We start from the raw sequence: 57671 nt of genomic DNA on the forward strand, positions 1-57671 counted from the left end.
AGCGCGCGCGCCGTCAACGAATGCAGGCCTCGGATCTGAGGATTGTTTGCCCAGCTTGCGAACAACGCGAAGACCTGGCCGATGTCCGCGTTCGGCCAGTCGGCATCGTTGGCCGCCAGATAGCCCCGGCGCAGGGCGAACCCCACGGTCAGCGGCTCGGGCTGTGCCTCGCCATCGAACTGTTCTTCGAATCGCTGCAGCAGACGATCGCTGATCCGCCGCACCACTGAAGCGGCGCGGTAGAAGCCCTGCATCATCTTCTCGACGCCCAGGCTTTCGGCGTCGTCTTCAAAGCCCAGGCGTGCAGCCAGGGTCTTCTGGTAATCGAAGCGCAGGCGCTCTTCGGGACGTCGCGCCACCAGGTGCAGGCCGAAGCGAAGTCGTGCAAGCACCGCGCGTTCGCGCTTCAGCGCAGCGGCCTCGTCAGCGCCCAGGTGGCCCAGGCCGACCAGCGCTTCCAGGTCGCGCACACCAAACGCACGCAGGGCCATCCAGCCCAGCGTATTGAGATCGCGCAGGCCGCCGGGGCCATCCTTCAGGTCCGGCTCGAGGTTGTCGGCAGTGTCACCGAAGCGCTGGTGGCGGTTGCGCAGTTCCTCGAGCTTGGCCAGGAAGAACGCACGCGGCGGCCACAGTTCGCGGTCATCCACCGCCGCACGCAGCGCACGCCGCGACGCCTCATCGGCCGTCAGCGGGCGTGCTTCGATCAACGCCGTCAGCACGGTCTGGTCGGCGGCGGCTTCACTGCACTGCGCAGCTGAACGTACGGCGTGGCTGACCGCCAGGCCGCAATCCCACAGCAGCGCGAACAGGCGCGCGAGTGACGCTTCGTGGGCCAGCTGCGCAAGCGGATCGCCGAATACCAGCAGGTCGATGTCCGAACGCGGGAACAGCTCACCACGCCCATAGCCGCCCACTGCAAACAGCGACAGGCCACTGTCGGCCGGCAGGCAACGCTGCCACGCGTGGCGGATCAGATGGTCAGCCGCGCGCGCGCGCAAGGCCAACAGGCGCTCGATGTTGTCGCCCTGGTCGAAGCGGCGGTACAGGCGCGTATCGGCCTGCTGCAGCACATCGCGCGCGGCAGCAGCCCAGTCCGGGTCGTTGAGCGACGCGGCCGGCGTGTCCAGCAGCGAACTCGCCGGCAGCATCCTCAGGAGACCTGCGACTCGCCCGGCGACAGGGTCAGCACGTCCACGCCGGTCTCGGTGACCGCGATCATATGCTCCCACTGCGCCGACAGCTTGCGGTCCTTGGTCACCACGGTCCAGCCATCGGGCAGCACCTTGTTGTAGCGGGTGCCCTCGTTGATCATCGGCTCGATGGTGAAGGTCATGCCCGGCTGCAGCACCAGGCCCTGGCCCGGACGGCCGTAATGCACCACCTGCGGTTCATCGTGGTAGACCTTGCCGATGCCGTGGCCGCAGTACTCGCGCACCACGCTGAAACGCTCGCCTTCGGCATAGCTCTGGATCGCGTGGCCGATGTCGCCCAGGGTCGCGCCTGGACGCACCGCGCGGATGCCGCGCCACATGGCTTCATAGGTCGCGTCGACCAGGCGCTTGGCCATCACCGACGGGGTGCCGACGAAGTACATGCGGCTGGTGTCGCCATGCCAGCCGTCCTTGATGACGGTTACGTCGATATTGATGATGTCGCCATCCTTGAGGACCTTCCCTTCACTGGGAATGCCGTGGCAGATGACGTTGTTGACCGAGGTGCACACGGTCTTCGGGAAGCCGCGGTAGCCGACGTTGGCCGGAATGGCGCCCTGCACGTTCACGATGTGGTCGTGGCAGATGCGGTCCAGTTCCTCGGTCGTGACACCGGGCTTGACGTGGGGGGTGACGATGTCAAGCACTTCGCTGGCCAGCCGGCCGGCGATGCGCATCATCTCGATTTCCTGCGGGGTTTTGATATTCACGCTCATGGCACCCATTATCGCCGATCCGGCCGCAATCTGAACGAACGCCACCCAACTGGCGATCCAGGCCATGCACGGATCCGGCAAGGAATGTGAAAGCGTGATGGCCCACACCCTTTCGAATCCCTGATTCTCACGCAATACAGACACTTGCGGTGCCTACGCTGGGGCCACTGTCGTCAAAGCGGCGCTGAACGTGCCGTCTTCGCCCTGTTCAACAGACCTTCGGGTCAGGGAGGTTGTCCATGCGATCCGCAGCTCGTTCCCCTTTGGCCTGGGCCCTGGCCCTGCTGCTGACCGGCCCGGCGGCCGCCGCCGACACCACCACGTTCAACGTCACCCTGGTGGTCACCAAGGCCTGCACCATCACTGCCGCCGCGGCCACCAACGTGGACTTCGGCACCGCCGCCTCCACCACCGCCACCCCGACCCTGGGCCAGGGCACGGTGACTGCCCAGTGCTCAGCCCTTACCCCATACACCATCTCGCTGAATGCCGGCGCCAATGCCGGCACGGCCAACGACGTCACCACGCGGCGGATGAAGAACACCAACGCGGCAGTGACCGCGAACAACTATGTCGGTTACCAGCTCTACCAGGACGCCGCGCATACCCTGGTCTGGGGCGCCACATCGGGCACCAACACCCAGGCCGGCATCGGCACCGGCCTTGCGGTGCCGTACATCGTCTACGGCCAGATCCTCAACCTGAGCACGGCCAACGCCGCCACCGGCAACTACCTGGACACCGTCACCGCCACGATCACCTATTGATGGAGCACGCCCGCATGGCCGGATCCCGCCCGTGGCGCGCCACCGGCGTGGCGCTGCTCGCTCTCTGCCTGCTGACGGCCGCCGACGTCTCCGCGACCAGCCTGCAGGTTGCCCCCACCAGCCTGCAGCTGGAGGCGCGCCAGCGTGCTGGCGAACTGTGGCTGACCAACAGCGGCACCTCGCCGGTGAAGCTTCAGGTACGGGTGTTCCGCTGGGTACAGCAGGACGGCAAGGAACAACTGCTGCCCACCGACGAATTGCTGGCCACGCCACCGATGCAGGAACTGGCCGCCGGCCAGCAACAGCTGGTGCGGGTGATGCGCACGGTGACCGATGCCCCGCCCGAACAGCAGTACTACCGGCTGATCGTCGATGAAGTGCCCGATCTGGCCACGCGCACCGAAGGCATGCAGTTCGTGCTGCGCTATTCCATCCCGGTATTCGTGCAGCCCGGCGCCGGCCGCCGGCTGGCACCGCAGCTGCACGCCCGCATGGTCCGGCTGGACGACGGTCGCAACGGCGTGGAAGTGGGCAATACCGGCAACAGCTACGCGCAGATCGCCGACCTCGCCCTGGGCAGCCCGGAGCGGCCGCGCATCGTCCACCCCGGCCTGCTGGGCTACGTACTGCCCGGCCAGGTCATGCGCTGGCCACTGGAGCGCACGGCGATCGACCGCGACAACGACCAGATCACGGCCAAGCTCAATGGCGAGTCGGAACAGACGTCGCTGCCGCCACCACCGGCTCGCTGAGGCGCTGATGAGCGCAGCGCTCGGTGCGGCCCTGTCCCCGGTGGCGCATGCCGCCGATGTCTCCGGGGTCTCCGCCGATGCCCTGCTGCCACCGCCGACCCCGCTCACGGCCAACCAGACGCTGTACCTGGACGTGACCCTCAACAGCACGCCGCGCGGCCTGCTGCCCTTCACCGACAACCGTGGCCGTCTGCAGGCCAGCCCCGAGATCCTGCGCCAGCTCGGCTTCAACGCCAGCGGTGATGCGCCGGTCTATCTGGACCAGATCAGCGGTGCGGTGGTGCGCTATGACGCGCACCTGCAGACCCTCGCGCTGGATGTGCCATTGGGGCAGTTGACCCTGCCCACGACCGTACTCAGTCGCCCGCAGGTCCGTGCCTCCCGCGGCAGCGCCTCGCCCGGCGTCCTGCTCAATTACGACCTGTACGGCAGCCGCGTCGACAGCCTGGGCAACCTGACCCTGAGCTCTGAGTTGCGGGTGTTCGGCGTAGGTGCCGGCACCTTCGAGAACACTGCGGTCAGCCGTCGCTACCAGACCGAAGACCACCACTGGCGCGGCGAAAGCGTACGCCTGGATACACGCTGGACCCTGGATTTCCCGGACACAGCGTTGAGCCTGGAGGTGGGTGACTTCTACAGCGGCTTTGTCGACTGGAGCCGGCCGGTACGCCTGGGCGGCCTGCAGATCGGTCGCAATTACGGACTGCAGCCCTACCGCGTGCTCACCCCGACCCCGGCCTTTCTCGGCCAGGCGGTGGTGCCCTCCACGGTCGAGCTGTACGTCGATGGCCTGCGCCAGTACAGCGGCCAGGTACCGGTTGGGCCGTTCCAGCTGGCGGCGCAACCGGGCATCAGCGGCACCGGCAGCGCGCAGGTCGTGGTCACCGACGCCTTCGGCCGCATGCAGACCCTGGATTTCAGCTTCTACGGCACTCAGCAACTGCTGGCAAAGGGCCTGTCGGACTGGTCGCTCGGCGTCGGCCAGCTGCGCGAGCACTTCGGCGAACGCTCCTTCGCTTACGACGACCGTACCGTGGCAAGCGCCAGCTGGCGCGGCGGCGTCAGCGACACGTTCACCGGCGAAGCACACGCCGAAGGCGGCGGCGGCCTGGTACAGGCCGGCGCGGGCGGCTGGTGGCTGCTGGGCGGTGCGGGCGTGTTCAATGCCGCCTACGCGCACAGCCGCTACCAGGGCCTGCAGGGCGGCCAGTGGGCGCTGGGGTACAGCTGGAACAACCGCCGCTTCAACGTCAATCTGCGCAGCGTGCGCAGCCACGGCGACTACCGCGATCTGGGCGCGTTGCAGGCCAACCTGCCGCCCAGCATCAGCGAGCAGGCCACGCTCGGTCTGGATCTGCTGCGGCTGGGGACCCTCAGCGCCAGTTACCTGCGCCTGCGCTACCCCGATGGCGAGGACAACCGCTATGCCAGCCTGTTCTGGTCACGCAGCTGGAGCCAGCGCTGGTCGGCCTACCTGTCGGTCAACCAGAACCTGGACAACAGCGACGACCGCAGCGTGTATCTGTCGCTGACCGCAAGCCTGGGCAACAACCGCCAGGCCAGCCTGTCCACCCAGCGCAACGGCGACAGCCAGAGCTGGGTCGCCGATGTCACCCAGCCGGTCCCGGGCGATGGCAGTGCAGGCGGCATCGGTTGGCGCGCACAGGTCCGCAACGGCGACGGCGGCAGCGGCGGCCTTGCCGAAGTCGGCATCCTCAACGATGTCGGCCGCTACGCCTTCGGTGCTTCACGCCAGGCCGGCCTGAACTACGCCTATGGCAGCGCCAGCGGCAGCCTGGTGTGGATGGCCGGGCACGCCTTCGCCGCCCGCGAAGTGGCTGATGCCTTTGCCGTGGTCAGCACGAATGGCATTGGCGGCGTGCCGGTACGGCTTGAGAACCGCCTGATCGGTGTCACCGACGATCGTGGCCTGCTGCTGATCAGCCCGCTGCTGTCCTGGCAGCGCAACCGCGTCTCCATCGACACCCTGGACCTGCCGGCCGACATGCGCGCCGATCGCATCGAGGAGTGGGTGACACCGCGCCAGCGCGCCGGCACCGGGCTGACCTTCAACCTGCGCTCGCGGCCGTCGCTGACCCTCACCGTGCAGGACATGGCGGGGCAGCCACTGGAAGCGGGCAGTGAAGTACAGCTGCCGGATGGACGCCAGGCATCGGTCGGTTACGACGGATTGCTGTACCTGGAAGACGTGGCCGCTGGCACCGTGCTGTACATCACCACCAGCCGGGGACAGTGCCGTACGCGGGTACCGGCATCGCCGCAGGTGGTGGCCACGGGCGCGCGGCCACGTCCGGCGTCCGTGCAGTGCGTGCCGGAGGTGGCGCCGTGAGCCTGCGCCCACTGCTGCTCGGCCTGCTGATGCTCGCGGGCCTGATGGCCAGCCTGCCGGCCCGCGCCACGGCGGTATGCACCGCCACAGCCGACGCCCTGCTGCCGTTCGGCAACGTCAACAGCGGTGCCGCCGGCCCCACTTCGGGCACGTTGAACATCACCGTAAACTGCTCCACCGCCGCGCTCAGCCTGATCGCCACCACCGGTATCCGCGTCTGCATCGGCCTGGGCAATGGCACCGGCGGCACCAGTACTTCGCCGTGGCGGACCATGGTCAATGGCAGCAGTGATCCGCTCAATTTCCAGATCTACAACGTCGCCAACTACAGCGAAGTCACCGGCCTGGCACCACGCGGCACACCGCCCGCACAGGAGCTGACCATGACCTACAACGTGCCGCTGATCGGCGGCTCCGGCAGCCGTACCACGCAGTTGTTCGCACAGATCCCGGCCAACCAGGTGCTGGCCTCCGGCAACTACAGCAGCACCTTCACCGGTGCCAACGTGGTGCTCACCTGGGCCTGGAATGAGGTGCTGCTTGGCACCGCCACCGTGCCGGCCACCTGCAACGGCGGTGCTACCGGCACCAACACCGCCAGCAACGCCTTCACCTTCAATGCCACCGCCACCGTGCTGCCGCAATGCGGCAGCTACCTGACCACCGACATGAACTTCGGCAATGTCACCGGCGGCATCCCCAGCAACATCGACCAGACCGCCACGCTGACACTGACCTGCCTCAAGCGCACCGCCTACCAGGTCGGCCTGAACAACGGCCAGAACAATCCAGCCCTGACCAACACCCGGCGCATGCGCACCACCGTCGGCGGCAACAGCTATTACCTCACCTACGAGCTGTATCGCGACGCTGCGCGCAGCCAGCGCTGGGGCAACACGCTTGCCCTGGACACCACCAGCGGCACCGGCACCGGCAGCGCGCAGACGCTGAACATCTTCGGACGCGTGCCGCCGGTTACCGGGCAACCGCCCGCCGGCACCTACAACGACCTGGTACAGGTGACGATCACCTACTGAGAGCGCCCCGCATTACAGAATCCCCCACGTCGGCCGATACCGCGCATCAGGTCGACAACAGGGTGGATGGCAGGTGGTTCGCGGTGTACTGATTGGAGCGATGTCCATCGCCAGCACGGCAGCCTGGGCCGACCCGGCCCCCGTCCCACTGCAGATCCGCCTGACCGTGGTTGAAGGCTGCGCCGGCACGGAGGGCGGCGCGCATTGCCCGGTGCCGCAGCAGCACAGCGACACCCTGCACCTGCCGGCACAGATCCGTGAACTGGCCCCGCCAGCGCAGGACAAGCAAGGGCGTGCGACTTCAGAACCGCCCACCACCTACTACTGATGCACCGCCTGCTACCCCTGTTGCTGGCACTGCTGCCCATGCCCGTGCAGGCGCTGGATCTGATGCCGACCACGCTGCGTCTGCCGGCAGCACAGGGGCAGTCGGAGCTGTGGCTGCACAATCCCGGCCCAGGGCACTGGCGCGGCCAGGTGCAGATCTGGGCGTGGGACCAGCAACCGGGTGCCGAAACCCTGCAACGCAGCGGGCAGGTGCTGGCCAGTCCGACCCTGCTGGACCTTCCGGCCGGGGCGCGCCAGCGCGTCTGGTTGCTGCCGGCGTCATCCCTGCCTGTGGCCGCCGAACAGGCGTTCCGGATCATCCTGGCACCGGCAGACCCCTCAATGCCGCGCTATTCACTGCCGTTGTTCCGCGGCGAACCGTCCCGCCCTGCGCCGGCCTTCCTGCAGGCGGAGGTGGTGGTCAACGGGTCGCAGTTCGTGCTGCGACTGCTGAACGCAAGCACTGCGCACGCGCGCCTGAGCGACCTTGCCTACGAGGCGGCCGACGGCCACCGCAGCCTGCTGCTGCCTGGTCTTGCCGGCTACGTGCTGGCGTCGCGGCAGCGGCAGTGGCAGCTGCCGCGGCGCGCCGATGGCTATGCGGGCGGCCGGTTCCATGCCCGCCTGCAGGACGGTTCAGAGGTGATCCTGGCCGCGCCGACGCCCGCAATTGCAGCGCGTCCGCCAAGCGGGCTATAATCCCCGGGATGTCCTGCCGCCCTGTGCGCGGGACACCGTCCACACCGGACGTCATCGGTGAATCCACACCTGCTGCCCCCATCCGTGCCGGGGTGCTCCGCAAGGAGTTCGGCCACGGAGGCAACAGGGAAGCCCAACCCCGGAACCTTCAGCGCTTCCACGCGTCCCGCATACCTATCCCGCGGGCGGAATCGCCGGTTCCCCATCAGGAGTATTGCAATGCCCCAGGTCACCATGCGTCAGATGCTGGAAGCCGGCGTCCACTTCGGCCACCAGACCCGCTACTGGAACCCCAAGATGGCTCCGTACATCTTCGGCGCCCGCGGCAAGATCCACATCATCAACCTGGAAAAGACCGTCCCGCTGTTCAACGACGCGATGAACTTCATCTCGTCGGTTGCCCAGAAGCGCGGCACCATCCTGTTCCTGGGCACCAAGCGCAGCGCGCGTGAGTCGATCCGCGAAGAAGCCGAGCGTTGCGGCATGCCGTTCATGAACCAGCGTTGGCTGGGCGGCACCCTGACCAACTTCCGTACCGTCAAGCAGTCGGTTGCCCGCCTGAAGGAACTGGAAGCCGGTGAGTCCGACGGCACCTTCGAGAAGCTGGTCAAGCACGAAGTGCTGGGCCTGCGTCGCGAGCGCGACAAGCTGGAAGCCTCGCTGGGCGGCATCAAGGACATGAACCGTCTGCCGGACGCGATCTTCGTCATCGATATCGGCCACGAAGACATCGCCATCAAGGAAGCCAAGAAGCTCGGCATCCCGGTGATCGCTGTCGTCGATACCAACTACAACCCGGAACTGGTGGATTACGCGATCCCGGGCAACGACGACGCCATCCGCGCCGTGCAGCTGTACGCACGTGCCGCTGCTGACGCCGTGCTGGAAGGCAAGGCTGCTGCACCGCACGCTGCCACCGTCCGTGAAGAAGAGTTCGCCGACGCCGCTGCCGAAGAAGGCAAGCCGGCTCGCCGCGCTCCGGCCAAGAAGGCTGCTGCCGACAAGGGCGAAGCCCAGGCCTGATCCAGGCCCCGGTGGGCGCCACGCGCCCACCTTTCCTGTCCGCTGCCCATGGCGCGACGACAGGAAACTGTCACACGGGCCGGCCACCATGCCGGCCCAACCCCTTTCTTTCGTGAGGTAATCCCGTGGAAATCACTGCTTCCCTGGTCAAGGAACTGCGCGAGCGCACCGGCGCCGGCATGATGGAATGCAAGAAGGCGCTCACCGAGGCCGGCGGCAACATCGACGCCGCTGCTGAAGCGCTGCGCAAGTCCGGCGCTGCCAAGGCCGACAAGAAGGCTGACCGCGTGGCCGCCGAAGGTCGTCTGGGCCTGGCCCAGGACGGCGGCAAGGCCGTGCTGGTCGAGATCAACTCGGAAACCGACTTCGTCGCCAACGACATCAACTTCAAGAACTTCGTCGATTCCGTCGCTGCCGCTGCCCTGGCATCGGGCGCCGCCGACGTGGAAGCCCTGAAGTCCGCCACCCTGCCGACCGGCCAGACCGTCGAGGAAACCCGCGCGACCGCCGTGCAGACCCTGGGTGAGAACATCCAGATCCGTCGCCTGGTCAAGCTGGACACCACCGGCAACGTGGGTTCCTACGTCCACACCAACGGCAAGGTCGGCGTGCTGGTCGACCTGATCGGCGGCGACGCCGAACTGGCTCGCGGCCTGGCCATGCACGTGGCTGCGCTGAAGCCGCCGCACAACAAGGCAGCCGACGTGCCGGCCGAGTTCGTGGAAAAGGAAAAGGAAATCGAACTGGCCAAGATGTCCGAGAAGGACAAGTCCAAGCCGGCCGACATCCTGGAAAAGATCATCAGCGGCAAGATCAACAAGATCGTCAGCGAAGTGACCCTGTACGGCCAGAGCTACGTGCTGGACGGCGACAAGACCGTCGAGCAGGTGGTCAAGGCTGCCGGCGCCGACGTTGCTGGCTTCCAGCTGCTGGTCGTTGGCGAAGGCATCGAGAAGGTGGTGGAAGACTACGCCGCCGAAGTTGCCAAGGCGATGCAGGTCTGATTCCAGCCTCCAGGCCGTGATGAAACCAGAAGGAGCCGCGGGAAACCGCGGCTCTTTTTTTTGCCTGCACCCGCGGTGGGCGCCCTTTCTGTGGGTGTGCACCGTTGGTGCACACACCGGAACCCAAGGATCTTTGCGTTGCGTGCGAATCAAGCCGATACTCGGCACAGGGAACCTGCAGTCACATAACAGGAACGAAAGTCGCAGACTGTGATGCATTCCTAGGTATTCTTGTCCTAATGGAATTGAACGACCCGACATGCCTCCCGAGCTGACAGCTGCCCTGGCGCTTTGCCGCAACCTCCCCTCGCCGCCCGGTATTGCCCTGCGCATCATCGAACTGGCCCAGGACCCGGAAGCGGACATCGCAACCGCTGCGGACATCATCGCCATCGACATGGCGTTGAGTGCCCGCATGCTGCGCATCGCCAATTCGCCGCTGTACGCCAGCCGGCGCCGGATCGAGAACCTCGGCCAGGCGCTGACCATGCTCGGGCTGAACGCTACGATCAGCCTCGCCTTGGGCTTCACTGTCACCCAGGGCCTGACCGGCAACGGCGGCGCCGACCACGACCTGCGCCAACGCGCCTGGAAACGCAGCATCCTCAGCGCGCTGGCGGCCAGCCAGCTCGGCCAGGCACGCGGCCTGCGCCGGCTTGAGGAGCTGATGCTGGCCGGGTTGCTGCAGGACATGGGCGTGCTGTGCCTGGCCCAGGCCGAATCCGAACGCTACCTGCCCCTGCTGCGCGAAGCGCGCGACAACCCCGACCTGATCGCGCGCGAGCGCCAGGAACTCGGCTGCAGCCACGCCGACGTCGGTGCCTGGGTAGCCGAGGAATGGGGCCTGCCGCGCTACCTGGTCGACAGCATCCGCCACAGCGAAGACGAAAGCACCGCAGAGAATCCATTCCAGGCGTGCGTACAGCTGTCTGGCGCCGTCGCCGACATCTGGCTGGATGAAGACGCCGATGGCGCCCGCGAGCGCGCTCTGCAGCAGGTCCACGACCGCCTGCAGCTGGACAGCGCCCGCTTCGACCAGGTCCTGACCCGGATCAGCGAAGCACTGCCGGACATCGCCAGCCTGTTCGAGAACGGCCTGAATTCACCGGCCCGCGTGCGCGAGCTGATCGACCACGCCCAGGAACTGGCCACCCTGCGCAACCTGCGTGAACTGCAGGATGCCGACCAGGCCCGCCGTCGCGCCGATGAATTCGAAGCCCGCGCCAAGCGCCTGGCCGATCAGGCCCATCGCGATGCCCTGACCGGCGTCCTCAACCGCCGCCAGCTCGAAGCCGTGCTTGAACAGGAATTCCTGCGAGCCGGCCGCCATGGTTGGCCGTTGTCGGTGGCCTTCATCGACCTGGACGATTTCAAGAAGATCAACGATGCGCACGGCCACCTGACCGGCGATGAAGTGCTGCGCGCCTTCGCCGGCAAGCTGCAGGGGCAGCTGCGCAACAGCGACACGGTGGCCCGCTTCGGCGGCGAGGAGTTCGTTGCGCTGCTGCCCAATACCAGCGAATCGGTCGCCCTTGACGTGATCCGCCGGGTACTGGCCAACATCGTCGCCACCCCGATGGCGGAACTGGAAGGCGGCCCGCTGTTCATCACCTTCTCGGCGGGCGTAGCCACACAGGGCGGTTACGAGCGTTTTGCCGGCGTGCAGGACCTGCTGCGCGCTGCAGATGACGTGCTTTACCGCTCCAAGAACCTGGGCCGCAACCGGGTCATTGCACGCTCCCCGGGCGAATTGGGGCATGATGAACTGTCTGCCACTGCTGGCGCCGAGCTTGGCTGAACGGTACGCCCCGGATGTACGGGGTACACCGGTATTTTGCGCCGCAGTGCACAAAACGCTTTGGCCGCGCGCCGCTTGCGCGTAGAATCGCCCGCGATTTCCACGCACCCGAGGTCCCTATGTCCAAGCTCGCCTATCGCCGCATCCTGTTGAAACTTTCCGGGGAGGCGCTGATGGGAGATGAGGACTACGGCATCGACCCCAAGATCATCAACCGCCTGGCCCGTGAAGTCGTCGAGGCCCAGCAGGCCGGCGCCGAAGTCGCACTGGTCATCGGCGGTGGCAACATCTTCCGCGGCGCAGGCCTGGCTGCTGGCGGCATGGACCGCGTCACCGGCGACCAGATGGGCATGCTGGCCACGGTCATCAACGCACTGGCTATGCAGGATGCGCTGGAGAAAGTGGGCGCCAAGGCCCGCGTGATGAGCGCGATCAAGATCAACGACGTGTGCGAGGACTACATCCGCCGCCGCGCGATCCGCCACCTGGAAAAGGGCCGCCTGGTGATCTTCGCCGCAGGCGTCGGCAGCCCGTTCTTCACCACCGACTCGGGCGCCGCCCTGCGCGCGATCGAGATCGGCGCCGACCTGCTGCTGAAGGCCACCAAGGTCGATGGCGTGTACGACAAGGATCCGAACAAGTACAGCGACGCCGTCCGCTTCGACAGCCTGAGCTACGACGAAGTGATCCGCCGCGGCCTGGAAGTGATGGACACCGCCGCCTTCGCTCTGGCCCGCGACAGCGACCTGCCCATGCGCGTGTTCGACATGGGCCAGCCGGGCGAACTGCTGAAGATCCTGCACGGCGAGAACATCGGCACCCTCGTCCAGGGCCGCGACCCGGCCTGAGGCTGAGCGCAAGGCGACCTCCGGGCCGATTCAGGCCCGGCAGCGTCCCGTATTCGCCTATAATCGCCCGATTCCAGTTACATCCAGGACCCTGGCGATGCTCAACGACATCAAGAACAACGCGCAGACGCGCATGGCCAAGAGCATCGACGCTCTGAAGCACACCCTCACTTCGATCCGCACCGGCCGCGCGACGCCGGCCCTGCTGGACCGCGTCACGGTCAATGCTTACGGCAACGCCAGCACGCCGCTGAACCAGGTCGCGTCCATTTCCAACCCCGACGCTCACTCCCTGCTGGTCACGCCCTTCGACAAGAGCATGATCAAGGAGATCGAGAAGGGCCTGTACAACATCGAGCTGACCCCGAACACCATCGGCACCTCGATCCGCGTCAACCTGCCGCCGCCGACCGAAGAGCGCCGCAAGGAACTGGCCAAGCAGGTACAGAAGGAAGGCGAAGGCGCCAAGATCGCCGTGCGCAACATCCGTCAGGATGCGAACAAGGAAATCGCCAAGCTGCTGAAGGACAAGGTCGTCAGCGAAGACGAGAAGAAGCGCGGCGAAGACGATATCCAGAAGTTGACCGACGCCAACATCAAGGACATCGATAAAGTCGTCGCCGACAAGGAAAAGGAACTGATGTCGGTCTGAAGTCGATGCCTTCAGTCCCGCCTCCCCTGCCGGCCGTCCTGCCGCGCCACGTTGCCATCATCATGGATGGCAACGGGCGTTGGGCACAGCAACGCCGTCGCCCCCGCGTTATCGGCCATCGGGCCGGTGCGCGCGCGGTCAACCGTACCATCGAGCGCTGCCTGGAACTGGGCATTCCGGCGCTGACCCTGTTCGCGTTCTCCAGCGAGAACTGGGGCCGGCCGCAGGACGAAGTGGACGCATTGATGAAGCTGTTCCTCGGCGCGCTCGACCGCGAAGTGGACGAGCTGCATCGGCGCGGCGTGCGCGTGCGCTTCATCGGCGAACGCGAGCGCTTTGGTGCTGCCCTGGTCAGCCGCATGCAGCTGGCCGAGCAACGCACCGCCGACAACAGTGCGCTGACCCTGTCGATCGCCGCCAGCTATGGCGGCCGCCAGGACATCGCCCGTGCCGCACGTGCACTGGCCGTTGAAGTGGCCGCCGGCCGCCTGCTTCCCGAGCAGATCGACGAATCCCTGCTGGGGCGACAGGTGGCGTTGGCCGACCTGCCCGCACCGGACCTGTTCATCCGCACCGGCGGCGATACCCGCATCAGCAATTTCCTGCTGTGGCAGCTGGCGTATACCGAGCTGTGGTTCACCGAAGCGCTGTGGCCGGATTTCGACGCCGCGCAGCTGCAGCTGGCGCTGGATGCCTACGCCAGCCGTGAGCGCCGCTTCGGCCTGACCAGCGCCCAGATCGCCGCCCTGGCCACCGAGACGTCCAGCCCATGACCAAGACCCGAGTCCTCGCCGCGCTGATCATGGCGCCGGTCGCCATTGCGGCGATCCTGCTGCTGCCCACGCAATGGCTTGCTGCCGCCGCAGCTGCCGTGCTGCTGATCGGCCTGTGGGAATGGCTGAAACTGGCCGATGTCGAAGACACCCTCGCCCGCACCGTGCTGCTGGTCCTCAATCTGCTGCTGATGGTGCTGCTGGTGTGGGCCGATGCCGGCACCCTGGTGCTGTTCCAGATCGCAACCCTGGTGGGCGTGGCCTGGTGGCTGGCCGCGCTGGTCTGGCTGCGCTTCTTCAACTTCGGCGCGCAACCCGGAAGTCCGGCGCGCATCCTCAAGCTGCTGGCCGGCACCCTGGCGATCGTGCCGGCGTGGGCCGCACTGGTACTGATCCATGCCGGCGGCGACCCGCCCGGGCATCAGGGTCACCTGTGGCTGCTGGCCGCGCTGGCGCTGGTCTGGGCAGCCGATTCGGGCGCCTACTTCGCTGGCCGTCGCTTCGGCAAGCACAAGCTGGCACCGCGGATCAGCCCGAACAAGACCTGGGAAGGCCTTGTCGGTGGGCTGATCGTCGGCGTCGCGGTGGCCGTCGGCCTGGGCTGGCTGGCCGGCATCGATGCCGCGCACCTGCCGGGTCTGCTGGTCACATCGGTGGTGGCTGTCTTCGCCTCGGTGCTGGGTGACCTGTTCGAAAGCCTGATCAAGCGCCATGCCGGCGCCAAGGATTCAGGCCACCTGATCCCCGGCCACGGTGGCGTGCTCGACCGCGTCGACGGCGTGCTGGCGGCCATCCCGGTGTTCGCACTGGGCAAGGAAATCTTCGGGTTCTGACCATGGATGCTGCTGCAGACCTGCGCCGGGTCGCCGTGCTCGGCGCCACCGGCTCGATTGGTGCCTCCACGCTTGACGTGATCGCCCGCCACCCGCGGCGTTACCGGGCCACCGTGCTCGCCGCCGGCCGCCAGGTACAGGCGTTGCTGGCCCTGTGCCGGCAGCACCGGCCCGCGCATGCGGTGATCGCCGACGAAACCCTGTATGCCGAACTGCGCGACGGCCTGCGCGATGCCGGCCTGGCCACCCAGGCTCACGCCGGCCATGCCGCGCTGGACCAGCTGGCGGCCAGTGACGCCTGCGACACCGTGGTGGCCGCGATCGTCGGCGCCGCGGGCCTGTCCTCGACCCTGGCCGCCGCTGCAGCCGGCAAGCGCATCCTGCTGGCCAACAAGGAATCACTGGTACTGGCCGGCGAACTGCTGACCCGTACCGCCGAACGTGCGGGCGCAGAGATCATCCCGATCGACAGCGAGCACAGCGCGATCTTCCAGTGCCTGCGCTCACGCGATGCGAGCCTCGACGGTGCCGGCGTGCGCCGCATCCTCCTGACCGCCTCGGGTGGACCGTTCCGCGGACGCAGCCGCGCCGAACTGGAACAGGTCACCCCGGCCCAGGCTGTGGCGCACCCGAAGTGGTCGATGGGGCCGAAGATCTCGGTCGATTCGGCGACGTTGATGAACAAAGGCCTGGAAGTGATCGAGGCCCACCATCTGTTCGGCATCCCCGGCGAGCGCATCGAGGTGCTGGTGCACCCGCAGAGCCTGGTGCATTCGCTGGTGGAGTTCGTTGACGGCTCCACGCTGGCGCAGATGGGCCTGCCAGACATGCGCACCACCCTGGCCGTGGGCCTGGGCTGGCCGCAACGGATCGAATCGGGCGTGTCCGGGCTCGACCTGCTGACCCAGGGCCGGCTGGATTTCGAGGCTCCCGACACCGATGCCTTCCCCTGCCTGTCCCTGGCGTGGCAGGCGATGCGCGCCGGCGGAACCGCCCCGGCCGTGCTGAACGCCGCCAACGAAGAGGCCGTTTCAGCCTTTCTTCAGGGCCGCGTAGGCTTCCTGACCATTCCGACGTTGGTTGCTAACGCTCTTTCAACACTGCCGACCGAACCAGCCGATACACTTGAGGTTCTGTTGTCCGCCGACCAGCGGGCCCGCCAACTGACCCTGAACGCCATCGCCGCCACCTGAACACGCCCCCCATCCCGAATGACGCCGCCGCCCGTGTCCGCCAATGTGAACCTGCATGACTGACTTCATCGGATCGGTCTGGTGGATGATCGTGAGCCTTGGCCTGCTGGTCACCTTCCACGAATTCGGGCACTACTGGGTCGGACGCCTGTGCGGGGTCAAAGTGCTGCGCTTCTCGGTCGGCTTCGGTCGTCCGCTGTGGTCGCGCCGCGACCGCCATGGCACCGAGTTCGCCATCGCCGCCATCCCGCTCGGCGGCTATGTGAAATTCCTCGACGAGCGCGAGGTCGACGTCCATCCCCACGAACGCGGCCAGGCCTTCAACCACAAGACCGTGTGGCAGCGCATTGCCATTGTCGCGGCCGGCCCGATTGCCAACCTGCTGCTGTGCATCCTGCTGCTGTGGGCGATGTTCGTGATCGGCAAGCAGGATTATTCCGCAACCGTCGGCCGCGCCACCGGAATGGCCGCTACGGCCGGGCTGGGCAGTGGTGATCGCCTGCTGAGCGTGGACGGCCGCGATGTGATCACCCTTGGTGAGGCCAGCATGGCCCTTACCGCAGCGGCGATGGACCGTCGCGACGTGACTCTGCAGGTTCTCGACCCCGCGGACCAGCTGCGTTCGCGCACCCTGCCGTTGTCGCAGCTGCCGGCGGGCTTCGATGAACGCCGGGTTCCGATATTGGCCGGCGTGTACTGGCGTGCGTGGCTGCAGCCACCGCTGGTGGACAAAATCGTGAAGGGTTCGGCGGCGGAGGGACAGCTGCAACCCGGCGATCTCATCGTGGCGGTCGACGGCCAGCGCATCGACAGCGTCGAGCAGGCCATCAGCGAAGTGGGCAGCCTCGGTCGCCGTGGTGGCCCGGCGATGATCGAGGTGCTGCGTGGGGGCGAGCGCCTGGCGCTGGAGATCACCCCGCGCCAGGGCAAGGACGGCAAGGGCCAGCCCACCTGGCAGATCGGCGCGGGCTTTGCCGAGAGCTACAGCCCCGCCTACGACACCCTGCTCAAGTTCGGCCCGCTGCAGGCGGTGACGGTGGCGGTGCGCGAAACGGGCAGGATGGCCGCCGATTCATTGGCCATGATGGGCCGGATCGTCACCGGCAAAGCCTCGCTGCAGAACGTTTCCGGCCCGGTCACCATTGCCCGGGTCGCCAATATTTCGGCCAAACGTGGCGTGGATTGGTTCATCCAGTTCCTCGCCCTGCTGTCGCTGAGCCTGTGCATCATCAACCTGCTGCCGATCCCCATCTTGGACGGCGGCCACCTGCTGTATTACCTTATCGAGTTGGTCAAGGGCAGCCCGCTGAGCGAGCGTGCCGTCGCCGCCGGCCAATACATCGGCCTGGCGTTGCTGGCCGGGCTGATGGGATTGGCGTTCTACAACGACATCCTCGGCCTGGTCCCGCGATGAACTTTTCCATGTTTTTGCCGTCTACAGCGTCGGCATCCCTTACCAATGAAATCGACCTTCCTACCGGACGTGACATGACGCGACTCCCCAATCGCCGCCTGCTGGCCCTCGCCCTCGCCGCCGTCACCGGCGCTCCCGCCCTGGCCCAGGCAGCCGAGCCCTTCACTGTCAGCGACATCCGCGTCGACGGCCTGCAGCGCATCAGCTCCGGTACGGTGTTCACCTACCTGCCGGTCGAGCGTGGCGAGACGGTCACCGACAGCAAGGTCGGCGAGACCATCCGCGCCCTGTACAAGACCGGCTTCTTTGAAGACGTGCAGCTGGATCGCCAGGGCAGCATCCTGGTGGTGACCGTCAAGGAACGTCCGGCGATCAACAAGCTGACCGTCACCGGCAACAAGGACATCAAGTCCGACCAGCTGCTCAAGGGCCTGTCCGACATCGGCCTGACCGAAGGCGGCACCTTTGATCGCCTGAGCCTGGACCGCGTGACCCAGGAACTTCGCCGCCAGTACAACGATCGTGGCAAGTACACCGTCGACATCACCCCGACGGTGAGCCCGCTGGACCGCAACCGTGTCGACATCGCCATCGCCATCAAGGAAGGCAAAGCGGCCAAGATCCGCCACGTCAACATCGTCGGCACCGAGAAGTTCGAGAGCAAGGACATCCTGGAGTACTGGGAGTCCAAGGAGCACAACTGGGCGTCGTGGTATCGCCGTGACGACCAGTACTCCAAGGAAAAGCTGTCCGGCGACCTGGAGAAGCTCAACTCCTGGTACCTGGACCGCGGCTACGTCGACTTCAGCATCGACTCCACACAGGTCTCGATCAGCCCCGACAAGCGCGACATGTTCATCACCGCCGGCGTGACCGAAGGTGACCAGTACAAGATCTCCGAGATCAAGGTCAGCGGCGACACGATCCTGCCGCAGGAAGACGTCGAGCGCATGGTCGTGCAGAAGTCCGGCGACACGTTCTCGCGTGCGCTGCTGGAATTCAGCTCCGACTCGATCACCAACTCGCTGTCCAACATCGGTTACGCCTTCGCCAAGGTGAACCCGATTCCGACCACCAACCGCGCCGAGCAGACCGTGGCGGTCAACATGCAGGTCGTGCCCGGCCCGCGCGTGACCGTCCGTCGCATCATCTTCAAGGGCAACACCCGCACCTCCGACGAAGTGATGCGTCGCGAAATGCGCCAGTTCGAGAACAGCTGGTACTCGCAGGCCGCGATCGACCGCTCCAAGATCCGCCTGCAGCGCCTGGGCTACTTCGAAGGCGTGGAAGTCGAGACCCCGGCCGTCAGCGGCAGCAACGACCAGGTCGACGTCGTCTACAACGTCAAGGAAACCACCTCGGGCAGCTTCGTGTTCGGCCTGGGCTATTCGCAGTCCTACGGCATGACCACCTCGGTGCAGCTGTCGCAGAACAACTTCCTGGGCGGCGGCAACCGCGTGTCGGTCGAAGCCTCGCGCAGCAGCTACCTGCAGCGCTACGGTTTCAGCTACACCAACCCGTACTTCACCGATGACGGCGTGTCGCTGGGCTACAACCTGTCCTGGCGCGAACTGGACTACTCCGACTTCAACACCGCGCAGTACAACAGCACCAATGGTTCGGCGCAGGTGGTGTTCGGCGTGCCGATCACCGAGACCGACACCGTCTCGCTGATGTTCGGCATCGACAGCAACCAGATCACCACCTATCCGGGCTCGACGCCGAAGTCGATCATCGACTACATCGATGCCGTCGGCAGCCGTACCTTCCATGCATGGCGCACGGAACTGGGCTGGGCGCGTGACTCGCGCAACGACTACTTCATGCCGACCCGCGGTACCTACCAGCGCGTGGGCCTGGAAACCACCCTGCCGGGTTCGACCATCGAGTACTACAAGCTGAACTACCAGATCAGCAAGTACTGGCCGATCATCCCCTCGCTGGTGATCAATACCCGCGCCGAAATCGGCTACGGTGATGCCTACGGCAATGACAAGACCCGCGTGATCGACAACGGCGACGGCACCACCCGTACCGTTACCGCGTCAGGCCTGCCGTTCTACGAGAACTTCTACGCCGGTGGTACCAACTCGGTGCGTGGTTTCGAGGACAACACCCTCGGTCCGCGCGAAGTCACCCAGGGTTACCCGAACGGCCAGCCGCTGGGCGGTTCGCTGAAGACCGTCGGTTCGGTCGAAGCCTACTTCCCGCGCCTGTTCGACAGCCCGTCGGCCCGCGTGTCGGCCTTCGTCGACTTCGGCAACGTCTACAACGGCACCGACAACTTCAAGGCCAATGAACTGCGCGTGTCCACCGGTGTGGCCCTGCTGTGGCGCGCCCCGGTCGGCCCGATTTCGATCAGCTATGCGTTCCCGCTGAAGAAGAAGGACGGCGACGAGATCGAGCGTCTGCAATTTACGTTTGGTGGCCAGTTCTAACTGGCCACCAAACGTTCCCACGGTTTGCGATGCAAACCGCGGGGCCTATCCTGCTCCCTATCCCCCGCGCCGCTGGCGCGCCCCCCTTAACAAAGGGGGGCTCTCCACCAGACGGGTCTCGAATCGCCGGGCATTGCCCGGCGTTTTCGTTATTGAAGCGCACGCCGACGCGCGGTGAGCCGAGTATGGCTCGGCGCTGCAGGCGACTGTGGACGTTGGATCCGCGCGCGCGGGAGACCATCCGGTGATGGCGCAGGGGGCTGACCAGGACCGTTGGCGCCATGGATGGCGCCATCGAGCCCCCAGGGATGGGTTTACGGCGTGTCCTGGGCAGCCCCCTGCGCCATCGCCCCACGGATCAACCAGGCGCCGGCTTTTGCTCCCGCATGACCGCAATGGCGTCACACGTTAAACTCCCGCCGTGAATACTCCTACCTACACCGCCCAGCAACTCGCCGATCAGTTCGGCCTGCAGGTCCATGGCGACCCGAGCACCGCCATCCATGGCGTGGCCACCCTCGCCCATGCCGGTGCCGGCCAGCTGACCTTCCTTGCCAATCCGCGCTACCGCGCCCAGCTGGCCGACAGCCAGGCTGGCATCGTGGTGCTGCGCGCCGAGGATGCCGACGCGGCTCCCGGCACCGCGCTGGTGGCCAAGGACCCTTACACCACCTTTGCCAAGATCGGTGCACTGTTCGACATCGCCCCGACCCGCCCGCCCGGCATCCACCCCAGCGCGGTGATCGATCCGCAGGCGCAGGTTGCCGCCAGCGCCCACGTCGGTCCGTTCGTCACCATTGGCGCACGCAGCGTCATCGGCGAGAACTGCATCATCGGCGCCGGCAGCATCATCGGCGAAGACTGCACCCTCGACAGCGGTTGCGAGCTGATCGCGCGCGTTACCCTGGTCACCCGCGTGAAGCTGGGCAAGCGCGTGCGCATCCATCCCGGCGCCGTGCTGGGCGCCGATGGCTTCGGCCTGGCAATGGACGCTGGCAAATGGATCAAGGTGCCGCAGCTTGGTGGCGTGCGCATCGGCGACGACTGCGAGATCGGCGCCAATACCTGTGTTGACCGTGGCGCCCTGGAAGACACCGTGCTGGCCGAGGACGTCCGCCTGGACAACCTGGTGCAGATCGCACACAACGTGCAGATCGGCGCGCACTCGGCCATCGCAGGCTGCACCGGTATTGCCGGCAGCGCCAAGATCGGCCGCTACTGCCTGCTCGGCGGCGCCGTCGGCGTCGTCGGTCATCTGGAAATCTGCGACAAGGTCGTGATCACCGGCAAATCGGTGGTCCGCAACTCCATCACCGAGCCGGGCGAGTATTCCTCCGGCACCCCCCTTACCGACAACCGCACGTGGCGCAAGAATGCCGCGCGCTTCAAGCAGCTCGATGCACTGGCCCGTCGCATCCTGTCTGTGAGCAAGGAGAAAGAATGAGCCACCCCCAGACCCTGCCGGACATGACGCAGATCCAGGCGCTGCTGCCGCACCGTTACCCGTTCCTGCTGGTCGACAAGGTCCTGTCGATCGACTACGAAAAGCGCACGATCGTGGCGACCAAGAACGTCAGCATCAACGAGCCGTTCTTCCAGGGCCATTTCCCCAACCAGCCGATCATGCCAGGCGTGCTGATCATCGAAGCCATGGCCCAGGCCGGCGGCGTGCTGACCCAGCTCACCCTGGGCCGCGATTCGCAGTCCAAGCTGTTCTACATGGTCAAGGTCGACAAGGCCCGCTTCACCAAACAGGTGGTGCCGGGCGACGTGCTGGAAATGCACGTGGAGATCAAGCGCGTGATCCGCAACATGGCCGTGTATGACTGCGTGGCCAAGGTCGACGGCGAAGTCGTCGCCTGTGCCGAGGTGCTGTGCGCCGGCACCCGCGAATGACCCTGGCCGGAGGACCGAGATGAGCGACAACGCCCCCCTGATCCATCCCACCGCCGTGATCGATCCGTCGGCACGACTGGCCGACGACGTCCGCGTGGGCGCGTTCACGATCATCGGGCCGGACGTCGAGATCGGCGCCGGCACCGAGGTCGGTCCGCATTGCAGCATCAACGGCCCGACACGGATCGGCCGCGACAACCGTTTCATCGGCCATGTCGCGGTCGGTGGCGAGCCGCAGGACAAGAAGTACGCCGGTGAACGTACCGAACTGGTGATCGGCGACCGCAACGTGTTCCGCGAATTCGTCACCCTCAACCGTGGCACCGGCGGCGGCGGCGGCATCACCACCATCGGCGATGACAACTGGATGCTGGCCTACACGCACGTGGCCCACGATTGCCATGTCGGCAACTTCTGCGTGTTCTCCAACAACACCACGCTGGCCGGCCACGTGACCGTGGGTGACTACGTGATCATCAGCGGCTTCGCCGGCGCGCATCAGTTCTGCCGCATCGGTGCGCATGCCTTCCTCGGCATGGGCGCGCTGACCAATGGCGACGTGCCCCCGTTCACCATGGTCGGCACCGATTCGCTGGGCCGCCCGCGCGGCATCAACAGCGAGGGCCTGAAGCGCCGCGGCTTCGATCCCGAACGCATCACCGCCATCAAGCGTGCCTACCGCACGCTGTACGTGGCGGGCCTGCCGCTGGCCGAAGCAAAGGCGCAGCTGGCCGAGCAGGCGCGCGACAGCGACGACGTCAAGTCGATGCTGGACTTCATCGAACACACCGAGAGGCATCTGCTGCGATGAGCAGCGCGACCGGCCAGGCGCCGGCCGGCGCCGAGGTGATTTCGTTGGCCTCGATGGCCGGCAGCGTACCTGCCCATCGGGTGCTGAGCGATCGCCCGTTGCGGATCGCGCTGGTCGCAGGTGAAGCCTCCGGCGACCTGCTCGGCGCGGGCCTGATACGCGAATTGAAGGCCCGCTTCCCGCATGCCGAATTCGCCGGCATCGGCGGCGATGCCATGCGCAGCGCCGGCTGCCAGACCTGGCACGATGCCAGCGAACTGGCGGTGATGGGCCTGACCGAAGTGCTGCGTCACCTGCCGCGCCTGCTGAAGCTGCGTTCGGCCTTCCGCCAGCGTGCGCTGGAGTGGCAGCCGGATGTGTTCATCGGCATCGACGCTCCCGACTTCAACCTGGGCATCGAACGCTGGCTGAAACAGCGTGGCGTGCGCACCGTGCACTACGTCAGCCCTTCGGTATGGGCATGGCGCGAGAAACGTGCCGAGAAGATCGGCAGCAGTGCCGACCTGGTGCTGTGCCTGTTCCCGATGGAACCACCGATCTACGCCAAGCATGGCATTGACGCGCGTTTTGTCGGCCATCCGATGGCCGATGACATTCCGCTGCACGTCGACCGTGATGCAGCCCGGATCGAACTCGGCCTGCCCGCCTCGGCCAAGGTACTGGCCGTACTTCCCGGCAGTCGCCTGGGGGAGATCTCCAAGCTCGGCGAGGCCTTCTTCGAGGCCGCCTGGCAGGTGTCCGAGCGCATTCCCGGCCTGCACGTGGTGGTGCCGGCGGCCAATGCGGCCTGCCGTCGCCTGATCGAGGAGCAGCTGTCACGTTCGGCGCTGCCGGTGGCCTATTCACATGTACTGGATGGCCAGGCGCGCAGCGCAATGATCGCCGCCGACGTGGTGGTGCTGGCCTCCGGCACCGCCACACTGGAAGCGATGCTGGTGAAGCGACCGATGGTCGTCGGCTACCGGGTCAACGAGCTGACGTACCGTCTGGTGAAGGCGTTGGGGCTGATCAAGGTCGACCGCTTCGCGCTGCCCAATATCCTTGCCGGCCAGGATCTGGCGCCTGAGCTGATGCAGCACGACTGCACGCCCGAGAAACTGGCCGCCGCCGTCCAACAGTGGTTCGACCACCCACAGCGGATCGCCGACCTGCAGGGCACCTACGCGCGCCTGCATGAACGCCTGCGCCGCAATGCCTCGGCGCGCGCAGCCGATGCTGTCGGCGAACTGCTGGTCCGCGGCCAGGAAAAGGCATGAGCCGCCGCCATGCCGCAGCGGCCAGCCTGGCCCTGTTTGATGGCGCCGCGGTGATCGACGCCGACCACCGCATCGCCGGTGTCGACGAAGCCGGCCGGGGACCACTGGCTGGCCCCGTGGCAGTGGCCGCGGTGGTATTCGATCCGCAGCGGCCACGACTGAACGGTCTGGATGATTCCAAGCAGCTGACCGCGGCCCGCCGCGAGCAGCTGCATGACCGCATCCTCGACCGCGCCCTGGCCTGGCACGTGGTGCTGGTGGACGTGGAAGCCATCGATCGACTGAACATCTATCAAGCCACGCTGCAGGGCATGCGCGATGTCGTCGCGGCGGTGGCCCATGTGGCAGGCTTCGCCCGCATCGATGGCAACGTGGTGCCCAAGGGCCTGGTGCTGCCGGCGCAGGCGCTGGTCGGCGGCGATGGCATCGATCGCGCGATCATGGCGGCCTCGATCCTCGCCAAGGTCTCGCGCGACCGCTACATGCTGGACCTGCACGCACGCTATCCGCAGTACGGCTTCGACCAGCACAAGGGCTACGGCACCCCGGCGCATCTGGCCGCCCTGCGTGAGCACGGTCCGTGCGCTGAGCACCGGCGCAGCTTCGCCCCTGTGCGCGAGTGCCTGGAAGCGCCGCCGGCTGTGGCCGCCTCCATCGCGATCGCCTGAACGGCCGCTGCAATCCGGCTGGGGAAGAGTCCCCCTGAGTCAGGGGGACGCGCCAAGGGCGCAGGGGTCTGGAAGCATGCTGAGACGGGGCCCGCGGTTCGCCTGCGAACCGTGGGAAGCGATAGCGCGAATGCGATATCGCCCACCGTCAAGCCTTGTCGCAACCCCCTGCCCTCGCTACCCTGACCGGGCACTCCAGCGCTTCCCGACCCCGGCGACGATTCCCGCGTCTGCACCCGGGGCCTGCGCGCTCCAACCTGGTCCGGCATGTCCAACTCCCGCTTCGTACATCTCCACGTCCACACCGAGTTCTCGCTGGCGGACTCCACCATCCGTGTGCCGGCCAAGCCGGACCAGGCGGACCCGAAGAAGGCCAAGCAGGCCAACCTGCTGTCGCGCTCGGTCGAACTCGGCCTGCCTGCGCTGGCGGTGACCGACCTCAACAACCTGTTCGCCCTGGTCAAGTTCTACAAGGCCGCCGAAGGCGTGGGCATCAAGCCCATCGCCGGCGCCGACGTGATGATCGCCGAGGAAGGCCAGGACCCGTGGCGGATGACCCTGCTGTGCCGCGACCGTGAGGGCTACCTGAGCCTGTCGCGGCTGCTGACCCGGGCATGGATGGAAGGCCATCGCCCCGAAGGCGGCGTGGCCGTGCACCCGGATTGGCTGAAGGCCGGCAACGCCAGCCTGTTCGCGCTGGCCGGCCGTGACAGCCTGGCGGGTCGCCTGGCCCTGGATGGCAAGCACGACCTGGCCGAACAGCAGCTGGCCGACTGGCAGCGCGTGTTCGGCGATGGCCTGCACCTGGAGCTGACCCGCACCGGTCGTGACGGCGAAGAAAACTTCAATCAGTTCGCGCTGATGGCGGCTGGTCAGCGCGGGCTGCCGGTGATCGCCAGCAACGATGTCCGCTTCCTGTCGCCGTCCGATTTCAACGCGCACGAAGCGCGCGTGTGCATCTCCACCGGCCGCGTGCTGGATGACCCCAAGCGCCCACGCGAGTACAGCGACCAGCAGTACCTGAAGTCGGCCGAGGAAATGTGCGCGCTGTTCGCCGACATCCCCGATGCGATCGACAACACGCTGGCGCTGGCGGAGCGCTGCAACATCGAGATGCGATTGGGCACCTACTTCCTGCCCGACTATCCGGTGCCCGACGAGGAAACGCTGGACAGCTGGATCCGCAGCGAATCGCGCAAGGGCCTGGCCGCACGCCTGGAAAAAAACCCCATCGCGCCCGGCATGACCGCGCAGGATTACAGCGACCGCCTCGAGTTCGAGCTGGACACCATCATCAAGATGGGTTTCCCCGGCTACTTCCTGATCGTGGCGGACTTCATCCAGTGGGGCAAAGCGCAGGGCATCCCGATCGGACCAGGCCGTGGTTCCGGTGCCGGCTCGCTGGTGGCGTGGGCGCTGCAGATCACCGATCTGGACCCGCTGCCGTACAACCTGCTGTTCGAGCGCTTCCTCAACCCCGAACGCGTGTCGATGCCCGACTTCGACATCGACTTCTGCATGGACCGCCGCGACGAAGTCATCGACTACGTCGCGCGCAAGTATGGTCGCGAGCGGGTCAGCCAGATCATCACCTACGGCACCATGGCGGCCAAGGCGGTGGTGCGCGACTCCGGCCGCGTGCTCGGCTTCCCCTATGGCCTGGTCGATGGCGTCGCCAAGCTGATCCCGAACATCCTCGGCATCTCGCTGAAGGACGCGATGGGTGAAGGCAAGGACAGCGAGATGGCCTCGCCCGAGCTGATCCAGCGCTACCAGAGCGAGGACGATGTCCGCGACCTGATCGACCTGGCGCGGCAGCTGGAAGACCTCACCCGCAACGCCGGCAAGCACGCCGGTGGCGTGGTCATCGCGCCCGAGCCGCTGGCCGAATTCTGCCCGCTGTTCGCCGAACACGATGAGGAAGGCCGCGGCAAGAACCCGGTCACCCAGTTCGACAAGAACGACGTGGAAGAAGTCGGCCTGGTGAAGTTCGACTTCCTCGGCCTGCGCACGCTGACGATCATCGACTGGGCGGTGAAGGCGATCAACAAGCGCCACGAGCGCGCCGGCATTCCGCCGGTGGACATCACCCAGCTGCCGCTGGACGATGCGCCCACTTACAAGGACATCTTCGCCTCGGGCAATACCGGTGCGGTGTTCCAGTTTGAATCCTCGGGCATGCGCCGCCTGCTGAAGGATGCCAAGCCCGACCGGTTCGAAGACCTGATCGCACTGGTGTCGCTGTATCGCCCAGGCCCCATGGACCTGATTCCCTCCTTCGTCGACCGCAAGCACGGGCGCGAAGACGTGGAGTATCCCGATCCGCGCACCGAGCGCATCCTGCGCGACACCTACGGCATCATGGTGTACCAGGAGCAGGTGATGCAGATGGCGCAGATCGTCGGCGGCTACTCGCTGGGCGGCGCCGACCTGCTGCGCCGTGCGATGGGCAAGAAGGTGCCGGCGGAAATGGCCAAGCACCGCGAGATCTTCCGCGAAGGTGCGGCCAAGGATGGCGTCGGCGAAGCCAAGGCCGATGCGATCTTCGACCTGATGGAGAAGTTCGCCGGCTACGGCTTCAACAAGTCGCACGCTGCCGCCTACGCCCTGGTCAGTTATCAGACGGCCTGGCTCAAGCGCCATTACCCGGCCGAGTTCATGGCCGCGACGCTGTCTTCGGACATGGACAACACCGAAAAGGTGGTCGGCTTCCTGGACGAGGTGCGCAACCTCGGCCTGACCGTGCTGCCGCCGAAGGTGAACCAGTCCGCCTTCATGTTTGAAGCATCCACGCCGGACACGATCCAGTACGGCCTGGGCGCGATCAAGGGCGTCGGCCAAGGGGCCTGCGAAGCGGTAGTGGACGAGCGCCTGCGCGGCGGCGACTACACCGATCTGCTCGACTTCTGCACCCGAATCGGTTCGGCCAAGCTCAACCGGCGCACGCTGGAAGCGATGATCAACTGCGGTGCGCTGGATGAGCTGGGCCACAACCGTGCCTCGCTGATGCTGCAGCTGCCGGAAGTGATCAAGGCCACCGAACAGATGGCGCGCGAGCGTGCGTCTGGCCAGAACTCGCTGTTCGGCGGCCCCGAGCCGGGCGTGCAGGCCATCCATCTGGAGCTGCAGGAAACCGACGAATGGCCGTTGCTGCAGCGCCTCAACGGCGAGCGCGACACGCTGGGCTTCTACCTCAGCGGCCACCCGTTCGATCCCTGGCGCGATGACGTGCGCGATCTGGTCGGTACCGACCTCGGCTCGGTGGAAAAGATCTGGAGCGCCAACAGCAATACGGGGGGCGGCGAAAAACGCTGGCGCCCCGAAGTGCAGACCGTGCTTGCCGGCCAGGTGGTCGGCGTGCGCCGCAAGGGCGAGAGCCAGATCTTCATCCAGCTGGAAGATGGTCGTGGCCGCGTCGAATGCAGCGCGTTCTCCGATGCCATGGCCGAGTTCGGCCACCTGATGACCAAGGACCGGATCCTGGTGGTCAAGGGCGGCCTGCGCGAAGACGAATTCAATGGTGGCTTCGCACTGCGCATCCGCCAGTGCTGGGACTTCGACGAGGTCTGCGCGAACTACGCCACGCGCCTGTCGCTGCGGCTGGACCTGCGCCAGCAGCGCCCGGTATGGGAGCGCATCGACGCCCTGCTCGATCGCCATCGCCCCGGCCGCACGCCGCTGCGCCTGGACCTGTTGCTGAAGGGCCCGGACGGCGGCATCGCCGGCATGCTCGATGTTTCCGGGCAGAGCGCGGTGCGTGTCGATTCCAAGCTGATGGAGGCGCTGCGCGCCGAACCGGCCGTGCGCACGCTGAAGGTGCGCTACAGCCCGCCATGGGCCAGCTGAGGCTGGCCCGACTCCGTTTCCGTTTTCCCGCTGCATACGTCAAGGACGATTGCCCGCAATGAAGAACCTGTTGTTGCCAATGGTGGCCGCGCTTGCGCTGGCCGGCTGTTCCTCCAAGGTCGATTTCGAGATCGACAACCCGACCGATGCGCCGCTGGCGATCAGCATCGACGGCAAGGACCTGCCGGTCGCCGCACATGCATCGCGGCCGATCAGCCTCGCTGCTGGCGAACATCATCTGCATACCGACCGCCTGGGCGACGTGCGCTTCATCGTCTACGCCGATGGCCGCGGTGGCCTGATCAATCCCAGCCTCAGCGAATACGTGACCGCGCGCGAGATCTATGTGACCGGCGAGGACAAGCTGAAGAACTTCGGCGTCAGCGGCCTGGGCATCGAGCTGGGGGGTGTCGAGTTCAAGGGACCGTTCGAAAAGCACCATGGCCTGTTCATCGACAAGACCTGGAACTTCGGTGTCCGCGAGCCGTTCCCCGACGAGCAGGTGGTTGCCCACGTGGATTCGACCGGTGGCAGGATCAGCACCAAGATCTTCACCGCGCCGGAATTCATCACTTACATCGAGGCCAGCATGGGCGAACCCGGTGCCTACAAGCGCGAGCAGCCCGCCGGCTACGTGGCCCCGGCCTACACGCTGGAACCAGCGCCGGCGCTGCCCGCGCTGGACCCGGCCTTCGAGGCCCATGCCGGTCCCGTGCGCGACATCTATGCCCGCTGGCTGAAGGCCAGCACGGCCAGCGAGCAGAAGGCCCTGCGCAAGGAAGACTTCCAGGCGCAGATGGCCTTCACACAGGCGACCATGACACTGGGTGCGAAGCTGCCGGTGGCGGCCAACCAGGCCTACAACGACTTCGTGACGATCCGCAGCACCGAAATGGCGCGCAGCGCGCTGGTCCTGCCCTGAACCGGCGGCCGGCGGCCCGACTGGCGCCGCCGGCCCCCACTGCGCTACCGTCGGTTTCCAGACGAAGGCGTACGGGCCGTTCCTGCGCATTCGGCTAGAATTCCCCTCTTCTTTACACGACGGCTTCCGATGAATCCGAACTACCTCGACTTCGAGCAACCCATCGCCGACCTGGAAGCCAAGATCCAGGAACTGCGCAACGCCAGTGCCGGGCCGGCGGTCAATGTCGAGGCCGAAGTGCACGCGTTGCAGGACAAGCTGCGCGTACGCACCGCACAGATCTTCCGCAACCTGACCTCGTGGCAGGTGCTGCAGCTGGCACGCCACCCGTCGCGCCCGTACACCGCCGACTACATCCGCGTCATCTTCGATGAGTTCCAGGAACTGGCCGGCGACCGTGCCTTCGCCGACGACAAGGCGATCATGGGCGGCCTGGCCCGTATCAACGGTCGCTCGGTGATGGTCATCGGCCACCAGAAGGGCCGCGACACCAAGGAAAAGATCAAGCGCAACTTCGGCATGCCCAAGCCCGAGGGCTACCGCAAGGCGCTGCGCCTGATGAAGATGGCCGAGCGTTTCGGCCTGCCGGTGCTGACCCTGATCGATACCGCCGGCGCCTGGCCGGGCATCGACGCCGAGTCGCGCGGCCAGTCCGAAGCAATCGCGCGCAACCTGATCGAGATGGCCGAGCTGAAAGTGCCGATCATCTGCACCGTGATCGGTGAAGGTGGCTCCGGCGGCGCGCTGGCGCTGGGCGTGGGCGACCGCACCGTGATGCTGGAGTACGCGGTGTACTCGACCATCACCCCGGAGGGCTGCGCCTCGATCCTGTGGAAGGACGCCGGCAAGGCCAAGGACGCCGCCGAGCAATTGGGCCTGACCGCGCCGCGCCTGAAGGGCCTGGGCCTGGTCGACAAGGTCGTGCGCGAGCCGACCGGCGGCGCCCACCGCAACCCGACGCAGATGGCCAAGCGCCTGAAGGCCGTGCTGCTGAACGAGCTGGAGGCGCTGGATGCGCTGTCCACCGAACAGCTGCTGGACCAGCGCTACAAGCGCCTGCGCAGCTACGGCACGTACGAAGCGGCGTGATCGCTTCCTGACGTCGGATACAAAAAAGAGCCGGGCGGATGCCCGGCTCTTTTCATTCGTGCTGCCGTTACGGCCATGCGCGAACCGGCCCTACCAGCGCCAGGACAAGCCGAGCTCGCCGCGCACTTCCCGATACTTCCCGCTTCCCCGCGACGCACCAAATCCACCCCAGGCGGCAACGCGCTCCCCAAGGCTGATAGTGACGCCGGCCATCAGATCGCCTTGATCACGGGGCAGAAGTGCAGACAGCTGGCGCTGATCGAATGCCATGCCGCCCCGTGCGCCCTGGTGGTACCAGTCCAGTGACAGGTACGGACTCACCGATGCCGTGGCGGTTGCGGCAGACTGCCCCTGCAGGCGCAGTCCCAGCCGCGTGGATACACCTTCATTGCCATACGTCTGCACCTGTGTGCCGTTGCGCTCCACGTGCCGGCGACCGCCCACTTCGTGATACTGCACTGCCAGCCGTGGCAGCATGGACCACTGCATCGCGCCGGTCTGGCCCAAGGCAACCCGGTAGCCCACCTCGATGCCTGAAAGGGTACTACGCCCCCGCAGCTGCTCACGGTCCAGGCCCTGGCCATGCACTCGTCCCTGATACTGTCCCTGCTGCACGATGGCATCCAGATAAGCGCGCCCGTCAAGCACAGTCCATCCCAGCTCCACGCCAACCGCCGCCGCGCGCACGCGCCCCGAAGCGCTGAATCCGGTAAGCCGGGATTGCGTCTGGTGGGTTGCATATCCCATCGTTGCCTGCACACCGACACGTGCCCGGCCTTCGGCAAAGCTCATCAGATCCGTTCCCATCTGCAGCCGGTTGCGCTGACCTCGTACGTCCAGCTGTGACTGTACCGGCGCCAGGCGATACTGGCCGTTCTCCCAGCGCGCCCAAGCGGCGGATGAAGCATCGCCACGCTGCTGGCGATCTGCCGGCGTCGTCAACTGCACTGCGGCCAGCTGGTTGGCCAGATAGGCGCCCACTTCCGGGCGCAGAATGAACCGGCCGGGCGGCTGGATGCCATCACCTGGCGGCAGATCCGGAGTCCCGGCGCCGGGCGGCTGGCCCGGCCCCACGTCGCCGCCATCCTCGTCCGGCGGCGCGCACGCATGCGGATCGACGACACACGGCTCCTGCGCCTGCAGTTCCGAGCGCAGGTACCATCCGCCATCGGCAGAATCATGATGCAGGAAGTACTCGTACTGACCGCCCACCGCGCGCCCGCCCAAGGCCAGCGAGGCCCCCGAGCGACCGCCCACGCTGACCACCTCGATGCCGTGTGCGGTTACCGCTCCGCGGCCACCCGCATTGTGTACGTACAGCGTGCCTTGCCCGCTCAGATCACCGTCGACGCGGACATGATCGGTGGTCGACAGGTCACCCTCCAGTGCCGTGTCGAGCACGATGCGTCCGTCCTGCAGCTGCAGGTCGCCCAGCACGTGCAGACGATCACCAGCTTGGCCGTCTGCCAGCGACAGAGTACTGTCCTGCAGGTGGAGCTGGTCCAGGACACCGCCCCCTGTCATGTCCCAACGGCTGCCAGCAGCCATCGCTACCTGCACGTTGCTGCCGGCTTCGCGCTGGACGCCGCCACGCAGACGGGTACCGGCCAGCTGCAGCGATGCACTCGCGTTTGCTGCCAGACTGAGCAGCGGGCCAGCGCCGCTGTGCTCAAGCTCGCTTCCGCTGGCGCTCAATGCCAGCACCGAACGCTCGCCCAGCCGCAGCGTGCTGCCGCCATCGGACACAATGCGTGCGTCGGTCAGGGTCGCGCGCAGACCACTACCGGTAAGGCGCAGATGGATGCTTGCGTCGCGACCATGCAGCAGGCCGCCATGCATCGACAGTGTGTTGTCGGCACCGCCGTCGATACGCAGTGCCTCGCCCGTTTGGGCAAGCACGCGGGCGTTGACCATGCCCAGCCGCAGCCCGGTACCTGCCGGCATGCGGTCGCGGTCTTCGGCCAGAATGCCGACAGTGCCTTCGCCGCGCGCAATGATCGAACTGTCCTGCACATGCAGCTCAGGGCTGTACAGACGGGTGGGATGGCCTGGCGAAGTCCACAACTGCGACACCGCGTGTATGCCGACCGCACGCGCGCCCTCCACATCCACCAGACTGCCCAGTACCTGCACCTGGCCAGCCCACTGGCCTATCCCGATGGAGGCTTCGCCGGCGGTGGTGATCGTCGTCCGGTCAAGTTCGATGCCCGAGTTGACGCCGGTGACCAGACCGACACCCGCGCGCCCTTCGATGTCGATGCGGCTGCTGCGCAGGAGAAGACGATTGTTCCGCACCAGCTCGCCATTGGCCTTCGGCAGCGTGACACCGGCATTGATGCCCACCGTGCGCTCACCTGCCATCTGGATGCGCAGATCATGCAGATCGGCACCCACCGGGTTCGGTGAGGAGAACACCACCGCTGAATTGGCCATACCTTCCATCAGGATCTGCACGTTGTCCATGATCAGATATCCGTTCTGATCGCTCTGCATATGCACGCCGATGAAGTTGTTGCGGCGGGTGCGGATGGTTGCGTCATAGGCCTCGAACGACTCACCGATCCACATGTCCTCGGCCAGCACGTCCATGCCGCAGAGATAGGAGATCGGTTTGTGCGTAGGGTCACCGAGCTCGGGATAGGAGGGGCACGGAACACCGATCGGTGCTGCATGCACGGTCGGAACCGTGAAAGCCCCGCTCAACGCCAGCGCGATTGCCAGCGGACGGCGGGAAAGTGGGAAAAAGCTGCGCACACGGATTCCAGCCGGGAAGGCTGACCTCGATCAATGGAGTGGCGCGCAGTCTGGGTTTTGAAAACGCTTCCATCCATACAACAAGTTGCAAATCGCGTCCGCCAACGGCGCCGCTGGACATCGCGGCGCGAATCCTCAGAACGGCTTGGCCAGCACCAGCCACACGATCGGGATGAAGGCCAGCAGCGGAATCTCGTTGATCCAGCGCAGCGCGCGCGAGGACGGCAGGGCCCTGCCCTTGGCCACGCCTTTGAGCAGGCGCCCGGTCCAGATGAAGTAGACCAGCAGCACCACCACCAGGCCCAGCTTGGCATGCAGCCAGCCGGCGCCACCCGGGGCGACCATGGTCGGGAAATCAGGAATCACCTTGTAGCCCAGCCACAGCACAAGGCCCAGCACGAAGGCCAGGCCGAACATCGAATGGCCGAAGCGATACAGGCGCATGCCCATCAGTTGCAGGCGCTCGACCACCGCCGTCTGCCCCGCCGTCTCGGCCAGGTTCACCAGGATGCGCGGCAGGTAGAACACCGTGGCCATCCACGCCACCACGAACACGATGTGGAAGGTCTTGACCCAGTAGTAGCTCTGCATGCGCTCGCTCCGGCGGCTGGCGTGGATGTCCGCCATTCTCGCATGCCATGGCAACGCCGCCCCGCGTGCCACCGCCGCGACACATCGACGCATGGCGTGCTGCAACACCGTACGATAGGCGCCGATTTCACGACTGCACCCGAACGCCATGGACAAGACCTACGACGCCGCCTATTTCCAACGCTGGTACCGCCGCGCCGACATCGGCGGCAGCGCACGCCTGGCGCGCAAGGTCGCCCTCGCCGTGGCCACGGCCGAGTACTACCTGGAACGACCGATCCGCAGCGTGCTGGACATCGGCTGCGGCGAAGGCGCCTGGCGCGCGCCGCTGCTGAAACTGCGTCCGAAGGTCGAATACCTCGGTTTCGACAGCAGCGAGTACGCTGTGCGCCGCTACGGACGGACCCGCAACCTGCACCTGGCCAGCTTCGGCGATTTCGCCTGGCTTCGGCCCTGCGCCCCGGTGGACCTGCTGATCTGTTCGGACGTGATGCACTATGTGCCCAACCGCGAACTGCGCGCAGGCCTGGCCGGGTTGGCCGAGCTGACCGCAGGCGTGGCCTTCCTGGAGACCTTCGCCGCCGAAGATGAATTCGAGGGAGATCATGACGGCTTCCAGTCGCGACCGGCCCGCTGGTACCGGCGCGAGCTGACGCGGCAAGGCCTGCAGGCTGTCGGCTCCCACCTCTGGCTGGGGCCCGCACTGGCCGGTGAAGCGGCCGCGCTCGAGCAGGCCGCACGCTGAATACGGCCATCGAGCCGGCTTAACGTCCGGGACAGTCGGATGCGCTATGCTGCGCGGCAACATAAGACCATACATATTCGGTCGGCATGCTCTATCAACTGCACGAACTGACCCGCAACCTGCTCGCCCCCTGGGTGCACCAGGCCCAGGCCAACGCCAAGTTCTTCGCCAACCAGGGGCACTGGTGGTCGCAGATGCCCGGCGCTGATCGCCTGGCGGCGGTCAATGAGCTGTTCCATCGCATCGGCAAGGATTACGAGAAGCCCGAATGGGGCATCAACGAAATCGAGGTCGAGGGCGAGCGCGTGCCGATTGTCGTGCACGAAGAACTCAACAAGCCGTTCTGCAAGCTGTTGCGCTTCAAGCGCCACAGCAATGAAGCCGACCAGCTGCACACCATGCTCAACCAGCCGTTCGTGCTGGTGGTGGCACCGTTGTCCGGCCACCACGCCACGCTGCTGCGCGATACCGTGCGCACGCTGCTGCGCGATCACCGTGTGTATGTGACCGACTGGGTTGACGCGCGCATGGTGCCCGGCAGCGAAGGCGAGTTCGGGCTGGACGACTACATCGCCTACATCCAGGAGTTCATCCGCCATCTTGGCGTGGAGCGCCTGCACGTGGTCAGCGTCTGCCAGCCGACCGTACCGGTGCTGGCCGCGGTGTCATTGATGGCCAGTCGCGGCGAACCGACACCGCGCACGCTGGTGATGATGGGCGGCCCGATCGATGCGCGCTGCAGCCCGACCGCAGTCAACAACCTGGCCACGCAGAACCCGCTGTCGTGGTTCGAGAACAATGTCATCCACACCGTACCGGCCAGCTACCCTGGCGCCGGCCGTCGCGTGTACCCGGGCTTCCTGCAGCACGCAGGTTTCCTGTCGATGAATCCCAGCCGCCACTTCAGCTCGCACTGGGATTTCTACACAGACCTGGTGAAGGGCGATCTGGAGGATGCCGACGCGCACCGTCGTTTCTATGACGAGTACAACGCCGTGCTGGACATGCCGGCCAAGTACTACCTGGACACCATCTCCGTGGTGTTCCAGGACTTCCTGCTGCCGCGTGGCGAGTGGGTGGTCAACGGCGAGAAGGTCGATCCGTCTGCGATCCGCGATACCGCGCTGCTGAGCATCGAAGGCGAGCTGGACGATATCGCCGGCCTCGGCCAGACCGAAGCGGCACAGTCGCTGTGCACCGGCATTGCTGCTGACCGCCGCGAGCATTTCATCGTCGAAGGCGCGGGCCACTACGGCATCTTCAGCGGCCGTCGCTGGCGCGAAGTGGTCTACCCGAAGGTGCGTGACTTCTTCGCCGCGCATGCCGAAGCACCGGCAGCGAAGGCCACGAAGAAGAAGAGCAACGTGACCCCGCTGCGCCGCAAGGCGGGGTAACTCGCCCTGCTTCCGGTAGTGCCGGCCGCTGGCCGGCATGCTCCTGGTAGATGCCAACCTTGGTTGGCGCTCTGCCAGGCGCTCTGACATCTGATCGTTCGTGCCAACCAAGGTTGGCACCTACCAGAGCTGAGCTTGCCAGACATCCCGATGCCTGATGGATCGTGCCGACCAAGGTCGGCACCCACCAAAGAGCAGATTGCTGCTTACAGCCGCACCAGCAGGTTCTTGGCCAGCATGCCGTGCAGCTTGCCGATGCCGCGTGCCAGGTGCATCGTCAGCAGCAGCAGCAATGCGCCTACCACTGCCAGCACCGGCGTTGCAGCCAGCGGCAATACGTTGGTGCCATCGATGTAGATGCTGGGTACGGTCGCATCGAACAGCGCCGCCACCGGCGACCAGATGAAGGCCAGCGACACCGACAGCAGGGTCACCGCGATGGTGAAGTAGATGATGCCAAGCGGCAGCATCAGCACGAAGTACAGCAGGGTCAGCCAGGTGCGGCCATCGGTGAACATGTCGCCGATGCGCTGCAGCCAACTGCGGCTGCGGTCGGTGTACTGCGGCCGCCGCGGCATGCGCTCGCCCAGCAGTGCTTCCACCAGCCGCCCTTCCAGCAACGCCAGTCCGCGCACCGAGCCGAAGAACAGCACGGTCAACGGCACACCGATGATCAGGATCAGCAGGCCCAGCGACAACGACAGGCCGGTGACCACCCAGGTGAAGAAGAAGATGCCGGTAGCCAGCGACAACAGCATGTAGAACAGCGCGCCGTAGGTGTGCGGATCGGTCACCACACCGAAGAAGCGCGCCAGCAGCGAACGCTGCACGGGCGCTGCCGGCTGCGCCGCCGGTGCCGCACCGCTGGCCTCGGCCGCTGCACGCAGCACCGGGCCCGTGTCGGCCCGCGGCGTACGCAGCGCGCGGTTCACCGTAAGCTCGGTTTCGCGATAGATCTCCGCCACCTCGTCCGGTGCACCGTAGCTGCCGGCGACGTCGGCGATGACCTCGGCTTCGCTGCGGCCGGGCTGCACCGCCAGTTCAGAGCGCAGGTATTCCTCGGCGTCGTACAGGGCGTCCTGCACCATCGCCGGATCGGCACCGTCCAGCGCCGCGCGCAACTGCGCCAGATACTGCGGAATGGTGCTGGGCAGACCGTTGCCTGCCAGGTCCAGGTCGTTCATTGCGGTACCCCCTCCAACACGGAATCGACGGAATCACGGGTGTCGCGCCAGGCCTGGCGCCATTGCTCCAGCACCTCCCGGCCACGCGCGTTGATGCGGTAGTAGCGCCGCGGCGGCCCGCTGCTGGACGGCTCCACATGGCTCTCCAGCAGGCCGGCGCCCTCCAGGTTGCGCAGCACCGGGTACAGCGCGCTCTGCTTGCCACTCAGCACGCCCTCGCCCACGCGTTCCAGCTCCTTGGCGATCAGGTAGCCGTACAGCGGCTCGCCGGCCCGGGCCAGCACCGCCAGCAGGGCCAACGAGACCGTGCCGGCACTGAGCTCCTTCTGGAACTTCTTCAGGTGGACATCGTCGTCGGACATGACCCGCCCTCCACTACGTTGAAGTCCACAGTAGTGCGAAGTTCGGTATAGCGAATGTGTCGTTAGTCATCCTGCCGGTTGGGCACCGGCCAGGTCAGGCTTGGCGGACCGCCTCAGCCAGCCGCCGTGCCATTGCATCGGAGAGGTCGTGCCCACCGTGTTCAAGGCGGGTCAGCAGGGCCTGTCGGCGCGCTGCCGACAGCGGTGAGTAACCCTCGCTCACGCGGAGCCAGTTCTCCACCAGGCGCAGATGCCATGCACGTTCGTCCTGCCTCTGCGGGACCGCATCCAGCAGAAGTTCCAGATGCTGCCACAACGGCATGTGGGGCAGCAGCCGAAGCAGCCCGATCTGGGCCACCGGGGAAGGACCGTCGTGGCAGAACGCCAGCAGCCGGGCGGCGTCCAGCTCGGCTACCCAGTCCGCCTGTGCGTGGGTCAGCAGTTCGTGGATGCTTCGCCCCGGCTCCTCCAGCGCAACGCGCAGCAACGCCAGCCCTGCGCCCCCCTCGGCCCGTACCCAGCCTCGTACACAATTCCGCCGATGGCGCGCCGTCACCCGTGGATACAGCGACCGCAACAGTGCAACGTCCTCAGCGACGGCATGGTCGGCCAACGCTTCCAGCGCCACGCGCCAGCGCCCCGCTGCCTGCTGCGCCAATGCGCTGCGCCACAACTCGATGGCCGGCGTTGCGTGGCGCTGCCGCACCAGAAATGCCGCCAGGCTGCGGACGGCCCGTGCACGATCGAACAGTGCATCCTCGACGAACACGTCGATCCCTTCCGCCTCATGCGCCACCAACGTACGCAGGGCCGACGCGCGCACTTGGCTGGAGGGAGCCGTCAGCGCGCCCCTGCACTGCTCCAGCACCTGCGATGGATCGCCCTCACCGAGAAGATCCTGGAAGGCCATTCGCGCAATGCGCGGATCGCTGTCATGCAGCGCGCGCGCACGGATCGCCACACGCTCCGGGTGGACATCGAAGGCGATCGCATGGGCGCTCAGCCGCGTACGTGAGTCACGATGGACGAGCAGGCCATCCAGCACTGCCCGCTGCGAGGGCGCCGATAGCCAGCCCTCCAGCGTATCCCTGCGCCAATCGGCATCCACCCGCTGCGCATCCTGCAAGCGAACCGCCAGCGGCCACGCTGCCAGCACATCGTCGATGCCACAGCGGGACAGCAGAACTTCCACCACCTGCTGGGCTACAACCCGCACCTCGGGAACCCAGTCATTGCAGCGCAGCAACGCACTGGAAAGCGTCAGACATCCAGGAAGTGCGTCCATCCGCTGCAGCGCCGCCTGACGCGTGCGACCATTGCCGTCGGCGCCGGCGAGAAACAACGCAGCCGCCTGCACTGCGGCGGGTGCCTGCGGATGGGCCTGAAGGCAATCCAGCAGCTCACTGTTCCGCGGCGCCCACCAACTGCGTCGGCGGCCATCGAGATCGACGAGCATCCCTGGCGACTGTGCATGCAGCCAGCCGGCACCGTCTTCGTCGGGTTCGATATAACCTTTCAGATAGCCATCGACCATCGCCTGCAGCTCGGCCCCTGGAACCAGCATTGGCATTTCGTGCGTCCATGCAAAGGAAGCACATCGTGCCGCAGGGGCGGCGCGACAGCCAGTCTGCAGGATTGGCGCAAGAGCAGCGACTCGCGCAGAATCGAGGCCTCGTTCATGCTCCGGGGATCCCATGCCGCACCGTCGCTGTCTTGCCCTGACCGCCCTCGCCCTGGCCTGCCTGCTGCCCTCGCTGGCCAGCGCGGCCACGCCCTACCGCAGCCCGCAGCAGATCCTGGATGCCTCGGCGGCCAGCGACTGGCGCACGCCCGACGCGGCCAACCTCCTGTACATGGACCTGCCGGCCGGACGGGTGATCATCGAGCTGGCACCGCAGTTCGCCCCGCGCCATGTGGCCAACATCCAGACCTTCGCCCACGAGCACTTCTGGGACGGCACCAGCATCTACCGCTCGCAGGACAACTTCGTGGTGCAGTTCGGCGATGCCGACGCCGATGACGCAGCCAAGGCCAAGCCGTTCGGCAGTGCTGCGCGCAAGCTGCCGGCCGAGTTCGAGCGCGCCAGCGCCGGCCTGAAGGTGAGCGTGCTGCCCGACCGCGATGGCTGGGCCGCGCAGACCGGCTTCGTCGACGGCTTCCCGGTCGGCCAGGACCCGCAGGCCGGCAAGGCCTGGCTGGCGCACTGCTACGGCATGCTGGGTGCGGGCCGCAGCAACGAGGAAGACAGCAGCATCGGTGCAGAACTCTACGTGGTGACCGGCCAATCGCCGCGCCAGCTGGACCGCAACATCACCCTGGTTGGTCGCGTGCTGAAGGGCATGGAGCTGCTCAGCGCGATCCCGCGTGGACCGGCACCGATGGGCTTCTACACTGACCCGAAGCTGCGCACGCCGATCGTGTCGATCCGCCGCGCCAGCGATGTGCCGGTGGCCGAGCGCACGCCGATCCAGGTGCTGCGCACCGATTCGAAGACCTTCGCCGATACGGTCGAGGCGCGTCGCAATCGCGTGGATGATTTCTACAAGCGCCCGGCGGGGCATATCGACCTGTGCAATATTCCGGTACCGGTGCGGTAGCGCCGGGCCACGCCCGGCGAGCGTGGCGGCGGGTTGGCATTGCGAAGCGGAAAGCATCCACGCGTGGCGTGGATCTACCGTAGAGCCGAGCCAGGCTCGGCTGCAGGATTCATCAGCCCTTCTGGCTCACCGCCACGCTGCCCAGAATCAACGCACCGGCAATCAACATCTGCAGCGTCACCGGCTCGCCCAGGAACAGCCAGGCGAACGCCGCACCGAACAGCGGCACCAGATAGGTCACCGTTGACGCACGCGACGGGCCGATGCGACCGATCAGGCGATAGAACATCAGGAAGGCGAATCCGGTGCAGACCACACCCAGTGCGATCGCCGCACCCCATGCCTTGCCCGGAATCGGGCCCTGCGGCAGATGCGTGAGCGCCATCGGCAACAACCACAATGAGGCGCATGACAACGTGGCAGCGGCGGCCGCAGCCGACGGCAGACCGGTCATGTGCCGCTTCACCAGGTTCACGCCCAGACCGTACAGCAGGGACGCCGCCGCACCGGCCAGCACCGCGGTACCAATGCTCAGGCCCGAGATCTTGGCCGTGGCCAGCACAACCACGCCGGCAAAGCCGACCAGCAATGCGCCGGCGCGGCGCACACCGATCTTCTCGCCGAAGAACAGGAACGCAATCAACGCGGCGAACAGCACCGTCATCGCATTGCAGATCGCTCCGATGGCCGCAGGTGCGCTTTCGGCGGCGTAAGCGAACAGCACGAACGGCAACGCCGAATTGACCAGACCGATCGGTGCCAGCCACAGCCAGCGGCGCGGCGGGAACTGCGCGCGGGCGCGCCACAGGAACGGCAGCAGCACCAGTGCGCCCAGCACCAGCCGCACCTCGACCAGCGCGAACGGGCCGAACGAGGGCACCGCCACGCGCATGAACAGGAACGAGCAGCCCCAGATCGCGCCGAGCAGGGTCAATTCCAGCGGTGTGCGCCAATCACGCTCGGTCGCCTGGGGTATCGCATTCATGTGCTGTATCCGTCTGTCGTCTTGGCGCTGGGCTGGCCACACAGGATCGGCCGCAGACGCCTGCTGCACAAGCGCGTAGTATCGCTGCCAGCCACAAATATGGCTTGAGGCTGGACATGCTGCTACGCCCTTCCCTGCTCCCTGCGCTGGCCGTTTTCGCGGTCGCCGCGCGCCATCAGAACTTCGCCCAGGCGGCGCAGGAGCTGCACCTGACCGCCAGCGCGGTCAGCCACCATGTGCGTCGCCTGGAAGAGGTGCTGGCCACGCGCCTGTTCCTGCGCCATGCGCGCGGCGTGCGCCTGACGGCCGAGGGCCGGCAGCTGGCCGACGCCGCCAGTGCGGCGTTCACCGATGTCGCAGCCGTCGCCCACCATCTGCAGCCGGACGCGGACAGCGTGCCGCTGCGGATCGCTACGCTGCGCTCCCTGTCGTATTGCTGGCTGCTGCCACGGCTGCCGCGTTTCACCCAGGCCCATCCGCACATCCGCATCGAGCTGCACACCGGCAGTGGCCTGGACCGTTACGACGAAAACGGCCCGGAGGTCGGCATCCGCTATGGACTGGGCCAATGGCCCGGACTGCACGCGCAGCACCTGATGGACGACAACCTCTTTCCTGTTGCGTCGCCGGCGTTGCCCGGTGTCGAAGCACTGCAAAACCCGGCACGCATCGCCGAACTGCCGCTGCTCAGTGATCTGTCACCACAGGGGTGGCGCGACTGGTTCCGCCACGCCGGCGTGCGCCCGCCGTCGCCGTTGCCGGCGATGCACACCTTTGCCGACAGCACCGACGCGATGCGCGCGGCGGTGTATGGCATGGGCGCGGTGCTGGCACGCACCCACGTCGCCCAGCCCTATCTGCAGCGCTATGAGCTGGTGCGCCTGCCAGGCCCTGCACTGAAGGCACGCTACGCGTACTACGTGGTGCATGCCGAAGGACGACCACCCAGCCCTGCCGCGCGGCTGTTCATCGACTGGTTGCTGGGCCAGGCGCAGGACGAACGCACGCCGGTTCCCGCGTTGCCCGACAGCCTGCTGGGGCGCCCGGGCACGCCCGGCTGACTGCGCCCTCACCCGATCTTTGCCCGGCGCTGGCTAGGCTGCAGGCGAACCCCACAACGTGCTTCCGCCATGGCCCTGCTGCGACTGCGAATTACTGGAACCGAAGACGATGCCCGTGCGATCAGCGACCTGCTGCTAGGCCTGGAAGGCATCGAACACGTCGAAGAGACCGACGACCTGATGCCGCACATGGATGACGATGATTCCAGCTCGGCCGGGCTGTCCGACGACATCGGCCCGGGGACCCACGAACTGGAAGTGGAAGTGGGCAACGAAAGCACCGCACAGAAGGTGCGCGATGCGGTGCAGGAGCTGGCATTGGAACTGGATGTGTTCGTCGAGTACGAGACCGACGAAGGCTGAGTTGCAGGAGTGCCAGCCAGCGGCCGGCACTCCCTCTTCCGGTCAGGTTTTCGGCGGCAGCTTGCGGCGGCGGCGACGGATCAGTGCACGGACGATCCAGGCCATTACCAGCGCCACCAGGCCCACCGGCAGCAATGCGGCCGCAGCACGGATCAGGACTGCCACGCTGGTGCTGAGAATGCTGCCGGACTCGCTCAGCGCTTCGCCGATCTCGCTGCGGCTGCGCTGGCCCGAGGTGGTGTCGAAATGCATCGTCACCAGCTGGGTATCGATGCGCCTGCGCTGCTGCGCCGAATCCCTGTTGGCCTGCTCGACACCCGCTTCGATCTCCGAAAGCCGCGTGGTGATCGCCATCAGGTCTTCGATCTTCAGATCCTTGCGGTCCTGGTAGGACAGCAACCGCGCATGCTCCTTCTCCAGCCGAGCCTTGGTCAGCGCGGTGTCGGCCACCTGCTGGGCCAGGTCCTCGGCACGGGTGTTGCGCGCCTGCAGCTTGCCACCTTCGCCGGCCAGGCCGATCAGCGATTCCACGCCCTTCGGTGCGATGCGGACCTTGACCTGACCGCTGGGCTGCTCACCACTGCGCTGATCAACCTGCAGTACCGCACAATCCCCGAACTTCCCGCTTTGGCAGGCCTGTGCGACCTGCTGGATGCGCGGCGCGATCTGCGCCGCTTCCAGCTGCACCTGCACATCGTGCTCATACGCCAGGAAAGCGCCTTCAGGCGAGGCTACGCCCGCTTCGGCAGCACCACCGGCATCGGCGGCCCTCTCACCCTGTTTGGCACAGGCAGCCAACGCCAGCAGCAATGCCGGCACGATCATCGCGCGCGTCCACGCGCGACGCGCCGTCATCGCGACGCTCCGTCAAACGAGGTGATCGACAATCCACCCAGCTCGACCTGCGGCAGGCAGCGCACGTTGATCGCCACCATCGGCAGGCCGCTGCGCGGGTCCACCGCCTCGCTGTACGGCGCGGTGCCGCACTCACGGCAGTGATGGTGATCGATGTTGTGGGTGTTGAACTGGTAGGTCGCCACATCGGCAATGTCGGTGCCCAGCTGGAACGCCTCGCGCGGGGCGAACCAGAGCAGGCTGCCGCGGCGCCGGCACATCGAGCAGTTGCAGTCGATGACGTCCTTGATGGGTGCATCAGCCCGCACCGTGAATGCGATCCTGCCGCAATGGCAGCTTCCCTGGTATTCCATGTCCTGCGCTCCGCTGGAGGGTCCTTGAGTACGCCCATGGTAATCCTATGGCACGGGGACAAAGCCGCCCCGGGGGCCTATGCTCGGAGATTGATCCCAGTACAGGAACGCCGATGCGCCCGCATCTCCTTGCCCTCGCCCTGGTCGCCGCCCTCGCCGGTTGCCAGCCGGCCGATGCCCCGACCAACGGTTCCACCCCGGCTGCCAGCCAGCAGGCCGGCGATGCCGCCGTCGATGCCGCCTTCGCCGACCTGTCCAAGCGCGCTCTGGACACCTGGATGCAGCTGTCCCCGGTCAGCGCCACCCAGATCGGCGACCACCGCTATGACAGCGAGATCGACGACCTGAGCGCGGCCGGCCAGCAGAAGACCGTGGACGCCTACAAGGGCCTGCTGGGCGAGCTGGACAAGATCGACGTCGCCAAGCTGGGCCGCGAGAACCAGGTGGATGCCGCGATCCTGCGCAACCAGCTGCAGTCGGAAATCTGGAACGCCGACGTCATGCAGTCCGGCAAGTGGGACCCGCAGCTGTACAACGGCATTGCCGGCAGCGCGATCTACGGCCTGATGGCGCGCGAGTTCGCACCGCTGCCGGAGCGCCTGAAGGCGGCCACCGCGCGCATGGAGAAGCTGCCGGCGATCTTCGCCCAGGCACGCGAGAACCTGGACCCGGCACGTGTACCGAAGATTCACGCCGAGACCGTTGCCAAGCAGAACAAGGGCATCCTCAGCATCGTCGATACCTTCATCACCCCGCACATCGGCGAGCTGCCGCAGGCCGACCAGCAGCGCCTGCAGGCCGCCATCGACGGCCTGAAGAAGGCCGTGGACGAGCAGCAGACCTGGCTGGACAAGACCCTGGTGCCGAATGCCAAGGGCGACTTCCGCATCGGTGCGGAGAAGTACGACCAGAAGCTGAAGTTCGCGCTGAATTCCTCGCTGTCGCGACAGGAGATCGGTGAGCGTGCGCGCGCCGAACTGAAGCGCGTGCGCGAGGACATGTACGGCATCGCGCAGACCGTGCTGAAGGACAAGCCGGGCGCACCGGACATGCCGGCGCAGCCGACCGACGAACAGCAGCAGAAGGCGATCGAGGCTGCGTTGGAGCTGGCCTACGCCGACAAGCCGGCGCGCGACAAGGTGGTCGACGATGCCAAGGCCGCACTGGAGCAGTCCACCGCGTTCGTGCGCGAGCACGACCTGATGACCCTGCCCGACGCGCCGGTGGACATCATCCTGATGCCGGAATTCCAGCGTGGCGTGGCCGTGGCCTACTGCGATTCGCCGGGCCCGCTGGACAAGAACCTGAAGACCTTCTACGCCGTGTCGCCGATTCCGGACGACTGGAACGACAAGCAGGTCGACTCGTTCCTGCGTGAGTACAACTCGCGCATGATCCACTTGCTGAGCATCCACGAAGGCACCCCGGGCCACTACCTGGAAGGCTGGCATTCGGCCAAGTTCCCCTCCACCCTGCGTGCCGTGCTGCGTTCGGGCCTGTTCGCCGAAGGTTGGGCGGTCTACACCGAGCGCATGATGCAGGAGCAGGGTTACCTCAACAACGACCCGCTGTTCCACCTGGTGCAGCTGAAGTTCTACCTGCGCACGATCTCCAACGCGATCCTCGACCAGGGCGTGCACGTGGACAACTGGGATCGCGAGAAGGCGATGCACCTGATGACCCACGACGCCTTCCAACAGGAAAGCGAAGCCTCGGGCAAGTGGGTGCGTGCGCAGCTGACCTCGGCACAGCTGCCGACCTACTTCGTCGGTGCGCAGGAACACTTCGACACCCGCAAGGCGATGCAGGACAAGCTGGGCGACAAGTTCAACCTGAAGGCCTACCACGACCAGATGCTGTCCTACGGCGCGCCGCCGGTGCGCTTCGCCCGCCAGCTGATGCTGGACCAGCCGATCCAGTAAACCTGCGTCATGCATGGATGGAAATAAAGGACGGCCCGGGGCAACCCGGGCCGTCTGCTTATCGGTGACCGCCCCAGCGCAGGCGTGATTCCCTCTGGGCAAGCCCATGGGAATCCTGCGATGATCCGCGGCCCCGGCGTGCGCTGCACGCTGATGTGCCACCTGCATGGAAGCTGCATGAATATTGAATTCTTCGGGATGTCGATCACGCCGAGCAGTCGCCGCGGGCGATGGATCGTCTACGGCTCGATCGCGTTGTTCGTGCTGGTGATGCTGGTGATGATCCCGCAACGCAGCCGCGCGGATCGACGCGACATCGAGCGCATCGCCGGTTTTGATTTCCCGGCCGGCCTCAGCTCCCGCTGGGACACGGGAACCCACAGGCCGCGAAGCGGCATCCGCCTCGACCTCGGTAACGACCGGATCAGATCACTGGGCTACCGCCTGCCCGCTGACCTCGCGCGGGGGCTGATGCGCACCTGCCGCCAGCGTGGCGGACTGCTGCTCGAAGCTGATGACGCGCGCAGGCAGTTCCCGGAGCTGGCCTCGCGGATCAGCTGGAATGATCCTGTCTGCATCCGCAGCGAGCAGCGCCCGCGCCGGGCGGTGGCACTGCTGCAGGACACGACCCTCTCGATCCAGATCCATTACCCGACTCCCTAGGTCCCCCGACGGCCGTTCATGGGCGTACCCTGCAGGCTGTGACGCGGAGGCCCCATGCAGCTGACGATACGCCCCCTCCTGCTGCTTGCCGCGCTGCTGGCCACCGCAAGTGCCGGTGCGACCTGCCCCGCGCCGCCGCGCGGCGAGCCCGACATCCGCGCCCTGGGCTATTACACCGACAAGGCCGGTTCGCAGATCGACCCTGCACGGCAGCAACAGAACAGAGACGCCACCGCGCCACTGGACCGCTACGCCGCCGACGTGGCCCGCATGAGCGATGACTACCTGCGCAACGGTGACCCCGCCGCCGCGCAATGCACGCTGGCCTGGCTCGACGCTTGGGCGAAGGACGGCGCCATGCTCGGGCAGATGGTGCGCGTCAACAACGACCAATCGTTCTACATGCGGCAGTGGATGCTCGATGCCGTGGCGATGGCGTACCTGAAGGTGCACGACCAGGCCGGCGCCGGGCAGCGCGCGCGCATCGATCCATGGCTGCGGCAGCTGGCCCAGGCCAACCTGGCGTATTGGGTCAACCCGAAACGGCGCCGCAACAACCACTTTTACTGGACCGGCCTGGGCGTGCTCGCCACTGGCCTGGCTATAGATGACGACGCCTTGTGGCAGGCCGGCCGTGCCATCTTCCAGAAGGGCATCGATGACATCCAGGCCGATGGCAGCCTGCCGCTGGAAATGGCGCGCGGGCAGCGCGCCCTGCACTACCACGACTACGCGCTGGCACCACTGGTGATGATGGCCGAACTGGCGCGTCTGCGCGGCCAGGACTGGTACACCGGCAACGACCACGCCATCGACCGGCTCGCGCGGCGGGTCATCGAGGGCGGCACCAACCCGGCGTGGTTCAACGAACAAGCGGGCGTCGAACAACAGTCGCTACAGGTCAGCGGCTGGGTGGAGTTCTACCGCTTGCGCTCACCGGATGGTGGTCTATTCGACGCAGTGCACGCACGCGGCCCGTTCCACTCGCCCCGACTGGGCGGCGACCTTACGTTGATGGCCGCGCACGGCATCGTGCGCACGCCATTGCGATAGCCGTCTGTATCAGCGACGCTCCCGCTGCAGCAGCTGCTGGAATTGGGCACTGCTGCAACCTTGCTCAGCACAGCCCGGCAAGGGCAGCTCGACGCGGCCCGGCGGCTGTGCATCGGTCAGCGGCAGCGCTTCGCGCAGCTGCGTGGTGGTCGGGTAGACATAGGTCAGGCGGATCCGCTCCACGCCGCTGTGGCGGTCACGCCAGCGCTCGAACTGCAGCAGGCCACCGATCGGCGTCTTTTCGTACTGGCCTGGCAGCGCGTAGTCCGAGATGCCCAGCGCGGCCAGCACCGAGCCGATATTGGAATCGTGACCGACCAGCAGCGTTACCTTCGGCGACGCCGGCGCTTGGAACAGTGCCGCAACGTGCGACAGCAACGGAGCCGCCACGTCGCGCGCCACTTCCGGCGTGCCGAACAGGATGTCCTGGTACCCATTACGGACCCGCGCCAAGGCCTGCCACTGCGCATCGTCCTGCAACCTGCCCCACCCCACTGCAGTGCCTGCGGCGTTCTGGTACTCCTCCATCAACAGCGCATCGACCATGCCGTTGGCCAGGGCCAGCGAGCCGGTGGCGCCGGGCTCCTTGCCCGCCTCCACGCGGAACGTGCTGTCGTCCGCGCGCAGCGTGCACGGGCGGCGCCCCATGCAAGCCGGCGATGCCGCGTGGTCGACCACGTCATCCACCACCTGCAGGTCCGCACCCAGCTGCGCCTTCGCGTCGGCCTTCTGCATGGCACGCAGCGCGCGGCGCTGGAAACCGGCGTCATCGCGATGGATCACTGGATCGAACAGCGGGTCCATCGTGCCCAGCGGCCTGCGCTGCTCCACCGTCACGTGGCAGCCCGGGAATGCGCCGGCGATGAAGAACTGCGCGGTCGCCTGGGTACGCTGCAGGCTGTTGGCGTGCGCGTGGAAGTCGCCCGGCTGCGGGCAGCCCGTTGCCGGCAGCAGCTGTGCCTGCCGCAGCCACTGGCCCAGGTAGCGGCCCATGTAGACCTCGAGCACACCGCCCTTGGTGGTCAGCTCGCCCGGCGCGACGTCCCAAGCTGCCCAGCGGTCCGCCGCAGCCTCGGCCAGCGCGCCGGAAGACACAAGTGGCGCGCGCAGGTTGTGGCGACTGAGCAGCACGACCTGCTGCAACTGCTCGTCCCCCACTGGACGGCCAGCCAGCGCGCCAGGTGCAGCCGCCACGGGCTGGATGGCAATGCCGGCAACCAGGGCCACTGCAAGCAACAGGCCGCGAAAGAAGTGGCAGGGCATGGCGATGACCGGGAGCGGACCAGCCTGCATTATCCGCCCGGTCGACCCGAGGCGACGTTGCATCATCCGGCGTGAGCATCCACGCATGGCGTGGACCTACTGTCGTGCATCCATGGTTATTGCTCGGCGGCCACGAAGCCCCCGGTCTGCCGCGCCCACAAGCGCGCATAGAGGCCGCCGGCATCGATCAGTTCGGCATGGGTACCGGTCTCGACGATGCGGCCCTGGTCCATCACCACCAGCCGGTCCATGCGCGCGATGGTCGACAGGCGGTGCGCGATCGCGATCACCGTCTTGCCGCCCATCAATTCGTCCAGGTTGTCCTGGATCGCCGCTTCCACTTCCGAGTCCAGCGCCGAGGTCGCCTCGTCCAGCACCAGGATCGGCGCATCCTTCAGCAGCACGCGGGCAATCGCGATGCGCTGGCGCTGGCCACCGGACAGCTTCACGCCGCGCTCGCCGACATGCGCGTCGTAGCCACGACGCCCTTCGCCGTCGACCAGCGTATCGATGAACGCCTCCGCGCGCGCCTTGGCCACCGCCGCGCGCAGCTGCTCATCGGTCGCATCCGGGCGGCCGTACAGCAGGTTGTCGCGGATCGAACGGTGCAGCAGCGAGGTGTCCTGGGTGACCACACCGATCTGCTGGCGCAGGCTTTCCTGGGTGACGTAGGCGATGTCCTGATCGTCGATCAGGATGCGTCCACTTTCCAGGTCATACAGCCGCAGCAGCACGTTCACCAGCGTCGACTTGCCGGCACCGGACGGGCCGACCAGGCCAATCTTCTCACCCGGCTTCACCACCAGGTCCAGGCCAGCAATCACGCCGCCCTTCTTGCCGTAATGGAAATGCACATCCTGGAAATGCACACCGCCACGCGTCACCTGCAGCGGTACGGCATCCTCGCGATCCTGCACGGTCAGCGGCTGGGCGATGGTGGTGATGCCATCCTGCACGGTGCCGATGTCCTCGAAGATGCCGTTGATGGTCCACATGATCCAGCCGGACATGTTGTGGATGCGGATCACCAGGCCGGTCGCCAGGGTGATCGCGCCAACGGTGATGTGGCCGCCGTTCCACAACCACAGCGCCAGGCCGCAGGTACCGGCGATGAGGAAACCGTTGACGATGGCGATGGTCAGGTCCATGCCGGTGGTGATCCGGGTCTGCGCGCGGTGCTTGACCACCAGTTCCTGGATCGAATCGGCGACATAGGCCTGTTCGCGGCCACCATGGGCGAACAGCTTCAGAGTGGGAATGTTGGTGTAGCCATCGACGATGCGTCCCATCGCCTTGGAGCGCGCCTCCGAGGCGATCCAGGCGCGTTGCTTCGCGCGCGGCACGAAGTAGATCATGATCACCACGTAGGCCAGCAGCCACAGGATCAGCGGCACCATCAACCGCCAGTCGGCCTGCGCGAACAGGTACAGCGCGGTGCCGGTGTAGACCACGATGTACCAGAGCGAATCGACCATCTGCACCGCCGACTCGCGCAGCGAGGTACCGGTCTGCATCACCCGGTTGGCCATGCTGCCGGCGAAGTCGTTCTGGAAGAAGCTCAGGCTCTGCCGCACCACGTAGTTGTGCATCAGCCAGCGCGACCGGTTGCTCAGCCCCGGCACGATGGCCTGGTTGACCAGCAGATTGTGCAGGCCGACCAGGATCGGGCGCGCGATGACCGTGATGAACAGCATCCAGCCGAGCGTGTCGGCATGGCGCTGGAAGAAGTCCGCGCCGGGCTGCTCGGCGACCATGTCGACGATGCGGCCGAGGAAATCGAACATCGCCACTTCCACCAGCGCCAGCAGCAGGCCGGCGATCAGGGTGGCCAGCAGCACCGGCCATACCGGCCGCAGGTAGTGCAGGTAGAACGGCACCACGGTGCGCGGCGGCATGCGCCCGTCAATGGGCGGAAACACCGGAATCAGGGATTCAAACCAACGGAACATCGCATTCCCTCGCCATCGATAGCCGGCGGAGTATCCCACGCCGCATGTGTACGCCGGCCGACGATCACCACCAGTTCCGGGTAGCGCCGGGCCATGCCCGGCGGCGTTACTTCACCGGGGTGAACAGCAGATCCTGGAAGTCGAAGCTGAAGTCGGTCAGGTCGGAGATCGGCTGCATGCGCACCTCGCGCACTTTTCCATCCGGGTCCAGGCTGAAATTCACGAACGCGTCGGCATTGAGCGAGCGATCGTCCCAGCGCACGATGAAGGTGTCGTGCTGCCAGTGTTCCAGGTGGCCGCTCAGTTGTGCCGTCCTTGCGAAGCGCAGCCGGAGGTCCTTGCCTTCCGCGCGGATGACCATGTCGCCATACCAGCGGTCGCGATAGGTCGCCGCATACCCGGCCAGCGGCAACGACGGCCTGCTGCCCTTGTCGCGCGCCGCCTGGTGCTTGGCCCATGCTTCGTCGGCCTTGTCCTGGCCCTTGGCCACGCCCTTCGCATAGGCATCCACCCAGTCGTGCTTTTCACCGCCCAGGTAAGCATCAAGCACGCTCAGCGTGATCGCGTTGAACGCCGCACCCACTTCCTGGTTGGTCAGCACCACCACGCCCAGCTTCTCGCCTGGCACCAAGGTCAGCCGCGAAACCATGCCCGGCCAGCCACCGGTGTGCCAGACCAGCTTCTGCCCGCGATAGTCGCTCAGGCTCCAGCCCTCGCCATAGCCGGCAAAGTTGGCCCGCGCCGGCGCCAGCTCCGGCACGCTCGGCGCCGGAATCGTCTGCGGCGTGATCATCTGCCACATCTGCTGCTGGCTCTTGGCAGTGAACAGCGGCGTGCCATCGGCCAGCTTGCCTTCGGCCAGCTGCACCTGCATCCAGCGCGCCATGTCGTGGGCGCTGGAATAGATGCCACCGGCACCGGCGTTGTTCGACCAGGTCAACGGCGCAACGGTGCGCAGGTCCTTGAAATCGTATTTGGCGTGACCGACCGCAGCGTTGTCACCGGCCTTGAGGTGATCGGCGTTGTAACGCGTGCCGGCCATGCCGACCTTGTCGAAGATGCGCGTCTGCAGGAACTGCTGGTAGCTCATGCCCGAGACGTGCTCGATCACCTGCTGGGCGACTGCATACAGGATGTTGTCGTAGGCATAGCGCTCGCGGAAACCGCCTTTCAGCGGCACCTGGCCAAGGCGCTGCACGACTTCAGCATTGCTGTAGGAGGTGGTCGGCCAGAACAGCAGATCGCCCGCGCCCAGGCTCAGGCCACTGCGGTGCGAAAGCAGGTCGCGGATCGTCATCTGCCCGGTTACGAACGGATCGGACATGCGGAACGACGGCAGGTGATCGATCACCTTGTCGTCCATCTTCAGCTTGCCGTCCTCGGCCAGCAGGTTCAGCGAGGTGGCAGTGAAGGCCTTGGTGTTGGAGGCGATGGCGAACAGGGTATCGGCCTCGACCGGCGCCGGCTTGCCCAGTTCGCGCACGCCCCAGCCGCGTTCCAGCACCACCTGCCCGTCCTTGACCACGGCCACGGCGATGCCGGGCACGTCGAACTGCGCGCGCACGCGTTCGACGGTCGCGTCCAGGTCCTGCAGCTGCTGCGGGGTCGCCGCATTGGCCATGGTCGTGCACGCAAGCAGCACGGCTCCTCCGATCCAGGTTTTCATCCAGCACCATCTCCGAACAGGGGTAGCGGCCATGTGCAGGCCGTCACCGGGGTTTCGCGCGATGGTAACGGCCCGGGGTGCAGCCTGCCCTGTGCCATAGGAGGGGTGTCATGGGTGCAAACGGCCAGAGCAGCAACGGCTCCACCATCATTCCGTGCCTGCGCTACCGCGATGCGCTGGCCGCCATCGACTGGCTGCAGCGCGCGTTCGGCTTCCACGCGCAGGCCGTGTACGCCGACGGCGATACCGTGCACCACGCACAGCTGGTGTTCGGCCAGGGCATGATCATGCTTGGATCTGCCAGCAACAGCGGCGAATGGGCCAAGCTGGCGGTGATGCCCGATGAAGTCGATGGCCGTCAGACCCAGAGCGCCTGCGTGATCGTCACCGATGTCGACGCCCACTACGCACGGGCCAAGGCCGCCGGCGCACGCATCGTCATCGATATCGCCGACCAGGCCTACGGTGGCCGTGGCTATGCCTGCGCCGACCCGGAAGGCTACCTGTGGTGGTTCGGCAGTTACGATCCGTGGCGAGCGGAACACACGCAATGACGGCACGGTCAGCATCCGCACTGCCGGTGCGCTGCGGTATCGGCGGCTGGGTGTTCCCGCAATGGCGGGGTGGCGCCTTCTATCCGCCAGGGTTGATCCAGCGCGAAGAGCTGGCCTTCGCCAGTCGTGCGTTGCGCTGCATCGAGATCAACGGCACCTTCTACCGCACCCCGACAGCGGCCCAGTGTTCGCAATGGGCAGCGCAGACGCCGACGGGTTTCCGCTTCTCGATGAAAGCGCCGCGCCATCTGGTGCAGCGCCGCGACCTGTCCGCCACGATCGAGGCTGCGGGTTCGTTCCTGGAAGCGGCCGTCGCGCTGGGCGACAGGCTCGGCCCGTTGCTCTGGCAGTTCGACCCGCGGCACCCGGCCGATGCCGAAGCGCTGGACGCTTTCATGGCACAGCTGCCACGGCAGCGGGATGGAATGGCGTTGCAGCATGCGCTGGAGGTGCGCAACGCCAGCATGCATGGGCCGGAACTGGTCGAAGCAGCGCGCCGGCATGGGGTGGCCCTGGTGATCGAAGACAGCGACGAATCACCGTTGTACGGCGACATCACCGCTGGTTTTGTCTATGCACGGATCAAGCGCAGCCAGGCCAGACTGGCGGAAGGTCTTCCCCTGTCGATGCAGCAGCGCTGGACCGGCCGCGCGCGGTGCTGGTCGCGCGGCGAGGCGGTGGACGACCTGCCCTGCCTGGCCCCACCGGCCGTTGCCGCACCGCGCGAGGTCTACCTGCTGTGCATCGGCGCCGGCAAGGCGCGCAACCCGGCTGCGGCGATGGCGCTGCAACGGCTCATCGACGGCGCCAGCCATCCATAGCCCACAGCAGGGTCCAGCCCAGCACGAACACCCCGCCGACGCGCAGTACGTTCAGGCCGAATGCGCGCGCTCCGATCTGCTGCACGTCCAGGAACGGATACGGTGCGCTGCCCAGCCAGGACGTCGTCAGCATGGCCCACGCCAGGTAGCCCAGCGGCACCAGCAGGACCGCGCCCAGCGCGTGCCAGCGCAAGCCGCCGTGGGGCAGCAGCCCGGTCCAGCCGGCCAAGTACAGCAGCGGAACCACGTAGTGCAGGCCGACATCGGCCCACCATTGCAGGCCCGTTGGCTGCCACAGCCCCTGCAACGCCAGCAGATAGATCATGCCGGTGACGCCGATGCATAGTGCCAGGGTGGCGGCCACGGTCGGCCGAAGTGCGCGGCCGCTGCACAGCCAAGCACAGCCCAGGCAGACGGCCAGATTGCTGAGGATGGTGAAGTAGCTGAAGAAGCGCAGGCTCGCCACGCCGAGGCTCAGGCTGGCGCCCACATCGCGCATCAGCAGGGCAAACTGCAGCAGCAGTGACGCGGCCGCGGCCAACGCGGTCAACAGCGCCCAGCCGCGCAGCAGGAAAAAACGGGCAGCAGGCATGCACGGTTCCCCCAAGATAACGCCGCGAGCATGCCACAGGCATCGCCCGCCGATGCGCCTTGCCTCACAATACGCCGATGAGCACACCCGACACCCGCAAAGCGCTGTGGCAGATCCACTTCTGTGTCCTGCTGTGGGGCGTCACCGCCATCCTCGGCAAGTTGATCACCCTGCCTGCGCTGCCGCTGGTGTGGTGGCGGATGCTGCTGGTGGTGGCGATGCTGGCGCTGCTGCCGCGGGTCTGGCGCGGGCTGCGCACGTTGCCGCTACGGCTGGTCGCCGGCTATGCCGGCATCGGCGCGCTGGTCGCGCTGCACTGGCTGACGTTCTATGGCGCGGTGAAGCTGGCCAATGCCTCGGTTGCCGCGACCTGCATCGCCCTGGCACCGGTGTTCACTTCAATCATCGAACCGTGGGTGGCCAAACGCCCGTTCCAGATGCGCGAGCTGGCCTTCGGCCTGGCCGTGCTACCCGGTGTGGCACTGGTGGTGGGCGGTGTGCCCGACGGCATGCGCATGGGCGTGTTGATCGGCGCGCTCTCGGCCCTGCTGGTGGCAGTGTTCGGCTCGCTCAACAAGCGCATGGTCAGCCATGCCGATCCGCTGACGGTCACCGCGCTGGAGCTGGGCGCCGGTACGATCACCCTGACCCTGTTGGCACCGCTGATGCCGTACCTGCTGCCGGCGCTGGCCAGCCCGTTGTGGATCGTTCCCGACCTGCACGACGGCATCCTGCTGCTGGTGCTGGCCGGTGTATGCACGCTGCTGCCGTTCGCCCTGGCCCTGGTCGCACTGCGCCACCTCAGCGCCTACACCGTGCAGCTGGTCACCAACCTGGAACCGGTCTACGCCGTGGTGCTGGCCGTGGTACTGCTGCGCGAACAACATGAAGTCACCCCATGGTTCTACCTTGGCGTGGCGATCATTGTCGGTGCCGTGTTCCTGCATCCGCTGCTCAACCGCCGCACGCGCGTGCAGCATCCGGAAATCCTCGGCACATCCGAAGCGCGCAACATCGCTGATTGAGGGCGCCCACGCACCGCGTGGATCTACCCGGCACTGGCCTCAGCGTTGCGGCCAGTGCCAGGCCGGCACGTCCAGCAGGCCCTGCCCGCTCAGCAGCGTGCGCCCGTGCTCCTTGAACAGGTGCATGGAATGGCAATGCGACGCCTGCTCCAGTGCGGCGATCAAGCGCGTGGCATGTGATACGACCCAGACCTGGCTGCGCGCACTAGCGGCGATGATCAGACGTGCCAGCGCCGGAAGGAGATCCGGATGCAGGCTGGTCTCCGGCTCATTGAGCACCAGCAGCGGCGGCGGCCGAGGCGTGTGCAGCGCCGCTGCCAGCAACAGGAAGCGCAACGTGCCGTCGGACAGTTCAGCCATCGACAGTGGCCGCAGCAGGCCGGGCTGGTGGAAGCGCAGCGCGAGGCGGCCATCCAGCGCCTCGAAGCTGACCGTCGCGCCCGGGAATGCATCTTCAACACTGTGTGCCAGCGCCTGCGGATCGCCGATTTCCTGGATCGTCACCCAGGCGGCGGCGAGGTCACGGCCGTCGTGATGCAGCACCGGCGTGCGGGTCGCCATCGCCGGTTGTCGCGCCGGGGCGTCGGCATCGCTGCGGAAGTGGTCGTAGAAGCGCCAACGGCGGATGTACTCGCGCAATGTGATGGCTTCCGGCATGCGCTGCGGATCGCCCACCTGGGTGAACAGGCTGTCGAACAGTGAAAGGCGGTCGTCCACCAGGTCCCAGCCACGCGCGTGCCGCTGCCGCACCAGCGCGCCGCGACGGTCGACCAGCAGATTGGCGCTGCGCAGGAACGGGCCTGCCCAGATCGCTTCGGCCTTGATCAGCGGGTCCAGCGCGAAGGCCGATCGACTCGGCGGCGGATAGCCGAGGTCGATGGCGTAGCCGAATTCATCGGTTGCGAAGCCCAGCTTGAGCCCTACCGATTCCTGCCGTGGCCCGCCCTGCAACGGAATCTCGCCGGCCAGCACCCTGCGGTCGATCTTTTCCGGACCCGCCCAGAGTGCCGAACCCAATCCGCCCTCGCGGGCGAGTACCGCCGCGACGCCTCCTTGCGCGGTTTCCGCCAGCAGGCGCAGCGCGCGGTACAGGCTGGATTTACCACTGCCGTTGTCGCCGGTGACGACGTTGAGGCGCTGCATCGGCAGCACCAGCCCGTGCAGTGATCGGTAATTGGCGATGGCCAGGGTCTGCAGCATGGTCGACGTCCTTGCAGTGAGACGTTGAGGGTGCCGTGCGGGCATCGCAATGGCTGCGACTGCACGGAACGTGCCGAGCCATCCACGCATGGCGTGGATCTACGGGTGCATCCACGCATGGTGTGGATTACGGGTGCGTCCAGGCTTGGCGTGGATCCACCGCAGCCGCCCCGGTGGTCAGGGCGCCACTTCCACCCGGTTGCGGCCGGCGCCCTTGGCCCGGTACAGCGCAGCATCGGCACGGGCCAGGGTCTGCTCGGAGGTTTCATCGGGCCGGTGCTGCGCCACGCCGATGCTGATCGTCACCGGGAAGCCCAGCGGCAGGTTGGCCACCGCCACGCGCAGGAACTCGCATTGCAACTCGGCGGTGCGCAGGTCCACGTCCGGCATCAGTGCAACGAATTCCTCACCGCCGTAGCGTGCGGCCATGCCGCGCCCTGCGAAATGCGAGCGCAGCAGCACACCCAGTTCGGCCAGCACCCGGTCACCGGTCGCATGGCCCTGGAAATCATTGATGTGCTTGAAATGGTCGATGTCCACCAATGCCACGCAGGCCTGCCGTGCCTGGCCATCGGCGGCAACCACGGCTTCACCCAGCGCAGCTGCCAGCGCCCGCCGGTTGGGCAGGCCGGTCAGCGCATCGGTCCGGCTCTGTTCGGCCAGGTCGGCATTCTGTGCCAGCAGCACGTCGTGGTAGTCCGACAGCAGCCGCTCGTAGTCGTCACGCTCAAGCATGTGCTTCTGGATGTCCAGCGCGAAGCGGCGAAGCTCCATCACCAGCATCACCTGCCGCGACAGCGCGGCCAGCGCCTCGGCCTTGTCGCTTGCCAGGTGCTGCGGGCGCGCGTCGAACACGCACAGCGTGCCCAACGGCAGGCCGTCACTGCTGATCAGCGGGGCGCCGGCATAGAAGCGTACGTGCGGGTCGCCGGTCACCACCGGGTTGTCGTGGAAGCGCACGTCCTGCAGCGCGTCCTCGACCACCATGATCTCCTGCGGTTGCAGGATGGCATGACCGCACATCGATTCACTGCGCAGGTTCTCGGCCGCATCGATGCCCTGTATCGACTTGAACCACTGCCGCTCGACGTCGATCAGGGTCACGGCCGCCATCGTCGTGCCACAGACCGCCTTGGCGATGGCCACCAGATCATCGAAAGAGCGCTCGCGTTCGGAATCGAGGATCCGGTAGCGATACAGCGCCTCCAGTCGCAGCGCTTCGTTGGCAGGCTTGTCGGGCTTGATCATGCAGCGTCACGTTCCGGCAGGTCGCCGCAAAGTCTAGCCGATGTAGAGCCGCGCCCATGCTCGGCTGCACCCGGGCCACGGCAGCCGAGCATGGGCTCGGCTCTACAGACGTCGTTTACCAGTCCTGCTGCTGCGGCAACAGGCC

The 57671-nt window shown here is 66.5% G+C and carries 52 protein-coding genes (2 of these 52 only partly in view); 35 read left to right on the forward strand and 17 right to left on the reverse strand.

Annotated elements, in window-relative coordinates:
- Window positions 1-1151, reverse strand: the 5' portion of a protein-coding gene (locus HUT07_RS12800) for a [protein-PII] uridylyltransferase (RefSeq protein ID WP_176021243.1). The gene continues 1477 nt to the left of window position 1, outside the view; 1151 of the gene's 2628 nt are visible here — the first part of the coding sequence; its start codon is at window positions 1149-1151; its stop codon lies off the left edge, out of view.
- Between the two features lie 2 nt (window positions 1152-1153).
- Entirely contained in the window at window positions 1154-1996 is an 843-nt protein-coding gene (map, locus tag HUT07_RS12805) for a type I methionyl aminopeptidase (protein WP_176021244.1), read from the reverse strand.
- A 173-nt stretch (window positions 1997-2169) separates the two neighbouring features.
- Between map and HUT07_RS12810 the strand changes: the two genes are divergently transcribed.
- The 24 genes from HUT07_RS12810 (at window position 2170) to HUT07_RS12925 (ending at window position 30326) form a co-directional block, all read left to right on the forward strand.
- Entirely contained in the window at window positions 2170-2697 is a 528-nt protein-coding gene (locus HUT07_RS12810) for a spore coat U domain-containing protein (RefSeq protein WP_176021245.1), read from the forward strand.
- Window positions 2697-3449: a molecular chaperone gene (locus HUT07_RS12815; protein ID WP_176021246.1), complete on the forward strand. Its 753-nt coding sequence runs from the start codon at window positions 2697-2699 to the stop codon at window positions 3447-3449. Before HUT07_RS12810 ends, HUT07_RS12815 begins: the two co-directional genes overlap by 1 nt.
- A gap of 7 nt (window positions 3450-3456) precedes the next feature.
- On the forward strand, window positions 3457-5799 hold the full coding sequence (locus tag HUT07_RS12820) for a fimbria/pilus outer membrane usher protein (protein WP_176021247.1): 2343 nt from the start codon (window positions 3457-3459) through the stop codon (window positions 5797-5799).
- A 2-nt stretch (window positions 5800-5801) separates the two neighbouring features.
- A complete protein-coding gene (locus tag HUT07_RS12825) occupies window positions 5802-6836 on the forward strand; it encodes a spore coat U domain-containing protein (RefSeq protein ID WP_176022550.1) in 1035 nt (344 codons plus the stop codon).
- Window positions 6837-6936: 100 nt separating this feature from the next.
- The gene (locus tag HUT07_RS12830) at window positions 6937-7164 is read left to right on the forward strand and encodes a hypothetical protein (RefSeq protein ID WP_176021248.1); all 228 of its coding nucleotides are present in this window, start codon (window positions 6937-6939) and stop codon (window positions 7162-7164) included.
- Complete coding sequence (locus HUT07_RS12835) at window positions 7164-7862, forward strand: fimbria/pilus periplasmic chaperone (RefSeq protein WP_176021249.1); 699 nt, start codon at window positions 7164-7166, stop codon at window positions 7860-7862. The genes HUT07_RS12830 and HUT07_RS12835 overlap by 1 nt, the downstream gene beginning before the upstream one ends.
- Window positions 7863-8081: 219 nt before the next feature.
- Window positions 8082-8885, forward strand: coding sequence for a 30S ribosomal protein S2 (rpsB, locus tag HUT07_RS12840; protein WP_099821427.1), 804 nt, complete (start codon window positions 8082-8084; stop codon window positions 8883-8885).
- 125 nt (window positions 8886-9010) lie between these two features.
- Window positions 9011-9889: a translation elongation factor Ts gene (tsf, locus tag HUT07_RS12845; RefSeq protein ID WP_032975792.1), complete on the forward strand. Its 879-nt coding sequence runs from the start codon at window positions 9011-9013 to the stop codon at window positions 9887-9889.
- Between the two features lie 259 nt (window positions 9890-10148).
- Entirely contained in the window at window positions 10149-11687 is a 1539-nt protein-coding gene (locus tag HUT07_RS12850) for a GGDEF domain-containing protein (protein ID WP_176021250.1), read from the forward strand.
- Window positions 11688-11806: 119 nt separating this feature from the next.
- A complete protein-coding gene (gene pyrH / locus HUT07_RS12855; protein WP_025877663.1) occupies window positions 11807-12535 on the forward strand; it encodes a UMP kinase in 729 nt (242 codons plus the stop codon).
- Between the two features lie 97 nt (window positions 12536-12632).
- Entirely contained in the window at window positions 12633-13187 is a 555-nt protein-coding gene (gene frr, locus HUT07_RS12860; RefSeq protein ID WP_176021251.1) for a ribosome recycling factor, read from the forward strand.
- A gap of 5 nt (window positions 13188-13192) precedes the next feature.
- Complete coding sequence (gene uppS, locus HUT07_RS12865; protein WP_176021252.1) at window positions 13193-13960, forward strand: polyprenyl diphosphate synthase; 768 nt, start codon at window positions 13193-13195, stop codon at window positions 13958-13960.
- Window positions 13957-14793 carry a phosphatidate cytidylyltransferase gene (locus HUT07_RS12870; RefSeq protein WP_176021253.1) on the forward strand — a complete coding sequence of 279 codons (837 nt, stop codon included), beginning with the start codon at window positions 13957-13959 and terminating at the stop codon, window positions 14791-14793. The genes uppS and HUT07_RS12870 overlap by 4 nt, the downstream gene beginning before the upstream one ends.
- A 2-nt stretch (window positions 14794-14795) precedes the next feature.
- Window positions 14796-15986 (forward strand): 1-deoxy-D-xylulose-5-phosphate reductoisomerase, encoded by a 1191-nt coding sequence (locus HUT07_RS12875; protein WP_176021254.1) that lies wholly within the window; start codon window positions 14796-14798, stop codon window positions 15984-15986.
- A 55-nt stretch (window positions 15987-16041) separates the two neighbouring features.
- Window positions 16042-17400 (forward strand): RIP metalloprotease RseP, encoded by a 1359-nt coding sequence (rseP, locus tag HUT07_RS12880; protein WP_176021255.1) that lies wholly within the window; start codon window positions 16042-16044, stop codon window positions 17398-17400.
- Window positions 17401-17474: 74 nt separating this feature from the next.
- Window positions 17475-19838, forward strand: coding sequence for an outer membrane protein assembly factor BamA (gene bamA / locus HUT07_RS12885; protein ID WP_176021256.1), 2364 nt, complete (start codon window positions 17475-17477; stop codon window positions 19836-19838).
- A 421-nt stretch (window positions 19839-20259) separates the two neighbouring features.
- A complete protein-coding gene (lpxD, locus tag HUT07_RS12890; RefSeq protein WP_093817747.1) occupies window positions 20260-21282 on the forward strand; it encodes a UDP-3-O-(3-hydroxymyristoyl)glucosamine N-acyltransferase in 1023 nt (340 codons plus the stop codon).
- Window positions 21279-21734, forward strand: a complete 456-nt coding sequence (gene fabZ, locus HUT07_RS12895) for a 3-hydroxyacyl-ACP dehydratase FabZ (RefSeq protein ID WP_176021257.1) — start codon at window positions 21279-21281, stop codon at window positions 21732-21734. Before lpxD ends, fabZ begins: the two co-directional genes overlap by 4 nt.
- Before the next feature lie 19 nt (window positions 21735-21753).
- On the forward strand, window positions 21754-22545 hold the full coding sequence (gene lpxA, locus HUT07_RS12900) for an acyl-ACP--UDP-N-acetylglucosamine O-acyltransferase (protein WP_176021258.1): 792 nt from the start codon (window positions 21754-21756) through the stop codon (window positions 22543-22545).
- Between the two features lie 53 nt (window positions 22546-22598).
- Window positions 22599-23801, forward strand: a complete 1203-nt coding sequence (gene lpxB / locus HUT07_RS12905; RefSeq protein WP_254898935.1) for a lipid-A-disaccharide synthase — start codon at window positions 22599-22601, stop codon at window positions 23799-23801.
- A complete protein-coding gene (locus HUT07_RS12910; RefSeq protein WP_176021260.1) occupies window positions 23798-24469 on the forward strand; it encodes a ribonuclease HII in 672 nt (223 codons plus the stop codon). The genes lpxB and HUT07_RS12910 overlap by 4 nt, the downstream gene beginning before the upstream one ends.
- A gap of 267 nt (window positions 24470-24736) precedes the next feature.
- A complete protein-coding gene (gene dnaE / locus HUT07_RS12915; RefSeq protein WP_176021261.1) occupies window positions 24737-28315 on the forward strand; it encodes a DNA polymerase III subunit alpha in 3579 nt (1192 codons plus the stop codon).
- Between the two features lie 58 nt (window positions 28316-28373).
- The gene (locus tag HUT07_RS12920) at window positions 28374-29237 is read left to right on the forward strand and encodes a hypothetical protein (protein WP_176021262.1); all 864 of its coding nucleotides are present in this window, start codon (window positions 28374-28376) and stop codon (window positions 29235-29237) included.
- A 129-nt stretch (window positions 29238-29366) separates the two neighbouring features.
- A complete protein-coding gene (locus HUT07_RS12925) occupies window positions 29367-30326 on the forward strand; it encodes an acetyl-CoA carboxylase carboxyltransferase subunit alpha (RefSeq protein ID WP_176021263.1) in 960 nt (319 codons plus the stop codon).
- Between the two features lie 90 nt (window positions 30327-30416).
- On the opposite strand, the gene HUT07_RS12930 is transcribed toward HUT07_RS12925, so the two are convergent.
- Window positions 30417-33080, reverse strand: coding sequence for an autotransporter outer membrane beta-barrel domain-containing protein (locus HUT07_RS12930; protein ID WP_217706641.1), 2664 nt, complete (start codon window positions 33078-33080; stop codon window positions 30417-30419).
- A 135-nt stretch (window positions 33081-33215) separates the two neighbouring features.
- Window positions 33216-33671 (reverse strand): CopD family protein, encoded by a 456-nt coding sequence (locus tag HUT07_RS12935; protein ID WP_176022551.1) that lies wholly within the window; start codon window positions 33669-33671, stop codon window positions 33216-33218.
- 148 nt (window positions 33672-33819) lie between these two features.
- Between HUT07_RS12935 and HUT07_RS12940 the strand changes: the two genes are divergently transcribed.
- Together HUT07_RS12940 and phaZ are read left to right on the forward strand one after the other, a co-directional pair.
- On the forward strand, window positions 33820-34416 hold the full coding sequence (locus HUT07_RS12940) for a class I SAM-dependent methyltransferase (RefSeq protein WP_176021265.1): 597 nt from the start codon (window positions 33820-33822) through the stop codon (window positions 34414-34416).
- 86 nt (window positions 34417-34502) lie between these two features.
- On the forward strand, window positions 34503-35810 hold the full coding sequence (phaZ, locus tag HUT07_RS12945; RefSeq protein ID WP_176021266.1) for a polyhydroxyalkanoate depolymerase: 1308 nt from the start codon (window positions 34503-34505) through the stop codon (window positions 35808-35810).
- A gap of 206 nt (window positions 35811-36016) precedes the next feature.
- Here phaZ and HUT07_RS12950 read toward each other — a convergent pair whose 3' ends face one another.
- The 3 genes from HUT07_RS12950 to HUT07_RS12960 all read right to left on the reverse strand — a co-directional run bounded on the left by HUT07_RS12950 (window position 36017) and on the right by HUT07_RS12960 (window position 38920).
- Complete coding sequence (locus HUT07_RS12950) at window positions 36017-36994, reverse strand: sensor domain-containing protein (protein WP_176021267.1); 978 nt, start codon at window positions 36992-36994, stop codon at window positions 36017-36019.
- A complete protein-coding gene (locus tag HUT07_RS12955; protein ID WP_176021268.1) occupies window positions 36991-37356 on the reverse strand; it encodes a PadR family transcriptional regulator in 366 nt (121 codons plus the stop codon). The genes HUT07_RS12950 and HUT07_RS12955 overlap by 4 nt, the downstream gene beginning before the upstream one ends.
- A 94-nt stretch (window positions 37357-37450) precedes the next feature.
- Window positions 37451-38920, reverse strand: coding sequence for a hypothetical protein (locus tag HUT07_RS12960; RefSeq protein WP_176021269.1), 1470 nt, complete (start codon window positions 38918-38920; stop codon window positions 37451-37453).
- 130 nt (window positions 38921-39050) lie between these two features.
- Between HUT07_RS12960 and HUT07_RS12965 the strand changes: the two genes are divergently transcribed.
- Window positions 39051-39953, forward strand: a complete 903-nt coding sequence (locus tag HUT07_RS12965) for a peptidylprolyl isomerase (RefSeq protein WP_176021270.1) — start codon at window positions 39051-39053, stop codon at window positions 39951-39953.
- A 112-nt stretch (window positions 39954-40065) separates the two neighbouring features.
- Here HUT07_RS12965 and HUT07_RS12970 read toward each other — a convergent pair whose 3' ends face one another.
- Window positions 40066-40938 carry a DMT family transporter gene (locus HUT07_RS12970; RefSeq protein WP_176021271.1) on the reverse strand — a complete coding sequence of 291 codons (873 nt, stop codon included), beginning with the start codon at window positions 40936-40938 and terminating at the stop codon, window positions 40066-40068.
- Between the two features lie 116 nt (window positions 40939-41054).
- Between HUT07_RS12970 and HUT07_RS12975 the strand changes: the two genes are divergently transcribed.
- Both HUT07_RS12975 and HUT07_RS12980 read left to right on the forward strand, forming a co-directional pair.
- Window positions 41055-41999 carry a LysR substrate-binding domain-containing protein gene (locus HUT07_RS12975; RefSeq protein ID WP_176021272.1) on the forward strand — a complete coding sequence of 315 codons (945 nt, stop codon included), beginning with the start codon at window positions 41055-41057 and terminating at the stop codon, window positions 41997-41999.
- A gap of 69 nt (window positions 42000-42068) precedes the next feature.
- Window positions 42069-42362: a hypothetical protein gene (locus tag HUT07_RS12980; protein ID WP_025877698.1), complete on the forward strand. Its 294-nt coding sequence runs from the start codon at window positions 42069-42071 to the stop codon at window positions 42360-42362.
- A 42-nt stretch (window positions 42363-42404) separates the two neighbouring features.
- Here the strand turns inward: HUT07_RS12980 and HUT07_RS12985 are convergent, their stop codons facing one another.
- Entirely contained in the window at window positions 42405-43217 is an 813-nt protein-coding gene (locus HUT07_RS12985) for a DUF4349 domain-containing protein (RefSeq protein WP_176021273.1), read from the reverse strand.
- On the reverse strand, window positions 43214-43570 hold the full coding sequence (locus tag HUT07_RS12990; protein WP_176021274.1) for a GFA family protein: 357 nt from the start codon (window positions 43568-43570) through the stop codon (window positions 43214-43216). Before HUT07_RS12990 ends, HUT07_RS12985 begins: the two co-directional genes overlap by 4 nt.
- Window positions 43571-43683: 113 nt before the next feature.
- On the opposite strand from HUT07_RS12990, the gene HUT07_RS12995 reads away from it, so the two are divergent.
- The 3 genes from HUT07_RS12995 (at window position 43684) to HUT07_RS13005 (ending at window position 47208) form a co-directional block, all read left to right on the forward strand.
- On the forward strand, window positions 43684-45492 hold the full coding sequence (locus HUT07_RS12995; protein WP_176021275.1) for a DUF885 domain-containing protein: 1809 nt from the start codon (window positions 43684-43686) through the stop codon (window positions 45490-45492).
- Between the two features lie 120 nt (window positions 45493-45612).
- Window positions 45613-46155, forward strand: a complete 543-nt coding sequence (locus HUT07_RS13000; protein ID WP_176021276.1) for a hypothetical protein — start codon at window positions 45613-45615, stop codon at window positions 46153-46155.
- Between the two features lie 54 nt (window positions 46156-46209).
- Entirely contained in the window at window positions 46210-47208 is a 999-nt protein-coding gene (locus tag HUT07_RS13005) for a polysaccharide lyase (protein WP_176021277.1), read from the forward strand.
- Between the two features lie 9 nt (window positions 47209-47217).
- On the opposite strand, the gene agp is transcribed toward HUT07_RS13005, so the two are convergent.
- The 3 genes from agp to HUT07_RS13020 form a co-directional block, all read right to left on the reverse strand.
- The gene (gene agp, locus HUT07_RS13010) at window positions 47218-48471 is read right to left on the reverse strand and encodes a bifunctional glucose-1-phosphatase/inositol phosphatase (protein WP_254898864.1); all 1254 of its coding nucleotides are present in this window, start codon (window positions 48469-48471) and stop codon (window positions 47218-47220) included.
- 116 nt (window positions 48472-48587) lie between these two features.
- Window positions 48588-50420, reverse strand: a complete 1833-nt coding sequence (gene smrA / locus HUT07_RS13015) for a multidrug efflux ABC transporter SmrA (protein ID WP_176021279.1) — start codon at window positions 50418-50420, stop codon at window positions 48588-48590.
- A gap of 106 nt (window positions 50421-50526) precedes the next feature.
- Window positions 50527-52086, reverse strand: coding sequence for a serine hydrolase (locus HUT07_RS13020; protein WP_176021280.1), 1560 nt, complete (start codon window positions 52084-52086; stop codon window positions 50527-50529).
- Window positions 52087-52196: 110 nt separating this feature from the next.
- Between HUT07_RS13020 and HUT07_RS13025 the strand changes: the two genes are divergently transcribed.
- Window positions 52197-52640, forward strand: coding sequence for a VOC family protein (locus HUT07_RS13025; protein ID WP_176021281.1), 444 nt, complete (start codon window positions 52197-52199; stop codon window positions 52638-52640).
- Window positions 52637-53461 carry a DUF72 domain-containing protein gene (locus HUT07_RS13030; protein ID WP_176021282.1) on the forward strand — a complete coding sequence of 275 codons (825 nt, stop codon included), beginning with the start codon at window positions 52637-52639 and terminating at the stop codon, window positions 53459-53461. Before HUT07_RS13025 ends, HUT07_RS13030 begins: the two co-directional genes overlap by 4 nt.
- Here the strand turns inward: HUT07_RS13030 and HUT07_RS13035 are convergent.
- Complete coding sequence (locus HUT07_RS13035; protein WP_176021283.1) at window positions 53436-54053, reverse strand: Pr6Pr family membrane protein; 618 nt, start codon at window positions 54051-54053, stop codon at window positions 53436-53438. The two genes, HUT07_RS13030 and HUT07_RS13035, sit on opposite strands and share 26 nt — an antisense overlap.
- A gap of 77 nt (window positions 54054-54130) precedes the next feature.
- Between HUT07_RS13035 and HUT07_RS13040 the strand changes: the two genes are divergently transcribed.
- Window positions 54131-55078, forward strand: coding sequence for a DMT family transporter (locus tag HUT07_RS13040; protein WP_176021284.1), 948 nt, complete (start codon window positions 54131-54133; stop codon window positions 55076-55078).
- Window positions 55079-55117: 39 nt separating this feature from the next.
- Here HUT07_RS13040 and HUT07_RS13045 read toward each other — a convergent pair whose 3' ends face one another.
- The 3 genes from HUT07_RS13045 to HUT07_RS13055 all read right to left on the reverse strand — a co-directional run.
- Window positions 55118-56278: an AAA family ATPase gene (locus tag HUT07_RS13045; RefSeq protein ID WP_176021285.1), complete on the reverse strand. Its 1161-nt coding sequence runs from the start codon at window positions 56276-56278 to the stop codon at window positions 55118-55120.
- A gap of 177 nt (window positions 56279-56455) precedes the next feature.
- Window positions 56456-57526, reverse strand: coding sequence for a sensor domain-containing diguanylate cyclase (locus tag HUT07_RS13050; RefSeq protein WP_176021286.1), 1071 nt, complete (start codon window positions 57524-57526; stop codon window positions 56456-56458).
- A 115-nt stretch (window positions 57527-57641) separates the two neighbouring features.
- On the reverse strand, window positions 57642-57671 hold the end of the coding sequence (locus HUT07_RS13055) for a pseudouridine synthase (RefSeq protein ID WP_176021287.1). Its footprint extends 693 nt past the window's final position; the window shows 30 of its 723 coding nt (coding positions 694-723); its start codon lies off the right edge, out of view — the gene reads right to left on this strand; its stop codon occupies window positions 57642-57644.

It is taken from the genome of Stenotrophomonas sp. NA06056 (assembly GCF_013364355.1).
GTDB lineage: Bacteria > Pseudomonadota > Gammaproteobacteria > Xanthomonadales > Xanthomonadaceae > Stenotrophomonas.

Coding starts and splice junctions, on each gene's coding strand:
- map (WP_176021244.1), bottom strand. CDS start 1,996: ATGGCCTGGATCGCCAGTTGGGTGGCGTTCGTTCAGATTGCGGCCGGA.
- HUT07_RS12810 (WP_176021245.1), top strand. CDS start 2,170: ATGCGATCCGCAGCTCGTTCCCCTTTGGCCTGGGCCCTGGCCCTGCTG.
- HUT07_RS12815 (WP_176021246.1), top strand. CDS start 2,697: ATGGAGCACGCCCGCATGGCCGGATCCCGCCCGTGGCGCGCCACCGGC.
- HUT07_RS12820 (WP_176021247.1), top strand. CDS start 3,457: ATGAGCGCAGCGCTCGGTGCGGCCCTGTCCCCGGTGGCGCATGCCGCC.
- HUT07_RS12830 (WP_176021248.1), top strand. CDS start 6,937: ATGTCCATCGCCAGCACGGCAGCCTGGGCCGACCCGGCCCCCGTCCCA.
- HUT07_RS12835 (WP_176021249.1), top strand. CDS start 7,164: ATGCACCGCCTGCTACCCCTGTTGCTGGCACTGCTGCCCATGCCCGTG.
- rpsB (WP_099821427.1), top strand. CDS start 8,082: ATGCCCCAGGTCACCATGCGTCAGATGCTGGAAGCCGGCGTCCACTTC.
- HUT07_RS12850 (WP_176021250.1), top strand. CDS start 10,149: ATGCCTCCCGAGCTGACAGCTGCCCTGGCGCTTTGCCGCAACCTCCCC.
- pyrH (WP_025877663.1), top strand. CDS start 11,807: ATGTCCAAGCTCGCCTATCGCCGCATCCTGTTGAAACTTTCCGGGGAG.
- frr (WP_176021251.1), top strand. CDS start 12,633: ATGCTCAACGACATCAAGAACAACGCGCAGACGCGCATGGCCAAGAGC.
- uppS (WP_176021252.1), top strand. CDS start 13,193: ATGCCTTCAGTCCCGCCTCCCCTGCCGGCCGTCCTGCCGCGCCACGTT.
- HUT07_RS12870 (WP_176021253.1), top strand. CDS start 13,957: ATGACCAAGACCCGAGTCCTCGCCGCGCTGATCATGGCGCCGGTCGCC.
- HUT07_RS12875 (WP_176021254.1), top strand. CDS start 14,796: ATGGATGCTGCTGCAGACCTGCGCCGGGTCGCCGTGCTCGGCGCCACC.
- rseP (WP_176021255.1), top strand. CDS start 16,042: ATGACTGACTTCATCGGATCGGTCTGGTGGATGATCGTGAGCCTTGGC.
- bamA (WP_176021256.1), top strand. CDS start 17,475: ATGACGCGACTCCCCAATCGCCGCCTGCTGGCCCTCGCCCTCGCCGCC.
- fabZ (WP_176021257.1), top strand. CDS start 21,279: ATGAGCCACCCCCAGACCCTGCCGGACATGACGCAGATCCAGGCGCTG.
- lpxA (WP_176021258.1), top strand. CDS start 21,754: ATGAGCGACAACGCCCCCCTGATCCATCCCACCGCCGTGATCGATCCG.
- lpxB (WP_254898935.1), top strand. CDS start 22,599: ATGGCCGGCAGCGTACCTGCCCATCGGGTGCTGAGCGATCGCCCGTTG.
- HUT07_RS12910 (WP_176021260.1), top strand. CDS start 23,798: ATGAGCCGCCGCCATGCCGCAGCGGCCAGCCTGGCCCTGTTTGATGGC.
- dnaE (WP_176021261.1), top strand. CDS start 24,737: ATGTCCAACTCCCGCTTCGTACATCTCCACGTCCACACCGAGTTCTCG.
- HUT07_RS12920 (WP_176021262.1), top strand. CDS start 28,374: ATGAAGAACCTGTTGTTGCCAATGGTGGCCGCGCTTGCGCTGGCCGGC.
- HUT07_RS12925 (WP_176021263.1), top strand. CDS start 29,367: ATGAATCCGAACTACCTCGACTTCGAGCAACCCATCGCCGACCTGGAA.
- HUT07_RS12935 (WP_176022551.1), bottom strand. CDS start 33,671: ATGCAGAGCTACTACTGGGTCAAGACCTTCCACATCGTGTTCGTGGTG.
- HUT07_RS12940 (WP_176021265.1), top strand. CDS start 33,820: ATGGACAAGACCTACGACGCCGCCTATTTCCAACGCTGGTACCGCCGC.
- phaZ (WP_176021266.1), top strand. CDS start 34,503: ATGCTCTATCAACTGCACGAACTGACCCGCAACCTGCTCGCCCCCTGG.
- HUT07_RS12950 (WP_176021267.1), bottom strand. CDS start 36,994: ATGAACGACCTGGACCTGGCAGGCAACGGTCTGCCCAGCACCATTCCG.
- HUT07_RS12955 (WP_176021268.1), bottom strand. CDS start 37,356: ATGTCCGACGACGATGTCCACCTGAAGAAGTTCCAGAAGGAGCTCAGT.
- HUT07_RS12960 (WP_176021269.1), bottom strand. CDS start 38,920: ATGCTGGTTCCAGGGGCCGAGCTGCAGGCGATGGTCGATGGCTATCTG.
- HUT07_RS12965 (WP_176021270.1), top strand. CDS start 39,051: ATGCCGCACCGTCGCTGTCTTGCCCTGACCGCCCTCGCCCTGGCCTGC.
- HUT07_RS12970 (WP_176021271.1), bottom strand. CDS start 40,938: ATGAATGCGATACCCCAGGCGACCGAGCGTGATTGGCGCACACCGCTG.
- HUT07_RS12975 (WP_176021272.1), top strand. CDS start 41,055: ATGCTGCTACGCCCTTCCCTGCTCCCTGCGCTGGCCGTTTTCGCGGTC.
- HUT07_RS12980 (WP_025877698.1), top strand. CDS start 42,069: ATGGCCCTGCTGCGACTGCGAATTACTGGAACCGAAGACGATGCCCGT.
- HUT07_RS12985 (WP_176021273.1), bottom strand. CDS start 43,217: ATGACGGCGCGTCGCGCGTGGACGCGCGCGATGATCGTGCCGGCATTG.
- HUT07_RS12990 (WP_176021274.1), bottom strand. CDS start 43,570: ATGGAATACCAGGGAAGCTGCCATTGCGGCAGGATCGCATTCACGGTG.
- HUT07_RS12995 (WP_176021275.1), top strand. CDS start 43,684: ATGCGCCCGCATCTCCTTGCCCTCGCCCTGGTCGCCGCCCTCGCCGGT.
- HUT07_RS13000 (WP_176021276.1), top strand. CDS start 45,613: ATGATCCGCGGCCCCGGCGTGCGCTGCACGCTGATGTGCCACCTGCAT.
- HUT07_RS13005 (WP_176021277.1), top strand. CDS start 46,210: ATGCAGCTGACGATACGCCCCCTCCTGCTGCTTGCCGCGCTGCTGGCC.
- agp (WP_254898864.1), bottom strand. CDS start 48,471: ATGCCCTGCCACTTCTTTCGCGGCCTGTTGCTTGCAGTGGCCCTGGTT.
- smrA (WP_176021279.1), bottom strand. CDS start 50,420: ATGTTCCGTTGGTTTGAATCCCTGATTCCGGTGTTTCCGCCCATTGAC.
- HUT07_RS13020 (WP_176021280.1), bottom strand. CDS start 52,086: ATGAAAACCTGGATCGGAGGAGCCGTGCTGCTTGCGTGCACGACCATG.
- HUT07_RS13025 (WP_176021281.1), top strand. CDS start 52,197: ATGGGTGCAAACGGCCAGAGCAGCAACGGCTCCACCATCATTCCGTGC.
- HUT07_RS13030 (WP_176021282.1), top strand. CDS start 52,637: ATGACGGCACGGTCAGCATCCGCACTGCCGGTGCGCTGCGGTATCGGC.
- HUT07_RS13035 (WP_176021283.1), bottom strand. CDS start 54,053: ATGCCTGCTGCCCGTTTTTTCCTGCTGCGCGGCTGGGCGCTGTTGACC.
- HUT07_RS13040 (WP_176021284.1), top strand. CDS start 54,131: ATGAGCACACCCGACACCCGCAAAGCGCTGTGGCAGATCCACTTCTGT.
- HUT07_RS13045 (WP_176021285.1), bottom strand. CDS start 56,278: ATGCTGCAGACCCTGGCCATCGCCAATTACCGATCACTGCACGGGCTG.
- HUT07_RS13050 (WP_176021286.1), bottom strand. CDS start 57,526: ATGATCAAGCCCGACAAGCCTGCCAACGAAGCGCTGCGACTGGAGGCG.